Here is a 42676-nt window from a genome sequence, read left to right on the forward strand (position 1 = left end):
GCCTGCACGGGGCCCCCACCCCCGCTGGGGACCTCCGGGCGCCGTTGGGCGGCCCGCCCCCCCCGCGCCGGGCGCGCCGGCGGGCGGCCGCCGGCCCCGGGCCGTGTAACCCCCTCCCGTATCGACGAGCGTAGGCAACGCTTCGCCGAATACTGGGAGGAACTCTTGCGGTACAAGCACATTGCGGCCGGACTGACCGCCGCGAGCCTGCTCACGCTGCTGGTCACCGGGACCGCCGACGCCAAGAGCCGGCGCTGCGGTCCCACCTACGAGCAGGACGGCCACGGCAGCCTGGGCACGTCGTTCACGCTGAAGTCCAAGCACGACGACGACGGCCCCGGCGGCTCGTTCGTCGTGGGGGAGGAGTTCGAGATCCACACGAACATCGCCGGCCAGCTCTGGACCATCACCTTCGCCGACAACGGCAAGGTCTTCTTCACCGGCGACGACGTCTCGACCACCACGGGGATCCGCGAGCAGCACGCGACCGCCAACCAGCCGGGCGTCACCCAGCACATGACCGCCGACGCGCTGAACCACGCCACCGGCGAGACCATCCACGGCTTCGTGGACGTGCTCCCGGTGCCGGCCTGCGGCGGCTGACCCGCGCGCCGCGGCTGGGGCCGCCCTCAGCCGCGGCGGCGCAGCTGCGACCGTGCCTCCGCGTCCAGCGGCCCGGCCCGTTCGGCCAGCCGTGCCCCGATCCGCTCGCGGTCATCCGCCGTCTTGTTGCCGCCGAACTTGAACTTCGCCCGGACCCCGGTGATCGTGAACTCGATCCCGCGGATGCCCGGCAGCAGCCGCCGGTCCGGGGCCTCGGCGCCGGCGCTCACCGGCGCCCGGGCGCCGTCCGGCTCGAAGTGCCGCAGCTGCTTGTCGAGCAGGGTCGCTTTCGCCGCCGGGTCGTCGACCAGCCGGACGTCCCCTTCGAGTTGCACCGTCGCGTAGTACGACGTCGGCACGCCGTACGCCGGGTCCGCGTCCGTGTTCCAGTCCGCCCGGATGTAGGTGTAGTCCCCGACCACCGCCAGCAGCGCCCGAGGGTGCTCTTCCAGCAACGGCCAGATCGGGTTCGGGCGGGCGAGGTGCGTGACGACCGTGCGGTCGCCGTCGAACGCGAAGTGCGCCGGCGTCACCACCGGGAGGTCGCGGCCCCGGCCGCCGGCGATCAGCTGGCCGAAGTCGTGCGAGGACAGCCACTCCCGCCACTCGGCATCGGAGGCGGCGTCCCACGGGTGGATCAGCATGACCCGAGTATCGCCGACCGGAGTGGCCTCGTCAGAGGGCCAGTTCCGGGCTACTTCTGATGGCCACTTTCGGCGAGTTCGTCTTCCGCGAGGATCTCCGCGACGGACTTCCGCCGCTGCGTCGGCGCCTCGGAGGCGTCCAGCGCCCCGCCCGGCTTCAGCTCGCGGACGGTGAAGTACAGCCAGCCCAGCAGCGCCATCGCGCCGAACGCGATCCACTGCAGCGCGTAGGACAGGAACGGCCCCGAGTCGGTCTGCGGCAGCGGCAGCGCGCCGAGCACGCCGGGCTGGCCGACGTCGAGCTGGAAGTACCCGGGCCGGATGTCGATCCGGCCCGCCCGCGCCACGACCCGCGAATCGACGACGTAGCTCTGCAGCTGCCCGCCGGTCGAGGCGTCGGCGAACGCGTCGCGGTTCTTCGGGTCGGTCTCGTTCGCGCGCACCCGGGCCGTCACGGAAACCGTCCCGGCCGGCGGCGGGGCGAACGGCAGCGCGCCGGACTTGCTGTCCAGCCGGACGTAGCCGCGGTCGATCAGCACGACCGTGCCGTCGGTGGTCCGCATCGGCGTCAGGACCTCGAACGCGCCCTCGCCCTGGACCGTCCGCAGCCGCGCGACGACCTCCTTGTCCGGCAGGTACCGGCCGGTGATCGACACGAGGTGCCACTCGGTGTGCTGATCGGGCGCGCTCCCCGGCGGCAGCAGCTGCGCCAGCGGCAGCGGCGCGGCGGTGAAGGAGGCTTCGAGCGCGGAGTTCTGCTGCTCGCGCTCGGTGTTGCGGCTGAACTGCCACGGCGAAAGGAGGGTGAAGCAGCAGACGGCGAAGGTGAACACCACCGCCGTCAGGGCCAGCCACCCGGGCCGGAGCAGGAACCGCAACCGCACCCCACCACGGTAGCCCGTGCCGCCGGGCGGGCCGTGACCCCTACCTCCGCGAACGCACCCAATCCAGCAAACCGGGCACCGCGCGCTCGATCATGCCGAGGACGTCTTCGAAGCCGTCGTCACCGCCGTAATAGGGGTCCGGGACCTCCGCGCCCTCGGGCGCCGACGGGTCGAACGACCGCAGCAGCCGCACCTTCGCCGGGTCGTCGACCCGCGACCGCAGGAAGCCGAGGTGCCCTTCGTCGGCGGCCAGCAGGAGATCGGCGGCGAGGTCCTCACCGGACACTTCGGACGCGACGTGCGACGTGGGATAGCCGTGCGCCTTCAGCGTCGCGCGGGCGCGCTTGTCGGCGGGCTCCCCGGCGTGCCACGGGCCGGTACCGGCACTGGTCACGCGCACGGCGTCGCCGAGCCCGGCCTCCTCGAGCCGCGCCCGGAAAACCAGCTCGGCCATCGGAGAGCGGCAAATGTTGCCCGAGCAGACGAAGACGATGTGCGTCACACCCCGAGCCTAACCACCGCCCCCGCCACCCCACCCCGGCCGGCCGTGACCGGAGGGGCATCACACGTGATCAGCCGGGCATCACGCGTGATCAGCGGGGCATCGCGCGTGATCAGCGGGGCATCACGCGTGACTGAGCGGGCATCGGCCCGATGCCCCTCCAATCACATGTGATGCCCCTCCAGACACACGTGATGCCCCTCGGGTCACGTGTGATGCCCGCGAAGGGCGTCGGCGCGGGCCGTGTGTAACCGGCGGGTTCACCCCGTCACCCGCCCGCTCGGCGGTATCCGTGGCCTGCGGCGGCCACTTAGCGTCGGTCGGGCGAGGACGCGAACCGGAAGGAGAGCGATCATGCACGGGTGCTGCTCGAAGTGCACCGGCCAGGGCTGCGGCTGCTGCGGCAACTGCAACTGATCCCATCCGGCGCCCGCGGCGGCCCGCCGCCGCCGCGGCGCCCCTGCCCGGAACCGGCCCGCACCGCCGCCGGGTGCGTGCATGCCAAAATCACCGGATGCCCGCGCTCGCCGAAATCATCACCGTCCTGGAACGGGCGTACCCGCCCGCGCTCGCCGAGTCGTGGGACGCCGTCGGTCTCGTCTGTGGCGACCCCGGCGAACCCGTCAGCCGCGTGCTGTTCTGCGTGGACCCGGTCGCCGAGACCGTCGACGAAGCCGTCGAACTCGGCGCGCAGCTGATCGTCGCCCACCACCCGCTGCTGCTGCGCGGCGTGCACGGCGTGCCCGCCGACACCGCCAAGGGCGGTCTCGTGCACCGGATGATCCGCGGCGGCATCGCCCTCCTCTGCGCGCACACCAACGCCGACTCGGCTGACCCCGGCGTCTCCGACGCCCTCGCCGCGGCCATCGGCCTGAGGGTGACCGGCCCGCTGGAGCCGAACGCCGACGGCGTCACCGGCATCGGCCGCCTCGGCGAACTGCCCGAGCCGGAGCCGTTCGCGGTCTTCGTCCAGCGCGTCGCCGACGCCCTGCCCGCGACCGTGCCGGGGGTGCTCGGCGCGGGCGACGCGGACCGCCCGATCCGCACGGTCGCCGTCTCCGGCGGCGCCGGCGACTCCTACCTGAAGCAGGCCACCGCGGCCGGTGTCGACGCCTTCGTGACCGCCGACCTGCGGCATCACCCCGCCGGTGAGCACCTCGCGGGCCGCGGCCCGGTGCCCGCGCTGGTCGGGCTGACCCACTGGGCCAGCGAGTGGCCCTGGTGCGGGCAAGCCTCGGCGCTCGTGGCGGAGGCGTTTGCGGGTAGCGTTGACGTTCACGTGTCCACGCGGTGCACCGACCCGTGGACCGTCCGCGCCGAGCGCACATCTAGCTAAGAGGAGCACCGTGAAGGCCGAACCCGCCGTGCAGCGCCAGTTGCTCGAGCTCGCCAAGGTGGACGCCGAGCTCTCGCGCACCGCGCACCGCCGCCGCACCCTGCCGGAGCTGGCCGAGATCGACGCGGGGGAGAAGACCGTCCGCGAGCGCCGCGACGCGCTCGTGTCGGTGGAGACCGCCGCCTCCGACCTCGACCGCGAGATCGCCCGGCAGGAGAAGGAGATCGAGTCGGTGCGTGCCCGCGAGGAACGCGACCGCAAGCTCCTGGCGTCGGGCTCGGTCAACTCCAAGCAGATGACCGACATCGAGCACGAGCTGCAGTCGCTGGAGCGCCGCCAGAGCGCGCTGGAGGACGACCTGCTGGAGCTGATGGAGCAGCGCGAGGCCCTCGGCCTGGACGCGCAGCGCACCGGCGCCGAGGTCGACAAGGCCGAGGCCGAGGTCGCCGCCGCGATCGGCCGCCGCGACGAGGCGTTCAAGGACCTCGACACCACCCGCGCCCGCCGCACCGAGGACCGCGAGAAGCTGGCGCCGCGCTTCCCGGAACCGCTGCTCAAGCTGTACGAGCGGGTCCGCGAGCACAAGGGCATCGGCGCCGCCCTGCTGCGCGCCCGCCGCTGCGGCGCCTGCCAGCTGGAGCTCGACCGCAACACGGTGAGCGAGATCAAGGCCGCCCCGGAGGACGACGTCATCCAGTGCGAGAACTGCGGCGCGATCCTGGTCCGGACCTTGGAGTCGGGTCTGTGACGTCGCACGTCATCATCGAGGCCGACGGCGGCTCCCGAGGAAACCCGGGGCCGGCCGGCTACGGCGCCGTGGTGAAGGACAGCGACGGCGAGGTCCTCGCCGAGCGCAAGGAAAGCCTCGGCGTCGTCACCAACAACGTCGCCGAGTACAACGGGCTGATCGCCGGCCTGGCCGCCGCGGCCGAGCTCGGCGCGTCCACTGTGGACGTCCGGATGGACTCGAAGCTCGTGGTGGAGCAGATGTCCGGGCGCTGGAAGATCAAGCACCCGGACATGCAGCCGCTGGCCGAGCGGGCCAAGGAGCTGGCCGCGGGCTTTTCCCGCGTCGCGTACGAGTGGATCCCGCGCGCGCAGAACTCCCACGCCGACCGGCTGGCCAACGAGGCCATGGACGCGGCGGCCGGCAAGCCGGCCCTGCCGAAGCTGCCGACCCGCAAACCGGACCGCTCCACGGTGGCCTGGACCGGCGCGAAGGGCACCTCGACCCGGCTGCTCCTGCTGCGCCACGGCCAGACCGAGATGTCGGCGCTGCGCCGCTACTCCGGCCGCGGCGACGTCCCGCTCACCGAACTGGGCCGGTCGCAGGCCGCCGCGGCGGCGAAGCGGCTGGCCGCGACGGACGGCCTGGTCGTCGACGGCGAGGCCGTCCCGATCATCTCCTCGCCGCTCACCCGCACGAAGCAGACCGCGCAGGCCGTCGCCGACGCGCTCGGCGGCCGCGTCGAGACCCACCCCGGCCTGATCGAGACCGACTTCGGCGAGTGGGAGGGCCTGACGTTCGCCGAGGCGGCCGACCGCGACCCCGAACTGCACCGGTCGTGGCTGGGCGACAGCTCGGTGCCGCCGCCCGGCGGCGAGAGCTTCGACGTCGTCCACCGGCGCGTCCGCAAGGCCCGCGACGAGCTCATCGCGCAGCACGGCGGCAAGACGTTGGTGCTGGTCAGCCACGTGACGCCGATCAAGACCCTGCTCCGGATGGGCCTCGACGCCGGACCGCAGCTGCTGTTCCGGTTGCACCTGGACCTGGCGTCGCTGTCGATCGTCGAGTTCTACCCGGACGGGAACGCTTCGGTCCGCCTCGCGAACGACACCTCGCACCTCGGCTGACCGGGGAAAATGTGGGGTGGATCACGCTCAACACCGACGCGTGGCGGACCCCGGATGGGGTATTGGCTACAGTGTCTCGACCGCGTCGCCGCGGTGGCGGATCCGCCGACGGATCCACTCAGGGGGCGCCAGCTCGCGCGTATCCCACCGGCAGAAGCCTGCGGGCGGAACAGTGACGAGGACATGACGGCTAGCGCACTCACCGAGACCTCACCGAGCGACGTCCCCGAGGACCCGGCCACCACCACGGCCACCCGCGGGTGGGGCGCACGCCTGGCGCCGGTGCTGGCCGTGCTCGCCGGCGTCGCGGCGGTCGCCGTCCACGCCACCCGCTACGGCCACTGGATCGTCGACGACGCCGCCATCACCTTCTCCTACGCCCGCAGCTTCGCCGACGGCCTCGGCCCGGTGCTGCAGCCGGGCGCCCCGCCGGTCGAGGGCTTTTCCGACCCGACGTGGATGGTGCTGCTCGGCCTCGGCAAGCTCGTCGGCCTCTTCGACCACGGTTCGCTCTTCGGGCTCCCGGACTACGTGCTGTTCCCCAAGGCGCTCGGCCTGCTGTTCACCGGCGGCGTCCTGACGGCCTGCTACATCGCCGCGAAGCAGATCTTCACCCGCTTCGCCTGGCTGGTGACGCTGATCGCCGGCCTGACGCTGGCGACGATCCCGTCCTACGTCATCTGGGTCGTGTCCGGCCTGGAGAACTCGCTGTTCGCGTTCGCGGTCGTCACCCTCGGCGTGACGCTGTTCGTCTCGGTGAAGCGAGACAAGCTGCTGACGCCGAAGGTCGCGCTGTGGGCCGGGGTCATGGTGGCCTTCGCCGCGCTGACCCGCCCGGAAGGCCTGATCTACGCGGGCGCGTACCCGCTGGCGGCGTTGTTCCTGCTGCGCGGCGGCCTGTTCTGGAAGAGCTTCCGGCTGGCGCTGCTGTCGGTGGCGGCGTTCGCGGTGCCGTTCGGCGGGTACGTCCTCTGGCGGCATTCGGAGTTCGGGCGGCTGCTGGCCAACCCGTCGGTGGCGAAGCAGCAGGGCCTGCCCGGGTTCGACGCCGTCAAGCGGCCGTTCGAGCTGGTCGGCTACGCGGGCTGGGCCGGTGTCGTCGTGCTCGCTCTGGTGATCGGGTTCGCGCTGGTCAAGGCGCCGTGGCGGCGTTCGCTGGTCGCGTTGCTGGTGCCGCTGGGGCTGGGGATCGTCGCGTACGGCGTGATGGTGGCGGACTGGATGTACCAGCACCGGTTCGCCAGCCCGATCTGGCCGCTGGCCGTGATCGCGGGCACGCTCTCGGCGGGTGAGCTGCTGCGGCACCGGCAGGCGTTGCTGCGGGTCGGCGTCATCGTGGTGCTGGTGGGGGCGTTCGTCCCGTCGGCGGTCGGCTTCGCGGCCGCGGCGGACAAGTTCGCGAAGAACCCGAACATCACGGCGTGCCTGGTGGCCGACCGCTTCGGCCGCGGCTTCAACACCTACGCCGACATCCTGGGCCTGCAGAAGGCGTCACTGCTGCTGCCGGACCTCGGCGGCTCGTCGATGACCAGCCGGCTCGAGCTGGTCGACATGGCGGGTCTGGTCAACAAGCCGATCGCCGACCTGGTGCACGACAACGACCTCGCGGGCCTGCGCAACTACGTGTTCGACACGGTCAAGCCGACGTTCATCCACTCGTGGGGCCCCTGGGCGGCGGGCAACGGCATCGCGCTCGACTCGCGGCTGGACCGCGACTACGTGCTGATCTATTCGTCCCCGATCGAGGGCCTCCGCAACGGCGACTGGGTCCGCCGCGACGCGATCACGGACCAGGCCAAGCTCAAGGCGGCCCAGGACTACGCGGCCAAGACGATCCCGGCGGTGGCCGCGGACCGCTTCGGCGGCCCGCTGGACGACTGCGGCGCGACGATGAAGCCGGGCCAGACGATCACCATGCCCAGCTGATGCCCGCCTGATCACGCGTGATGCCTGTCCGATCACGCGTGATGCCCGGTCAGGAGGCCAGGCCGAGCCCCAGCCAAAGCGCGACGGTGGCCGCGGCCAGGCACAGCGGCGTCGTGAGGGCGCCCAGCGCGTGGAAAGTCCGGGCCGAGGGTGGCTTCGGGAGCGTCCGGCGCCACAGGAGGGTCGCCAGCGAGCCGAGGTAGGTCGCGTTCGGGCCGATGTTCACCCCCAGGAGCACCGCCAGCAGCACGCCGGGCGCCGGGTGCGGGCCCAGCACGGACAGCAGGATGAGCGTCGCCGGGAGGTTGTTGACCAGGTTGGCCAGCAGCGCCGCCACCCCGGCCGCCACCAGGAGGTCGAGCAGGCCGGTCGACGACGGCAGGATGTCGCGCAGCAGGCCGCCGAGGACGTGCTCCGAAACGGCCTCCACCACCACGGCGAGCCCCAGCACGAACAGGCACAACTGAGGCGCCGCCTCGCTGACCAGCTGCCACGGCCGGATCTTGCCCTGCGCGAGCGCGCGCACGCCGAGGATCAGCGCGGCCAGCGCGGCGATCCACACCGGCTCGACGTGCCCGAGCTGCCCGACCGCGAAGCCGACGAGCGTCAGGCCGAGGATGACCAGCGCGAACGTCGGCGTCTCGAGGTGCTGACGCGGTTCGGGCGTTTCGCGCGGCCGCAGGTCGGCGGCGAAGAACCGCAGGAAGACGACCAGTTCGATGGCCAGGGTGACCAGCCACGGCAGCGCCATCAGCGCGGTGAACCCGGCGAAGGTCAGCCCCGACGAGGCGAAGGCGAGCAGGTTGGTCAGGTTGGAGACGGGCAGCAGCGTCGACGCGGAGTTGGCCAGGTGCGCGCAGGCGTAGACGTGCGGCCGGGCGGGCAGTTCCAGGCTGGTCGCCGTCGCGAGGACGACCGGGGTGAGCAGCACGACGGTGGCGTCGAGGCTGAGGATGGCGGTGACCCCGGCCGCGGCGGCGAAGGTCAGCACGAGCAACCGGCGCGGCCGGCCGTGGCACGCCTCGGCGAGCCGGTTGCCGAGCCAGGCGAAGACCCCGTCCACACTGGCCAAAAAGGACAAAAGGAGGATGGCGGCGAGAAAGCCCAGTGTGGGCAGGATTTCCACGGCCCGCTGCCCGGCGGCGCCCGGTTTGACGAGCCCGAGCAGGAGGGCGATACCCGCGGCGGGCACCGCGGCGACGGCCTCGGGCCAGCCGCGCGGCCGGACGATGGCGAAGACCAGCACCGCGGCGAGGAGCACCAGGCTGCCCGCGCCTGCCCAGAAGTTCACCTGTTCACGCTAAACGACGGCCACGCGCGCGGATCCGGCGGCCGCGACGACCGGGGAGCGGACCGGGTCAGCGACCGTCCACACGCGACGAAGACTTCGCCAGCGCCCCACCGAGTTCCGCGCGCCCGGGGATGCCGAGCTTGCGGTACGCCCCCGACAGGTGCAGCTCCACCGTCCGCCGCGTGAGGTGCAGGGCCGTCGCGATCTCGCGGTTGGTCAGGCCCTGCGCCGCCATCACGGCGATGCGGTTCTCCTGGCGGGTCAGGCCGTGCTCGTTGTCCTTCGCCGGCGTCAACGCCCGCCGCGACGACCGCAGCTCCTCCGCCGCCCGCCGCGCCAACGGCCGTGCGCCGCAGTGCTCGCTCAGCTCCACCGCCTGCCGCAGTGTCTCGATCGCCTTTTCGGACTGGCCGTGACGCGCCTGCAGCGTGCCCAGCTCGGTCAGCGCCGTCGCCAGCTGCAGGCGGGCCGGCGACGAGCGCAGCGTCGTGATCGCCTTCTGCAGCGCCCGTTCGGCTTCGTCGTCCTCGCGGACCAGCCCGAGCGTCGTGAGCGCCGTGCCCAGCGGGCGCGGGGCACCCCAGCGGGCGGAGGCGTTCATGTCCTCTTCCGCCAGCCGCGCCGCGTCGTCGGTCTGGCCGAGCGCGAGCGCCGCGCGCGCCGCGTGCGCGCGCCACGGCACGAACCCGGGGAACCGCATGCCGTGGTGGGCCAGCCGCCGTCCGCAGCTGAGCAGGTCCTCGAACCCGAAGCGCGTGTAGCCGGTCGCGACGCGCAGGCGGCCCCGCGCGTACAGCAGGTACGTGTGCGTGAACAGGCCCTGGCTCGCGACGAAGTCCATCCGGTCCAGCAACGACGTCGCCGCCTCGAACCGGCCGAGGTCCACCCAGCACTCGACGAGCTTCGCCGCGCACAGCACGCCGACCGGGCACGTCGTCGTCCCGCCGCGCTCGTCGAACCGGCGCAGCAGCGATTCGAAGTGGACGCTCGCCCGCTGCAGGTCGCCGCTCGCCTGCAGCGCGATCCCGCGGGCCAGGGTCGGCAGTGCACCGTGCGGCACGTGCACGTCCCACGGCTCGCGCTCGACGTCGAGCACGCGGCAGAGCCGGTCGACGTGCGCCGGCTCGTCCGAGAGCACCGCGGTCGCCAGCGTGAAGAAGTAGTGCTGCTCGAACAGGTCGCCGTCGTCGCCGGTCAGCGCGTCGGCGAAGTGGCCGACGGCGTCCTGTGCGGACTCGCCGCTGCGGACGGCGTCCAGCGCCAGCAACGCCGAGCGGCTCCGCTGGGCCGCCGGGTCGGTCAGCGGCGCCCACTGCTCCTCGAAGTCGCGGAACTCCGGCGGCGGCCCGAGCCGGCTGCCCGCCTCGGCCAGGTAGGTCATGCACAGCAGCGGCCACACCGCGTCCGGCCCGCCGGCGTCGAGCCGCGCCGCGATCTGGCCCGCCGCGCTGATCCCGAGCCGCGCGTCCTGGCCGCCGCAGAGCGACAGCAGCATCGCGGTGGCGATGTACGCGGCCGTCTCGCGGTTGCCGACCGTGTCGACGGCCTCCCGCACCCGCTTGGCCGCGCCGGGCGGGTCGAACTGGAACTCCGCGTGCGCGAGCTGCAGCAGCACGGCCATCCGGCGCCCGGACGTCAGCCGTTCCTCCAGCGCCCGCCGCAGGTGCCGCGCGGCCAGCTCCGGCCGGCCCGAGAACACGGCGTCGCGCGCGCTCAGCCGCAGCACGTCCACCGCCCACGGGATCCGGATCGACGTCGCTTCCAGCAGGTGGGCGGCGACGCGCTCGGCCGGCGCGCCCGTCTCCGTCAGCAGCTTCGCCGCCCGGGAGTGGTTGACCGCCCTCGTCGTCCGCGGCATGTCCTTGAGCAGGGAGTTGCGGACGAAGGAGTAGGTCAGCGTCGGCTGGCTGCTGTTGTTGAGCACGTGCAGCCGGACCATGGTGTCGATGGCCTGCAGCGCGTCGAGCTCGTCGACGCCGGCCAGCTTGGCCAGCAGGTCGAAGGCCGCGTCCTCGCCGAGCACCGCCGCCGCGTGCAGGATGGCGGGCGCGTGCGGGAACTCGTGCATCCGCGTGTGGAGCACCTGCCCGATCAGCGACGAGCCGAGTTCGTGCGGGTCCGCGCCGGGCAGCAGCCGCGGCCGCAGCGCCTGCAGCAGGTACGGGTTGCCGCCGGTCGCCTCGCGGCAGGCGGACGCGAGCTCGCCGGGGGCGAGGCCGAGGATCTCCGCCGCGGCGGCGTCGCCGAGGCCGTTCAGCGTGATCGTGGCCGGCGTGCAGCCCGCCATCTCCAGCAGCGCGACCTCGCGGTGCGGCGGGTGCCCGGTCAGCGACGTCAGGAGGATGAAGACCGGCAGGTCGAGGACGCGGTTGCGGATGTAGGCCAGGCACCGCATGGACCAGGCGTCGGCGAGGTGGACGTTGTCGATGCCGAGGAACAGCGGGCCGCGCGCGCTGGCTTCGCGGACGATCCGGAAGAAGATGTCGAGCGCTTCGCCCTCGCCGGCCGGGCCGCACAGCTCGGTGACGGCCGGGCGCGGCGCCGCACCCGGCCCCTCGAGCGCGTCGGCCAGCTGGCGGACGAGCCCGCCCGCGAGGTGGCTCTCCAGCCGCGACCCGGTGGCGACCGCGACGGTGAACCCGGCGTCCGCGGCCAGCGCCGCGGCGGTCCGCAGGGTGGCGCTCTTGCCCATGCCGAACTCGCCGACCAGCACCGCGCTGGCGGCCGCGCCGCCCAGCGCGACCGGGAAGAGACCGGTCAGGCGGCCGAGTTCGGGCTCGCGGCCGGGGAGCCGCGGGGCGGGACGCTTCGGTACCGAAGCCCCGCTGGCGGGGTGCTCGGGATTTACTTCGGTATCCACCGTAAGGACTTTCATGTTGGGTTGGGGCAGACTACTGGAAACCGGTCGGCCACGGGAGACTCCGCGGCGCGCAACCGGCACCGGCCACCACCTGACCAGGGGAGACGATGGACGCAGTGGATGCGAACCGGATCTTCCCGGTGGCCGGCCGGGCCGCGGACAGGGCCGTGACGGCCACCCCGAGCGCGAGCAGCAGGAGCGGGCCGGCCGCCTTCCGGCGCCGGGCGGCCCCGTCGCCCGGCGGCAGGTAGCCCAGCCGCGCGGCCTCCGCCAGCGCGCCGGCCACCGGGGTGAACCCGGCGACCCGGCCCCGGCAACGGGCGCAGCCGAGCAGGTGCGCTTCGAACTCCTCCGGATCGTCGAGGACGCCGAGCCCGTAGGCCGCGGCGTCCGCGTGCCGCCCCCTCATCGGACCGCCACTTCCCCGAGCGCTTTCCGCAATTGCCGCATCGCCGTGTACAACCGCGATTTGACGGTTCCCTCCGGAATTCCGAGAATTTCCGCCGCCTGCCGAACGGTGTTTCCGGCGAGATAGGTCTCGTAGATGACGGACTGATATTTCGCGTCCAGTTCCCGCAATGCCCGAGTAATCGTTAGTGCTGCTAACGAACTGTCCGCACGGTCGGTGGACTCGGCGTTTTCCGGGATCTCCAGAGCGACCTCCTGCGGGCGGACGCGGCGATTCCTCCAGCCGTCGATGACGATCCGGCGAGCCACCGTGAGCAGCCATCCGCGCAGCATTCCGGGCTCGCGTTCGAGCGTGTCGGAGTGCTGCCACGCGCGGATCATGGTCTCCTGCACCACGTCCTCGGTCCACTGCCGGTCATGGTTGGTCAGGGCCAGGACCTGCGCAAACAGCGTCGCGCGGAAGTCCTTGTAGAGCAACGGGACGAGATCGTCCCCCGTGTCGGGGCCGGTGTCGACCGCCGTGGGGGACGGGGCGTAGCCGACGTGGCCGCGACTTTCTCTGCCCAGTGCTTCCATAAAGCTCGCAACCTCACCTGACTGGCGGACCGTGGGGCTACCGGAGCGTAGCGCAAAAACACTTAATAGACCATATGCATTAGTTTCCCGACCCAATTAGCTGCGGGCCCCGCGTTGCTCACCGTAGCGGGGTTCACAATCTGTCTTGTGATGCACGTCACAGGTCACTAAAAGGTGACGGTGAGAACCGGATCACACCTTCCGCCCGTAGCTGGATATGACGACTCCTTTGCGAAGGGACAACGGGGATGCCGCTCCGATTCGTGGCGTTGCTGGCCGCCGCGACCGCGCTGGTGCTCGGCTGTGCGCTCCCGGCGTCCGCCGGGGAACTGCAGCAGACCGACCGCACCCTGCTGACCCGGCTGAAGCAGCACACGCTGTGGGCCGTGCCGTCGAGCAGGCTCGCCGTCGAGCGTGCGACCAACCGCCGCGTCCGCGCCGTCGCCGTCCGCATCGCCGACGACCAGGCCCGCCTCGACGTCGCCCTGCGCGCGGTCGCCGACCGGCTCGCCGTCACCCTGCCGGGGGAGCCCACGGACCAGGAGCGCACCTGGGCCGACGAGATCGCCGCCGACTCCGGCGACGCGTTCGACCGCGCCTACGTCAACCGCCTCCGCGCCGAGTACGGCACCCTCTTCGGGCTCGCCTCCGACGTCCGCGCCGGCACCCGCGACGACGACGTCCGCGCGTTCGCCCAGACCGCCGTCGACACCTCGCTCGGGCACCTGACGCTCCTGGAGAGCACCGGGCTCGCCGAGACCACGTCCCTGCTCGTTTCCGCCACCGAGGACGACACCCTCGGCGGCGGCGCCATCGCCCTCGGCGCCGTTTTCGTGGCCGTCGCCGCCGTCGCCACGTTCGGCCTGCTCCGCCTGCTCGGGACCCCCGGCAGGACCTCGCCGCGCCCCCGGAGGTAACCCGCCCATGTCCCCCGCAGCCGCGCTGGTCCCGGTGTCCCCCCACGACACCGGGATCGCCGAGGCGGCCACGCTGTCCGGCCGCCTCACCTACCTCTGCATGTGCCTGACGCTGTGCTGGGGCGTCCTCTCCGCCACCGGCTGGGTCCGCCGGTTCAGCGGCCAGGACGCCCTCCGCTCCGGGCACCTGCTGCTCGCCGCGTTCACCCTGGCCACCGGCACCCTGCACGGCCTGACCTTCCTGTTCCTGGAGGACGACCCCTTCGGCGTCGCCGACCTGTTGCTGCCTTTCTACGACGGGACCCCGCGGCACGCGCTGGGCATCGCCGGCCTCGAGCTCGTCATCGCCGTGTCGGTGACGGCGGGCCTGCGCCGGGGCGCCCGCGAAGGCCGCTGGCTCCGCGTCCACCAGCTCGGCTACCTCGCCGTCGGCCTGCTCGCCGTGCACGCCTGGCTCGGCGCCGTCTCCAGCGGGCACCTCGCCGTCGTCTGGCTCGCCGGCATCACGCTGCTCGTCCCGCCGGTGCTGCTGTCGGTCCTGCGCGTGCTCCCCGCGCCCGTGCTCGCCCGCGCCGGGCTCGTCACGCTCCCGCCGGCCGAACCGGGCCCGGAGCCGGCGACCGTGCGCGTCGACGTCGACAGCCAGCGCTGCCACGCCTACGGGGTCTGCCAGTCCGAGGCACCGCAGGTCTTCCGGCTCGGCCAGGACGGGCAGCTCGCCTACGAGAAGCGCCCGGAGGCCCAGCTGGTCCCGAACGTCCAGGCCGCCGCGCGCGCCTGCCCCATGCGAGCCATCCACCTGTTGGGAGCCACCCGATGAGCGAACGCATCGTCATCGCCGGAGCCGGCCTGGCCGGCCTGCGCGCGGCCGAACGGCTGCGCGAACTCGGGTTCGACGGCGAAGTCGTCGTCCTCGGCGCCGAGCCCGACATCGCCTACCACCGCCCGGCGCTGTCCAAGCAGCTGCTGACCGGTGCGGTCAGCCGCGCCGACACGCTGCTCGCCGACCCGCTCGAAGTCGACGCCGAATGGCGGTTCGGCACGCCCGTCACGGCGTTGTCGCCGAACCGGCAGATCGTGCACCTGCGCGACGAGGAACTCCGCTACGACGGGCTGATCATCGCCACCGGCGTCGAACCCCGCCGCATGCCGGGCGCGCCGCACGGCCACCCGCGCGTGGTCGTCGTCCGGACCCTCGCCGACACGATCGCCCTCCAGCGGGCGCTCGCCGCCGCGCCCGGCCCGGTCGCCGTCGTCGGCGACGGCTTCATCGGCTGCGAAGTCGCCTCCAGCCTCCGCGAGATGAACCGGGACGTCGTCCTCTTCGGACGGTCGAGACCGCTGCTGGCCGACGTCCTCGGCCGCGACATCGGCGACTGGCTCACGGCGCTGCACACCGCCCGCGGCGTCCGGCTGGAACTGGGCACCACCATCCGCCGCTGGCGGCCGGCCCCGAACCACGTCGGCCTGGAGTTCGCCGACGGCCGGGCGATCGACGTCGCCTGCGTCGTGGTCGCCGTGGGCAGCGTCCCGGCCGTTTCGTGGCTGCGCGGCGCGAAGCTCCCGCTCGACGACGGCGTCGTCTGCGGCCCCACCTGCCACGTCGTCGGCTCGTCGACGATCGTCGCGGCCGGCGACGTCGCCCGCTGGCCCAACCTCCGCTTCGACGCGACGCCGCACCGCGACGAGCACTGGCTCAACGCCGTCGAGATGAGCCGGGCCGCGGCCCAGAACCTGCTCGCCGGCCCGCAGGGTTCCCCGGCCTACACCCCGGTGCCGCGCTACTGGTCCGAGCAGCACGGCGTCCGGATCCAGGTCGCCGGCCGGCCGTCCATGGCTTCCGACACGGTGTTGCTCGAGTCGCCCGTCCCCGGCACCCGGCCGATCACGGGTTTCGTGCGCCAGGGCCGGCTCGTCGGCCTGATCGGCCTCGACAGCCCGGCCGCGGTGCTGCACTGGACGGCCGAGCTCGCCCGCCAGCACCCGGTCCCGGCCGAACCGCCGCCCGAGGTCCGGCCGCGTCACCACAGCGAGGCGGTGGCCGGGTACTGAGCTACCATCTCGCCTGCGGACGAGCTGGCAGGGCGGTCGCGGGCCGGGGCGACCCGGTCCGAGGAAAGTCCGGACTCCGCAGGGCAGGGTGGTTGCTAACGGCAACCCGGGGTGACCCGCGGGACAGTGCCACAGAAAACAGACCGCCCCCGCCTTCCGGCGGGGGTAAGGGTGAAACGGTGGTGTAAGAGACCACCAGCGTCCCGGGCGACCGGGACGGCTAGGTAAACCCCACCCGGAGCAAGGCCAAGAGGGAGCCTCCGGGCTCCTGCGCAGGCGTTCGAGGACGGCCCGTCCGAGCCTGCGGGTAGGCCGCTGGAGCCTGCCGGCAACGGCAGGCCGAGATGGATGGCCGCCGCCCCGGAAGCCGCGAGGCGACCGGGGAACAGGATCCGGCTTACATGCCAGCTCGTCCGCCTCCACCCCCGTACCCCGAGGGTCGGTTCGCGTACCTGCACGGTCGGTTCGCGTACCCAGGCGGTCGGCTCGCCCGGCCGACCCTCCGGGTACGCGAACCGACTCTCCGGGTACGCGAACCGACCCTCCGGGTACGCGAACCGACCCTCCGGGTGCCGGATTCGTGGTTCCGTCGCGTGGTTACCCGGTAGTAGGGTGCGGGTATGGCGGGTGACGAGAAGCGGTTCAAAGCAGCTTTCGATTCCTTGCACGCGTTGGCGTACTTCGCGCCCGAGGTCGATGCCGCGCTCACCGGGACCGGGCTGCGGCCGGGCCGGATGCCGTACTTCGCGAGCCGGTCCGCGGCCATGGGGGCCGTCGGGCCCGAGGTCGTCGCCGCCACCTTCTACAACTTCAACCCCGAGGTCGTCGCGCGCGTGATCCCGCGCGCCTGGACCCTGGCGACGCCGGAGCAGGTCCTGGACGCGCGTCTCGACGGCGTCGACAAGGCCCTCACCCGGCTGCTCGGCGACCACGTCAAGAGCGACGAGGTCGCCGAAGCCGCCGAGCTCGCGCGCGAAGCCACCGCCGGGTGCACCGGCGAAGGACGGCCGCTCTACGCCGCCCACGCGGGCCTCGCCTGGCCGGGGGAGCCGCACCTGGTCCTCTGGCACGCCGTCACGCTGATCCGCGAGCACCGCGGCGACGGCCACATCGCCGCGCTCGTCCTGAACGGTCTCAGCGGCCTCGAAGCGCTCCTCACCCACGTGGCCACCGGACGCGGGTTCGTCGCCGACGCCGCCAAGCTGACCCGCGGCTGGAGCGACGAGCAGTGGGCCGCCGCGGAGGCCGGGCTGAAGGACCGCGGGATCCTCGACGCCGAGGGCGGCCTGACCGATGCGGGCGCCGCCGTCCGCGACCGCGTCGAGGTCGCCACCGAGGCCGCCGCGCGCGGCCCGTGGGAGCACCTAGGTCCCGAGCGGACGGCCCGCCTCGAGGAGCTGGGCCGCGAGCTCAGCCGCCGGGTCGTCGAAGCCGGCGCGTTCCCGGAAGGCGTCTTCGCCCGCCGCCGGTGAGCCCCGCCGTTCTGGGCGAAGATCAACATAGGCACCGAATGGCTGCGCGGCCGGTTACTCAACGGACGCGTCGTTGGCCATTCGTGTGACGTCGACCCGATGTCAGGCCGCACAACGGCCCCGATGAACACCCACAGTGAACAAATCCTGGGCAATGGGGTGAGTTGGTCAGCGAACTGAGAAGTATGGGTGGCCGGGGTTCAACCCGCGGGTCCTTGCCGCGATGATGGTGGGCGTGGAGTTTCGGGTGTGCGTGACGCGGGTGGGCAAGTTGCGCAAATCCTACGCTCCGCGCTTTTACCACTACCCATCGTAGTCTCCATAATGTTGGTTGAAGCGTCGCCCAGTTCGGACTCGTGTGCTTACACGCGTAGCGCGCGAGGAAGATGGATCCGGATGGACCGGAAGACGGGCAACGCGAGACTGTAGGCCCACGCAAACGGGGCGCCACCTGCTGCAACAGGCGACGCCCCAGCACGACAAATCCGCACGCCACAAACGAGCAGGAGAGTGCCGCATGTCCAAGACTAACGGCAGCAGGGGACGGTGCCCAGACGGGAAGCCCCGTCACACCCCGCGGCGGGGGCCGACCGAGGTGCTCGCGAACAAGAGGTTGTACCGGCGTCTCGCCGACTGTGCGCGCCCCCTCGGCAGGGTCGTACTTGTTCTGGGCGTCCTGACGGCCGCTGGGTGGCTGGCCCGAAGGGCGGATGTGGCCGCGGTGGTGGCACGAACCAGTCGCTCTTCTCGTTCTCCTGGGGAGCCCTCGTCCACGCCCGAGGAGGCGACTCTGCCGGACAACCGGCACGCGGAGGCCCACTCGCAGGCGGAGTGGCGGGCCATCAAGGCGTCGTCGGTTTCGCGCGGTGGCTTGCCGAGCGGGTGTCGCGGTCGTCGTCACGGCCTCGGAGTGGGGCCGTCGTGAACGTCGGAACAGCGTCTTCGCCCGCCGTCGGCCGTGAAACCGGGCAAGATCACGCTATGTAGTGAAAAAGTTGTGAAGTGCTGAGCGCCCCGTGACGGACAGCGGAGGCCGTCAAGATCGACATGGCCGCCGACCGGCGGGAGGGTCGTGACAGAGCGGACTCGCGCGACACGGCCGTTCGTGTCATGCAACACTGTTCCAGGCCGCACAACGGCCACAGTGCAAGTACCCACAGTGAGCAAATCCCGGGCAATGGGGTGAGTTCGTCAGCACACTGAGAAGTATGGGTGGCCGGGGTTCAACCCGAGGGCCCTTGCCGCGATGATGGTGGGCGTGGAGTTTTCGCGTGCCATCTGCACCACGCCGGTTGACGAGCCAGCCGGTCTCTACGCTGCGCACTTTGACCACTACCCCTCGTAGCCCCCATGATGTTGTTCGAAGCACCGCCTGAGCCAGAACCGCGCGGCCCCCACCGCGCACCGGGAGTATCGCGATGATGACCTTGACCACCCTCGACACGCTGGCCGCCGGCGAGCTGGGCACGGGAAACGTGCGCCAGTGGCTGCTCGACAACGTCATCCCCCTGGTGCTGCTGGCCGTCGCACTCCTGCTTCTGTGGCTGGGCGGCGGCAAGGGCGACAACGCCGGTGTCATGCGCCGGCTCGCCGGCGTGGTCATCGCGCTCGCCATCATCGGTCTCGCGGTCAGCGGCGCGGGCGTGAACGTGGGCCAGTGGATCGCCGGCCTGTTCACCGGCTGAGGCGGGCCGCGTGCGCATCAGGACCGATGACGAGGTTTACCGGGTCGACGCCGTGTGGCTCGGCCCCCCGAAAGCGACTTTTCCCTGGAGAGCCCGGTACGTCGCCTGGCTCATCGGCATCCCGACGTTCTTCCTGGTCCTCGGCGTAGAACGCTGGGCCGGGTGGAGCTTCGGGTTCTTCTCGACGGCGTGGGCGTTCGTCGCCACCATCGTGATCACCCGGCTGCTCACGGCCAAGATCAGCCACGAGCGCCCGCTCGGCGCCGTGGTCGCGATGGCGGGGCGCGAGCTCAACACCCCCCGGGAGCGGACCACCGGCACGGGGGGCGCGGTCAGCGCCAGCCGCGTCCGGGTGCGGGCCGAGCGCCCGCTGCCGAAGCACCGCCGCAGGCGGCAGTACCAGCACCACGGCGGCCCGCCGGGGGTAGGCGTCACCCAGGGAGCACCACGAGCGCGCCGGAGCCGGGGCAACCCGGCTCGGGCCGGGAGGTAGTCGTTGTTCGGTCGCGGCGGTAGCCGAGGAAAACGGGGTCGGGACACCCACTCGGGCGCATGGCAACCGCCCGAGCAGGTCCGCGCGTCGCGGAACGGCTCGGGGAATAAGGGACGCCTGCCCGGCGAGCAGGCGATTCCCGCGTATACCCCGTCCATCGCGGTGCGAAGCATCGACGGGCACCTGGTCCGCACCGGCGTCGAGGTCTACGCCTGGTACCGGCTCGCGCCGCAGCGCTGGTCGTTCCGCTCGGACTCCCAGCGGCGCGACCTGATCGCGGCCATCGCCGGCCAGTACGCCGAGCTGCAGGGCCGCTGGCTGCACCTGCGCGTGACGAACCGGCCGTACCCGATCCGGATGTGGGCCGAGGCGCACGTCTACAACGCGCACGGCCGCCCGGGCGACGTCCCGGGCGCGCTGTCGTTCGACGACTACCTGATCGGCGAGCAGCAGCAGCTGATGGGCCGCTCGATGGCCGAAAAAGAGGTCTACATCGGCGTCCAGGTGCAGACCCGGCGGATGGTCGACCGCGCGGTCGAACGCGCCGCGCCGGTGCTGCGCAAGATCCTCCCCGAAGCCGTCGACGCCGAGCTGAGCGCGCTCGACTCCGAGGTCGAGCACCTCGACCAGGTCATCGGCAGTGCCGGGCTGGAAGGCCGTCCGGTGCACGCCGAGGAGATGTCCTGGCTGATGCACCGCTCGTGCTCGCTCGGCCTGCCCGCGCCGCGGAACATGCCCGCCGTGCCCGGCGCGGCCTGGGAGCCCGAGGACCTGGCGAGCTTCACCGACGCCGCCGACTACTACGCCGACCCGTACGCGCCGACCGTGACCGTCCGCGGCCGCACCGGCTCCAACGCCGGCGTCTCGCGGCACCTGGCCGTGCTCACCGTCGGGCAGATGCACGGCCTGCAGATCCCCGAGGTCGACGACCCGTGGATCCAGCACGCCGACCGGCTGCCGGCGGCGGTCGAGGTGTCGGCGCGGATCTACGTCCGGCGCCCCGAAGAGGTCGCCAGCGAGCTGCAGCGGCAGATGAACAAGGTGCGCTCGCAGGTCAAGCACTACACCGACGAGCACGAGCTGGAGCCACCGCAGTCGCTGTCCCGGCAGGCCGGGCGCGTGCTGGAGATCGACGACGAGATGACGTCGGGCTTCACCGCGCTCGCCACCCGCGTGCGCTCGTGGTGGCGGCTGGCGGTGTCCGGCCCGACCGAGCGCGACGCGCTGCGCCTGGCCCAGCAGCTGCTCGACCTGTACAAGCCGAAGATCGCCATCGAGCACCCCGAGGCCCAGTACGCGATGGCCCGCGAGTTCATCCCGGGCGAGCCCCTGGCCTCGGCGGCGTACATGCGCCGCGGGTCGGTGGTCTGGGCGTCCTCGGCGGTCCCGACGGCGACCGCGGAGGTCGGCGACCGCCGCGGCATCCTGCTGGGCGAGACGTGCACGGCCACGCGGCGCCCGGTGGCCTGGGACCCGTGGATGGCCCAGGAAATCCGCGACGGCTCGGGCCTGACGGCGATGGTGGCCGGCCTGGGTGGTGGTAAGTCGTTCCTCGGCGGCGGCATCGTCTACAAGACGCTGCGCGCGGGCGCGAACTGGACGATCCTCGACCCGTCCGGGCCGCTGTCACGGCTGTGCGACCTGCCGGAGCTGCGCCCGTACGCGCGGCCGATCAACCTGCTCAACGCCCAGCCCGGCATCCTGAACCCGTACCGGGTGGTCGCCGAGCCGCTGATCGAGCACTTCATGGACGAGGACGACCCCGAGCGCTCGTGGCGCCGCGAGAAAGCCCTCGCGGGCGCGACGCGGCGGCGTCTCGTGCTGGACGTCCTGACCGGTGTCCTGCCGTACGAGGTGTCGCGGATGGCCCAGACCCGGATCGTGCTGCTGCGCGCGGTGCGGGCCGTCGGCGGCCGGTTCGACGCCGATCCGGGCCAGGTAATCGATGCCCTGCGCCGGGATTCGTCGGAACACCACGAGCACGCGGGCGTCGTCGCGGACTTCCTCGACGAGATGCGCGAGCGGATGGCGCTGCTGATCCCGGAGACGGACGCGGACCCGTACTCGGAAACGCGTGACGACCGGCTCACGGTCCTGACGATGGCGGGCCTGACCCTGCCAAAGGACGGCGTCCCCCGCGAGTACTGGACGGACGCGGAGTCCCTCGGTGTCGAGATGCTGAACCTGGCGGCGTGGCTGACCCAGCGGTCGGTGTACGAGAAGCCGAAGGAGATGCGCAAGGGCGTCTGGATCGACGAGGCGTTCTTCCTGTCGGAGGTCCCGACCGGGCGCGTGCTGATGAACCGCTTCGCGCGTGACTCGCGCAAGTGGAACGTCCGGGTCCTGCTGTCGTCCCAGATCCCGGCGGACTTCCTGAAGATCCAGGGTTTCGTGGCCCTGCTGGACTCGGTGTTCGTGGGCCGTCTCGACGACGACGACGCCCAGGCCGACGCCCTGCGCCTGTTGAAGGTGCCCGTCGGCGTCGGGTACGAGCAGGTCGTGGCGGCCCTGGGCCGCCGCCCGGGTTCACAGCAGCGCGGGCTGGAGCGCGACGTGGAACCCCGCCAGTTCATCTTCGGCGACGGCGCCGGCGGCGTGGAGCGCATCCGCGTCGACTTCTCGGGCCCCCACCTGGACCACCTGCGCGCGGTGATGGACACGACCCCGGGGTCGAAGGACGCGGCGCCGTCCCGGCGTCCGGGCAACGAGCTGGCCCTGCCGGGCACGGAGGAGAAGAAGCCGTACGTCCCGGTCCCCCCGGAGGACGACATCGAGCTGGAGCAGGACTTCGAGCTGGCAGCGGAACTGGAGGTCGGCCTGGCCGACGAGAACCTCCTGGGAGCTCCGGACCCCCTGGCGTCGGAGACGGGCGAGGTGGAGGGCGGGGTCCAGGCGTCGAACGGGCAGCAGCACGCCCGAACCGGTGGAAAGGGCGGCACCGGCCGGGACGCCGCATGAACACCGTGCTGACGCTGGCGGTCCTGCTGACGTTGGCCGCGGGGTGGCACTCGCTGAAGCGGCGGATCAAGAACGGTCCGCGGCCGGGGCGGCGCACGCCGGGGCGCAAGGCGACGATGTTCGCCGTCATGCTCGTCTTCGGTCTGCAGGCCATCGCGACCGCGCCCGCGGCGAGCGCGGCGGCCTGTGGCGAAGCGCCCAACCCCGAACGCCCCGGCGCGGGCATGGTCGGCGCGATCGACCCGGCCGAAGGCCACGGCGAGGCGGGCAGCCCGTACGTCGACTACAGCTACGCCGGGTTCGTCTGGAACACCTTCGAGACGAACTGCTCCGGCCTGAGCCTCACCCCCGCCGGTTCGACGCTCGACACCTGGGGCGGCAACCAGCTGTTCAACCTGGGCAAGAACATCGTCGGCGCGACGAACTCGCTGCACTACACCGTGCTCGAAGGCGGCCTGCTCAACCCGCTCTACAGCGCGGTGAAGTCGGGTGCGGAGAAGGTCTACAACAACATCTACGCCCAGCTGTTCGGGCTGGTCGCGCTGGTCATGTCGATCATGCTGTTCCGCAACATCTGGCGCGGCGATCTCGCCGCGGTCAGCAAACGGGCGCTCTACGCGCTGGCGGGCGTCTGGCTGGCCGCGTCGTCGCTGGCGATGCTGCGGTACTTCGACCCGATCGACAAGGCGATCGTCCAGACCACGACGAACATCCAGGCCGGGTTCGTCGACGACTCCAACGACCGCGTCATCCGGCACGTGCTGCCGACGAACCTGCACAACGAAATCGTCTACAAGAACTGGATCCGCGGGGAGTTCGGGTCGCCGACCGCGCCGCAGGCCGACCAGTTCGGCCGCCCGCTCCTGGACGCACAGGCGTTCACGTGGGCGCAGCTGCGCAACGGCGACGACGGCAACCAGGCCGTCATCGACGGCAAGAAGAACGCCTACAAGGACATCTCCACCAAACTCGGCCCCGCCACCGGCTACTTCACCGGCGAAGCGGGCGGCCGCACCGGCGCCGGCTTCCTCTCCCTCGGCCAGGCCCTCGTCTACTCGCTCTTCCAGCTCCTGGCCAAGGCGAGCGTCCTGCTCGCCCAGGTCCTCATCCGCCTCTTCGCCCTCACCGCGCCGCTGATCGGGCTCATCGCCCTGCTGCACCCGGAGATCCTCCGCCGTGTGCTCAAGGTCGCCGGCGGGGTCGCCTTCAACCTCGTCGTGCTCTCGGTCCTCGCCGGCGTGCACGCCCTTCTGCTGCAAGCCATCTTCGACGCCGGCAACTCGCTCAACATGCTCACGCAGATGGTCCTCGCCGGGCTCATCACCGTGCTGCTGTTCATGGTCGGGCGGCCCGTGCGGCGGCTGTGGCAGATGGTCGAGATGTCGGTCAGCATGGTCGGCGCCGCCGTGCCGTCGCCCGGGGGCGGGATCTTCTCGCGCTTCCGGCGCTCCAAGAACGGCCCGACCCCGCAGGACGAGTTCTGGCAGACCGTGCGCGACACCGACGACGTCGTCGACGGCGAGCAGCGCGGCCCGCTCGGCGCCACCGCCGGCGGTGGCCGGTTCCGGCCGGAAGCCACGATCTTCGCCAACGCCCAGCGCCTCGACAACGGCTCCGGCGCCTCCCGCCCGGCCGCCGCGTGGTCCGGCGCCTGGCCGGGGGCCGTCGGCGGGGGCGGCTCCGCGGGTGCGCTGCCCGCGGGCCGGCGTCCCGGCGCGCCCGTCTTCGGCCAGTACAACCCGGCCAACGGCGACGGCGGCGAGTACGTCGTCGTCGGCGCCGGTGGCCGTCCGACCACCCGGGAGGAGAGCCGGCGCGTCGACACTTCGCCGGTGGCCGATCGGCGGTGGAGCGACGAACCCGAGCCCGTCGTCGTGCCGTCCGACCTGCGCCCGCCCGAGTCCACCTTCAGCGACGCCGCGCCGCGGGTGCCGGGTGTGCGTGCCCAGCCGCGCCGCGTCGACCCCGAAGTCGTCGCCGGCAAGCCCGTCTTCGTGCTCTACCGGCCTTCGCGCGGCATCGAAGTGCGCGAGGAACCGCGGGACACCGACCAAGTCGTGGGGCGGTGACCGATGCCGATCCGCACCAACCGCGGCCGCACCGCGGTCTACCGGCGCCTGTGGGGCTGGCCGTTGCGCTCGCCGCGCCACCTGATGGGGACGCTGGTCTTCCTGGCCATCCTCATCACCGTGCTCGGCATCGTGCTGCCCAAGGCGGTCGGCAAACCGCAGGCCAAGGCGGCGCCGCCCACCGCCGGGACGACGACGTCGGTCACGACGACCCAGCCGGGCATCGCCGCCCCCGTCCCGACGTCCAACCTGCCGACGCGGCTGTCCACGCCGCTGGCCACCCCGACGCCGACGGCGCCGAACGCCGACGCGATCCGCGTCGCCAAGGAGTGGGCCGCGGCCTGGGTCAACCACCCGGCCGGGATGACCTCCGAGCAGTGGCTCGCGCAGCTGAAGCCGTTCACCACCGAGGAGTACCTGCCGGTGATGGGGACGGTGGACCCGGCGAACATCCCGGCGACCAAGGTCACCGGTGAGCCGGTGGTCGGCACGTCGTACCCGAGCTCGGTGCAGCTGACCATCCCCACCGACGGGCCGAAGCTGGCCATCACGGTGGTGAGCACGAACGCCGGCTGGCGGGTCGCCGACTACGACCAGGCGAGCTGACCGTGCGGCGCCTGGGGCTGTGGCTGGGGCTGATCGTGTTCGTCGCGGTCGGCGCCCTGGTCGTGACCGCGGTCGCCGCGAAGGTCGTCATCGACAACCAGCAGGCGCAGGCCCGGAGCGTGTCCCTGATGAGCTGCGACGCCTCGGTCGGGCCGACGCAGCCCGGCCAGGGCGACCGCGGCACGGTCGACGCGTCGAAACTGGACGACGAGCAGCGCGGGATCGTCGCGCTGATCATTTCGGTCGGCAAGCAGCGGTCGCTGGCGCCGCGCGCCTGGCAGGTCGCGATCCAGGCCGGGATGACCGAGTCCGGGCTGCACAACCTCACCTTCGGCGACCGCGACTCGCTGGGCATCTTCCAGATGCGCCCGTCGATGGGCTGGGGCACGGTGGCGCAGGTCACCGACCCGACGTACGAGGTCAACAAGTTCTACGACGTGCTGCTCGCGGTGCCGGACTGGGAGAACCGCCGTCCGGGCGACGCGGCCCAGGCGGTGGAACGTTCGGGCTTCCCGGACCGCTACCACAAGTGGGAGCCGATGGCGGCGACCCTGGTGGAGAAGGTCGGCCAGGTCGTCGACGTCGTGGCGTGCGGCACCGGCATGGGGGCCCTGCTGCCGCCGAGTCAGGCCGCGGCGAAGGCGATCAGCTTCGCGCTCGGCGAGCAGGGGAAGCCGTATGTGTGGGGGGCCACAGGGCCGGACTCGTACGACTGTTCGGGCCTGATGCTCCGCGCGTACGAGTCGGCCGGCATCATCCTGCCGCGCGTCTCACGCGACCAGTACCACGCCGGCGCGTTGCTGCCGGTACGCGAGGCGCAGCCCGGTGACCTGCTGTTCCTCGCCACCGATCCGTCGGATCCGTCCTCCATCCACCACGTGATGATGTACCTGGGCGACGACAAGGTCGTCGAAGCGCAGCAGACGGGTGTGCCGGTGCACACGCGGGCGTTCTCGTTCGACGAGCGCGAACTGGTGCCGCAGGCGGTCCGCCCCGGCGTTTAGCATGGGGCGAGAGGGCCTTGACACCGAACGGCCGATCCACCCGACGTCGCGGCGCTTCCACGAGCAGGTGGCCGCGTACAGGCAGAGGATGAGCACGTGGGACGCAAATTCGGCAGGCGAGGCAAGCCCGGAGCGGGCGAGCCCCACGACCCGGCGGCGCTGTTCGGCGCACCCCAGCCGCCCCGGCAGTCGGCGCGTCCCGCGTCCAGCACCCCGCTGGCCGACCAGCTGAGCCAGGGCTACCCGGGTGTCGACGCGGGTTACGTGGTGCTGCCCAGGTCGCTGGCGGAGGGCATGTCCCTGCCGTGGCAGCACCAGATGGCGGCGCTGCTGGCCCAGTTCCACGCGGAGCACGCGGGGTTGGCGTGGCCGATCTACCGGGTGGTGCCATCCAGGTACGAGAAGCTGGCGGACCTCGACGAGGAGCAGCTCGCGGAGGCGGGCTACCTGGTGGAGATGGACGCGGACGGCGAGATGGTCTACCGCGAGCGAAGCGGCCGGAAGGTGGAGGACCCGGAGAACACCTCGGTGCTGGTGTCGTGCCTGGACCCGATCCCGAAGCCGGCGGGCCGGCCGGCGCCCCCGACGGCATCACCGGGTGGGCAGGCCCCGGCCCCGATGAACATCGGGCCGGCGCCGGTGTGGCGGACGGTGCCTCACCCGCCACCGGGGCCTTCGCCTTCGGTCCCGGGGACGCCGGCGGGGTGGGGACGTCCGGCCGCTGGCGGCTCGGCGGCCCCTGCCGCGTCGGATCCGCCGGGCCCGGCGCGGGCACCGGCGCCTCGCCACGCGGCCGCGGAGCCAGCCTCCGGGGTTCCCGGTGGGCCGGGTGAGGCGAGCCGTCGGGAGACCGACTCGGCTGGGCAGGACGTGGAGGTCGCCCGGCCGGGTGAGGTGAGCCGGCCGGAGGTATGGGCGCAACCGGAGTGGCGGGACACGGACCGGGCGGAGGCCCCGGTTGCGGTCGAACCTCCTCCGGGAGGCGTGGCTTCCACGGTCGAGCCGGCGCTGGAGCAGCCGGAGGCCCCGGCTGCGGTCGAGCCACGTCCGGGAAGCGTGCCTTCTACGGTCGAGCCGGCGCTGGAGCAGCCGGAGGCCCCGGCTGCGGTCGAGCCACCTTCGGGAAGCGCGGCTTCTACGGTCGAGCCGGCGCTGGAGCAGCCGGAGACTTCCTCAGTGGAACCGATGACTGAGGCGGGTCATCCGGGGGCCGCTGCTCGCATCTCGGTGGAATCGGCGCCGCAGAGCGCCGGGCGGCCGGAGGCTGCCACACCGCCCGCGAGCGAACCTGCACCGGTGGAAGGGAGCCGGCCAGAGGCCGCTGCCTCCGTGGAACCGGTGCGGCCGGAAGCGTCTGAACCGGCTGAGGCCGCACCAGAAGGTGCGGCTCCTACGCCGGCTCCGGTCGAGGTGGCTCCGAGCGGGGCAAGCCATTCGCCGGCCGCCGCTTCCACTCCGGCCGAGCCGGAGGCTGCCTCACCGGCAGTCGAGCGCGCGCCCACGGGCCAGGCACCGGCTGCCGCCTCCGCTGAAGGGGCGTCTAAGGCCCTGGAACAGTCGGGGGCACCGGCTGCGGTCGAAGGTGCAGTAAGGGAGACAAGCCGTTCGGAGGCCAGCTCCACGCCGGTCGAGCCGGAGCCGCAGATCGTGCAACAGCCGGAGGCTGCCGCACCGGGGGCCGCGGCTGACATTGCCGCTTCGGCTGAAGTGGCTCACGCACCTGCGGCCGTCGAAACGGCGCCGAACGAGGCTGCCTCACCGGCAGATGAGCGTGCGCCAGAAGGCACGAGTCAACCGCAGCCGGCGCCCCAAGACCCGGACCGGTCGGAGGCTGCTGCCCTACCCGACCCGGCGTCGCAGGACGTGGGTCCGGATCGGACTTCGGCCTCGGCTGAATCCGGAAGATGGAATGCTGCCCGCCTGGAAGACGCCGGACCGGCGCCATCCGTGGCAGGGAACGCACGCCAGGCTGAGGCTCCGGTGCCCCCGGTGGCGGAACAGCCGACCCCACCCGCGGTGCCTGATTCCCCTGACCAAGCCGCGCCGCAGCCGGCAGCGGCTGGCCCACAGCCGCCCGTCCAGGTGCAGCCTCCGGCGGCCGGTTCCCAGCTGCCCCGGCCGCCCTGGGGAACTCCCGACCTGCACTCGACCCCCGCACCCGGCCCCGCGCCGGCGCAAGAGCTTGGTCCGCGCCCGAACCCGCCGCTGCCGGGCACGAGCCCCGCTGCGCCCTCGAACCCACCCCAGTGGGAAGCCGTCCCGGCCCCCGCCGCGGCTTCGAACCCACGCGAGAACGGCCCGGCAACGAACCCACCCCCGTGGGAACCCGCAGCTCCCGCCTCCCGGGAAAACCCCCCAGCGCCGACGCAACAGCAACCGACGCAACAGCAACCGACCCAGCAGCAACCCGCCCCGAGCAAGCCCGTCTTCCCCGGCCCGGAATCCGCCCCCCAGCCCTTCCCCGCCCGCCACGCCGCTCCGGCGCGGCCGGTCTTTCCCGGGCCCGGCACCATGCCGCCCGTTCCGGCCGCTCCGAACGCCCGGCCCGTCTTCCCCGGCCGGGACACCCCCCTCCCGCAACCGTCCCGGCAGGAGCCCGAAACCCCACCTCGCGGGACCCCGCGGGGCTGGTTCGACGAGTTCCCCGAACAGACTGCCGAGCCCGAAGGGCCGCAGGACTTCGGACCCACCGGGCAGCCCACCGAGATCCCGTACCGGTACAAGCGCTGAAAAACCGGCGCCGGGATGCGAACCTTGGACCATGGCCAAAGACCCGAACCCGGACCCGGGGTGGTACTACAACACCCGCACCCACCAGGTCGAGCACCTCGAACGCAGCCGCGGCATCGACCTGCTCGGCCCCTACCCGGACGAGGCCACCGCCCGGCGCGCTCTCGAAATCGCCCGTGAGCGCACCCGGCGGGCCGATGCCGAGGAAGACGACTAGACCACCAGCTGCGGGCCCAGCACGAACTCCGGGTCCACCTGCGAGACGAGGTCGGCGCCCGCCCAGGCCCGGGCGTTTCGCAGGTGGAACTCGACCGCCTGGCGCTGGTAGCGCGCCCAGTCGCGCTGCTCCGCATCGACCGTCGTCAGCATCGAACGCAACGTCGAGAGGTTGCGCGGCTCGAGCTCGGTGATCGGCCGGGCCGTGCCGCGCTCCGCCGCGCGTACGTGCCCCGACGCCGACAGCCAGCCCAACAGCTCGCCGCCGACCTGGTCCTGCAGGAACTCGACGTCTTCCGCGTCCGTCACCTTGTTCCCCACCACCACGAGCCGCACGCCGAAGTCGCGGGCGTAGTCCGCGTACTGGCGGTACACCCCCACGCTGCGGACCGTCGGCTCGCACACCAGGAACGTCACGTCGAACCGCGTGAACAGCCCCGAAGCGAACGCGTCCGCGCCCGCCGTCATGTCCATCACGACGTATTCGCCGTCGACGTCCACCACATGGTTCAGCAGCAGCTCCGCCGCTCCCACCTTCGAGTGGTAGCACTTGACGCCGAGGTCGTCCTCGTCGAACTGGCCCGTGACGCCGAGCCGGACGCCGCCCAGCTGCCGGAAGCACGCGTCGAACACCGGGTTGTCCTCGAACGGCCGGACCAGCCGCGACCCGCGGCCCGGCGGGGTCGTCTTGATCATCGACGCCGCGTCCGGGATCCGCGGGTTGTCGCCGCGCAGGTAGTCCTTGATCAGGCCCATGTTGTCGCCGAGCGTCGGCCAGGCGAGCGCTTCCTCCTCTGTCGCGCCGAGCGCCACCGCGAGGTGCTGGTTGATGTCGGCGTCGATGGCCAGCACCGGCAGCCCGGCGTCGGCCAGGTACGCGACGAACAGCGACGACAACGTGGTCTTGCCGCTGCCGCCCTTGCCGACGAACGCGATCTTCACAGGAGAGACCTTTCTGGCAATGAAGACGGTTTTCATTTTACCGGGGCAACGTACACCCGACCGGCCCGCGCCCGATCGGGCGATCTCCGGGCCCGGAGCGGGTTAGGGTTGGGGGGTGCCTCCCCTCGTGATCAGGACACACTCGGCGGGCGGGGACTTCGGCCCCCTGCGTGCCGAGTTTTCGCTGCCGGAGTCGTTCGGGCCCGAGGTGCTGGCCGAGGCGGAGGCGGCGGTCCTCGACCCGCTGGCCAGCGCCGGCCCCCGGGAGGACGCGACGGACCTGCCGCTGGTCACCATCGACCCGCCCGGCGCCAAGGACCTCGACCAGGCGATGGTCGTCGAGAAGACCGCGCACGGCTTCCGCGTGCACTACGCGATCGCCGACCTCGCCGCGTTCGTCCCGCCCGGCGGCGCGCTCGACCGGGAGTCGCGCCTGCGCGGGCAGACGCTCTACCTGCCGGACGGGAACGTCCCGCTGCACCCGCCGGTGCTGTCCGAAGGCGCGGCGAGCCTGCTGCCCGGCGAGGTCCGGCCCGCGGTGCTCTGGACCATCGAGACCGACGACGCCGGCGAGCCGACGGCCACCCGGGTGCGCCGCGCACTGGTCCGGTCCACCGAGCAGTTCGACTACGAGACGGTGCAGGCCGCGCTCGACGCCGGAAATCCGCACCCGTCGGTGGCCGCGCTGCCCGAGCTGGGCCGGCGGCGGCGCGAGCTGGCCGTCCGGCGCGGCGCCGTCGAGCTGCAGCTGCCGGAGCAGGAGATCACCGGCGACCCGGACGGCGGCTGGGTGCTCGCCCGCCGCCCGCGCACCGCCGTCGACGCCTGGAACGCCGAGATTTCCCTGCTCACCGGGATGGCCGCGGCGCGGATCATGCTCGACGCGCGGATCGGCGTCCTCCGCACGTTGCCCGACCCCGAGCCCGAGGCCGTCGACTGGTTGCGCCGCTCGGCGGAGGCGCTGGGCATCGCCTGGGCGCCGGAGACGACGGTTTCGGAGTTCCTGTCCCGGTTGGACCCCGGGCAGCCGGCGTCGATGGCGCTCTACGCCGACACGACCCGGCTGCTGCGCGGCGCGGGCTACACGGCGTTCGACGGCGAGTTGCCGGCGCTGACGACGCATGCGGGCATCGGCGGCGCGTACGCGCACGTCACGGCCCCGATCCGGCGGCTGGTGGACCGGTTCGCCACGGAGATCTGCCTCGCCGTTTCGGCCGGGCGCGAGGTCCCGGACTGGGTGCGGGCGGCGCTGGCGGACGTCCCGGAGCGGATGAGCGCGTCGGACACCCTGGCCGCGAAGGTCGAGCGGGCGTGCATCGACCAGGTCGAGGCGTGGGTGCTGGCCGAGCACGTCGGCGGCGAGTTCAGCGCGGTGGTGCTGCGCGCGGACGAGAACAAGGCGGAGATCCTGGTCGAAGACCCGACGGTGATGGCGAAGTGCGCGGGGGAGCGCCTGACGGCGGGCGAGCGGATCGCGGTCCGCCTCACCGCGGTCGACGTCGACAAGCGGAAGGTGTCGTTCGAGCGCGCATGACGTACCTCGTCGACGACCTCGGGGAACCGGTACCGCTGCGCGGCCCGGCGTCCCGGGTCGTCTCCCTGGTGCCGTCGCTGACGGAAGCGGTCGAGGTCAGCGCCCCCGGCCGCCTCGCGGGCGCGACGGACTACTGCACGCATCCATCCACTTTGGACGTACCACGGGTGGGCGGCTCGAAGTACCCGAAGCTGGACCGGGTCCTGGAACTGGCACCGGACCTGGTGCTGGCCAACGCGGAGGAGAACCGCCCGGAGGACGTGGAACGCCTGCGCGCCAACGGAATCCCGGTGTGGGTGATGGCCGCGGCGGCTTCGGTGCCCGCGGCTTTGGGCTCGCTGCGGCGGATCCTGACGCAGGCGTACGAACTGGACGAGCCGGAGTGGCTGGTCACGGCGGAGGAGGTCTGGCGCGAGGTCCGGCCGGCGCGCTTCCACGCGGTGGTCCCGGTGTGGCGCAAGCCGTGGATCGTGGTGGGCCGGGACACGTTCGCCGGGGACGTTCTGCGCCGGGTGGGGGTCGCGAACGTGTACGCGGGTTCATCGGAGAGGTATCCGCGCCCGGAGGTGGAGGAGCTGCGGGCACGGTTGCGCGCGGACGCGGATCTGCTGGTGCTGCCGGACGAGCCGTACCTGTTCACGGAGGAGGACGGCCCGGACCACTTCCCGGACGCGCGGTACGTCCTGGTCTCGGGCCGTCATCTCACGTGGTACGGGCCTTCACTGGTCGAGGCGCACGTCGCGTTGACGGAGGCGCTGGCCGGGCTGTGAAGCCGAAGCCCGGGTGCGCGGTGGCCACGACAGTGTCATGAACCCGCCCGCTTCAGGCCGCTCAGCCACGCTTCGAGGCGCTCGAAGTGCTCGCTCGCCAGCCCGGTGTGCGCGTCGACCGGGATCAGTTCCGTCGGGAGGCCCGCCCGGCGCTCGACGAAGTCCCGCCGAGCGGCGGGGAACAGGTCGAAGTCGTCGTCGAACCAGGCCAAGGGGCGGCCGGCGGCGAAGCGGGCCACCGGGCCGAACTTCCACGCCGGCTGCGGCCCGGCGAACTCGACCACCGGCAGGAGCGGCAGGCCGATCGCCGGGCCGATCCGGCGGTTCGCCCGGTGTTCCCAGCTGCTCGCCCAGGCCAGCTCCGCGTTCGCGGAGCCGGCCAGGGCGAGCAGTGCCGGGCCGTGCGCGGGGTTCAGCCAGATCCGCAGGCGCTTGCGGCTCCACCGGGAAAGCCGCAGCGACTGCTCGACGTAGCCGGTGGGCTTCGCGTGGCGCGGAGCCGCCCACGGGCTCAGCGGGCCGTCGACGTCGAGCAGGATCAGCGGTCTCACACCACCTACAGCGTCAATCCCGTCAACACCGTTACCCGCTCCTCCGTGAAGTCCGCCATCGCCGCCGCCGGGCCTTCCCGCCCCACGCCCGAGTCCTTCACCCCGCCGTACGGCATCTGGTCCGCCCGGAAGCTCGGCACGTCCCCGACGATCACGCCGCCGACACGAAGAGCCGCCGACACCTCGAACGCCGTCGGCACGTCGCGGGTGAACACTCCCGCCTGCAGGCCGAACCGCGACGCGTTGATCCGCGCGACACCGTCGGCCACCGAAGCCACCCGGACCAGCGAAACCACCGGCCCGAACACCTCCTCCGCCATCACCGACGCGTCCTCCGGCACGTCCGCCAGCACCGTCGGCTCCACCGTCGCCCCCGAGCGGCCGCCGCCCGTCAGCAGGCGCGCGCCCGAAGACACCGCGTCGGCCACCCACGACGAAACGCGGGTGGCCGCGTCCACGTCGATCAGCGGGCCCACGTCGACGCCGTCCGCTCGCGGGTCGCCGGTGCGCAACGCCGCGACCTGCGAAAGCACCTTCTCTTCCAAAGCGTCGTAAACGGAAGTGTGCGCGTACACCCGCTGCACCGAGATGCACGACTGCCCCGCCTGGTACATCGCGAACGTTGCGATCCGCTGGGCCGCGAAGTCCAGGTCCGCCCAGTCCGGGCAGACCAGGACCGCCGCGTTGCCGCCCAGTTCCAGGGCCACGTGCTTGCGCGGGACGCGGTCGCGGATGGCCCAGCCCACCGGGACCGACCCCGTGAACGACACCACCGGCAGCCGGGGGTCCTCGACCAGGCGGGACGACGTCTCGTTGTCCACCGGCAGGATCGACCACGAGCCCGCCGGCAGGTCCGTCGAAGCCAGGATTTCGCCCAGCAGCAACGCCGTCAGCGGGGTCGCCGGCGCGGGCTTGAGCACGATCGGTGTGCCCACCGCGATCGCCGGGGCCACCTTGTGGGCCACCAGGTTGAGCGGGAAGTTGAACGGCGTGATGCCCAGCACGGGCCCGCGTGGCACGCGCCGGACCAGGGCCAGCCGGCCCGTGCCGCCCGCGTCCGTGTCGAGGCGCTGCAGGTCACCCGAGAAGCGGCGGGCCTCCTCCGCCGCCCAGCGGAACGTCGACACCGCGCGGCCGACCTCGCCGCGTGCCCACTTCAGCGGCTTGCCCGACTCCGCCGTGATCAGGGCGGCGATCTCTTCGGACCGCTCACCCAGCGATCGGGACACGTGGTCCAACGCCCCGGCGCGGACGTGCGCCGGCAGCGTGGCGAACTCGTCGGCGACGTCGTGCGCCGCCTGCACCGCGGCTTCGACGTCCGAGGCGGCGGGCACGAAGTGCGCCCCCGCGGAGGAACCGTCGAACGAGTGACGGACGACGGCGGTGGCACCGCCGGTCACCGGCTTTCCGGCGACCCAGAACGGGAAAGTCATGCGCGAGCCTCCGTGCGGACAGCGTGCTCGAGGACCGCCAGGCCCTCGTCGAGCAGGTCGTTGGACAGGGACAGCGGCGGCAGCAGCCGGACGACGTTGCCGTAGGTGCCGCAGGTCAGCACCACCACGCCGGCCCGGTGACAGGCCGCCGCGACGCGCTTGGTGAGGTCCGTGTCCGGTTCGGTGGTCCCGGGCTTCACGAACTCCGCGGCCAGCATCGCGCCGCGCCCGCGGACGTCGCCGATCACCCCGGTCTCGGCGGCCAGCGCCCGCAGCCGCGGCAGGACGACGCCTTCGATGCGCTTGGCCGACGCGGCGAGGTCCTCGTTCTTCATCGTCTCGATCGAGCCCAGCGCCGCCGCGCAGGCGATCGGGTTGCCGCCGTAGGTGCCGCCGAGGCCACCCGGCGGGACCGCGTCCAACAGGGACGCGCGGCCGGTGACGGCGGACAGCGGCAGCCCGCCCGCGATGCCCTTGGCCGTCGCGATCAGGTCCGGCACCACGTCCTCGTCGGACGAGGCGAACCAGGAACCGGTGCGGCAGAAGCCCGTCTGGACCTCGTCGGCGACGAACACGACGCCGTTTTCGCGGCACCACGCCGAAATCGCGGGCAGGAACCCGCGTGCCGGCTCGATGAACCCGCCCTCGCCCTGGATCGGCTCCAGCACCACGGCGGCCACCTGGTCGCCGCCGACCTGCTTCTCGATCCGGTCGATGGCCAGCGCGGCCGCCTCGGGGCCGGACAGGCCGTCGCGGAACGGGTACGAGCCCGGCACGCGGTAGACCTCGGGGGCGAACGGCCCGAAGCCGTGCTTGTAGGGCACCGACTTCGCGGTCATGCCCATGGTCAGGTTGGTGCGGCCGTGGTAGGCGTGGTCGAACACGACGACGGCCTGGCGCCCGGTCGCCACCCGGGCGATCTTCACGGCGTTCTCGACGGCTTCGGCGCCGGAGTTGAACAGCACCGACTTCTTCGCGTGGTCGCCCGGCGTCAGCTCGGCCAGCGCCTCGCAGACCTCGACGTACCCCTCGTACGGCGTGACCATGAAACACGTGTGGGTGAACCAGCACGCCTGCTTGCGGACACGGTCGACGACGGCCGGCGCGGAGTGCCCGACGTTGGTCACCGCGATGCCCGAGCCGAAGTCGATCAGGACGTTGCCGTCGGCGTCGGTCAGCAGGCCGCCGCTGGCGGAGGTAACGTAGACGGGCAGCACCGAACTGACCCCGGCGGCGACGGCGGCCGTGCGCCGCTCCTGCAGCTCGCGCGAGAGCGGGCCGGGGATTTCGGTGCGCAGCCTGCGCTGCCGGGGGGCTGGGGCCTGCGGCCCGGCGGTGGTGCTTGCGGTCACGGCGTCTCCCTGGGATGTCGGTGGACGTCCTCAGGATGAGTCCCGCGGCGGCCGCCGTCAGCTGGCCGTTCTGTACAGGAACGCGCGTAGGATTGGCCGTTATGGCACTCACGATGGCCGGCCTGGCCGCCGAGCGCCCGCTCGGGCTGCGGGTGCTGACCGGCGGCACCCTCCTCGACCGCCCGATCGGCTGGGTGCACCCGACCGAGCTCACCGACCCGCAGGCGTTCCTCGAAGGCGGCGAGCTGCTGCTCACCACCGGCCTGGCCCTGGACGAGGAGACGTCGCCGGCCTACGTGCGCCGCCTGGTCGACGCCGGCGTGGCGGGCCTCGGCTTCGGCGTCGGGCTGAGCCACGAGACCGTGCCCCGCGCCCTCGTGGCGACGGCCGCGGAGGTGGGCCTCCCGGTGCTGGAGGTGCCGCGCGAGACGCCGTTCATCGCGATCACCCGCGCGGTCTCGCGGGCGGTGGCGGCCGACGAGTACGCGACGACGGTCCGGATCGGCCGCGCGCAGCAGGAGCTGACCCGCACGGCGGTCGGCAAGGGCGGCCCGGCGGGGGTGCTGCGCAAGCTGGCGAAGCTGGTCGACGGCTGGGTGCTGCTCTTCGACCGCACGACAGTCAGCGAAGCAACTCCGGCGAGCGCGCGGGCGTACGGCCCTTCGCTGCGCGAAGAGCTGGAGCGCCTTCGCACCGGTACGCGAGTCGTCGTGCTCGATGGCCAGGAAGTCGTGCTGCAGACCCTTGACACCGGCGCGCGCCGGGTGCTCGCCGTCGGCGCGTCGCTTGACACGGCGGGACGGCACATCGTCAACACGGCGGTTTCGGTGCTGTCCCTGGCGCTGGAACAGGACCGCGCGCAGGCGGCGGCGAGGGAGGCGTTGCGGACCGGGCTGCTGGAGTTGCTGGTGGGTGGCCAGGCCGAGCTGGCGTTGCGGGTGCTCGCCGCTTCCGGGGCCGAGGCGCCGGCCGCACCGTGGTCGGTGCTGGTGTTCGCCGGCCCGCCCGCCGCGCGGCGCAAGCTGCTCGACGCGCTGGAGAACGAGCCGGTGTTCGCCGCGCGGCACGGCTCGACGGTGGTCGTGCTCGGCGCCGCCGACGCGGTGACGGACGCGGCGCTGCGGGCCGGCGGCCTGCACGGGGGCCTGGCCGGCCCGGTGACCGCGGCGGACTTCGCGGCCGGGCTGGAGCAGGCGGAACTGGCGTGCCGGGTCGCGGAGGCGGAGGGCAAGCTCCTGGTGTCGGCGGCCGAGCACTCGGCCCGCGGCCTGCTGTCCCTGATCGACCCGGTGGTGGCCCGCGTCTACGGCGAGAACCTGCTGGCCCCGCTGCGCCGCCACGACGAGACGGGCCGCGGCGACCTGGAGACGTCCCTGCGCTGCTGGCTGGAGCACCACGGCCACTGGGACATCGCCGCGGCACGCCTCGGCGTCCACCGGCACACCCTGCGGAACCGGATCACCAAGGTGCAGGACCTGCTGGGCCGCGACCTGGACTCACCGGGCGTCCGCGCGGAACTCTGGGTCGCGCTGCAGACCTAGCCGGCGCCTGCCGGACGTCCCGGCCGCACTGGTCCACGTACTTTCTCAGGCTCCGGTCACCAGCACGATCGGCGAGTCCCCGCAGCGCCGGAGCCGTGGCCCGGGCTCCGCGCCCGCCGACCACCACGCCGGGACGGCGGCCTCGCGCACCAGTGAGCCCGTCGGCTGCCGGACGCTGTTGGACACGATCACCCGCCCCTGCGCGTTCAGCAGCGCCGCCCCGCGCCCCAGCGCACGCAACCGCGGCCGGACCGCCCGCTCGAACTCGCGCACGTACACGTCCGCGCCCACGACGCCCGCGAAGGCGCCGGCCCGGCACACCGGGATGGTGAACGTCAGCGTGTACTCGTCGGTGCACAGGTAGTCGACGTACGGGCCGTTGATGTGCCGCCGTCCGGTGTCTCGCGGGACCGTGAACCACGACTGGCGGGTGTAGTCGAGGAAGTTCTCGCTGGCCGGGTCGAGGCTGATGAACAGCTGCGCCGGGGGAGACCCGGCCGTCCACCATTCGAAGCCGAACTCCGAATCGGTCAGCACGTGCGGGGCGCTGACGAAACCGGCGCCGATGATCAGCCCGCCGAGCGCCTCGGTGACCTGCGGCCGGATCCGGTGCAGGGCCGCCGCGGCCGGGGCGTCCGCCAGCACCGACTCGGCCGCCGCCAGCAGCGGCTTCAGGCGTTCGAAGACCTCTTCCACCAACGCCGAGACCTGCTCGACGACCTCGTCGCCGGCCAGCGTGCGGGTGTCGTTCACGGTGCTCACCTCGATGCGCGGATTGTGCCGGATTTTACGGGGCGAGCAAGTCGAGGTGAACGTCCGCGAGCCGGTCCAGTGCGGCCAGCAGGTGCTCTTCCGTCAGTTTGCGGGCCAGTTCGCCGTCCGCGGCGGAAATCGCCGCGGTGATCGCCGTGTGTTCTTCGCAGGAGGGAGCCGTCGACCCCAGCGGCAGCCACAGCAGCCCGCCCAGCTCGCTCTGCAGGTGGACCTCTTCGTGCGTGAGCCGCGGTGACTGCGCGGCCGCCGCGACCTCCAGGTGGAACTGCCGCTCGGCCCGGGTGAAGTCGATGCCGTGCGCCGTGCGGAGGTCTTCGGCCGCCAAGCGCAGCCGGGCGACGTCCTCGGGGGAGCTGCGCTCGGCGGCGAGCTTCGCGGCGGCCCCGGCGATCGCCAGGTAGTGGTCGCCGACGTCCCGCAGGTCCGACAGCGACACCTCGGCCAGCCGCGCGCGCCACGCGTCCGGCGGTGGGTTGGCCGGCGCGCGGACGAAGCTGCCGCCGCTGCGCCCTCGGCGCGTCTCGACCAGGCCCTGCTGCCGCAGCGCCACCAGCGCCTCCCGGACCGTCACGGTCGAGACGCCGAACTGCGCGGCCAGGTCGGCCTCGCTGGGCAGCTGCTCTTCGTCGGCCAGCAGGCCGAGCGTGATGGCGTCGACCAGCCGTGCCGCCACCGCCTCCGCCCGGCCGACCTGGCCGAGCGGCGCGAACATGGCGGATCGCGCGCTGTGCGACATGCCCTTGCGCATCGTGCCCCTTCGCCGGACTACCCGTTCGCACCAATCTTGCCTGATCCTCTTGTCCTATTACATATGGACTTATATGTTTTAGCCCCCGCCAGCACCGAGGAGTGATCGTGCAGGAGCTGAAGCACTACGTCGGCGGCGCGTACGTCGAGTCCAAGTCGGGCCGGACCGCGGAGCTCGTCGACCCGGTCACCGGGCGCCCCTACTGCACCGCGCCGATCGCCGGACCCGAGGACGTCGACAACGCGCTGCAGGTCGCCGCGACCGCGTTCGAGACCTGGCGGACGACCACGCCCGCCCAGCGCCAGCTCGCGCTGCTCAAGCTCGCCGACGCGCTCGAAGCCCGGGCCGAGGAGATCGTGGCCGTCGAGTCCGCGAACACCGGCAAGCCGATCGCGCTGACCACGGCCGAAGAGATCCCGATGGTCCTGGACCAGGTCCGCTTCTTCGCCGGGGCCGCGCGCGTGCTCGAAGGCCGCGCGGCGGGCGAGTACCTGGAAGGCCACACGTCGTTCGTGCGCCGCGAGCCCGTCGGCGTCTGCGCGCAGGTCACGCCGTGGAACTACCCGCTGCTGATGGCCATCTGGAAGATCGCGCCCGCCCTCGCGGCCGGCAACACGATCGTGCTCAAGCCGTCCGACACGACCCCGGCGTCGACACTGCTGCTGGCCGAGATCGCCGGCGAGTTCCTCCCGCCCGGCGTGTTCAACGTGGTCTGCGGCGACCGCGACACCGGCCGCGCGCTGGTCGAGCACGAGATCCCGGCGATGGTGTCGATCACCGGCTCGGTCCGGGCCGGCATCGAAGTCGCGCGCAGTGCCGCCACCGACGTCAAGCGCGTGCACCTCGAACTCGGCGGCAAGGCGCCGGTCATCGTCTTCGCCGACGCCGACCTCGAAGCCGCCGCCGAGGCCATCGCCGTCGCCGGGTACTTCAACGCGGGCCAGGACTGCACCGCCGCCACGCGCGTGCTGGTCGCCGACGACGTGCACGACACCTTCGTCGCCGCACTGGCCCGGCAGGCCGAGAACACGAAGACCGGCCGGCCGGACGACGAAGACGTCGCCTACGGCCCGCTCAACAACGCGGCCCAGCTCGAAAAGGTGGCCGGGTTCATCGACCGGCTGCCCGCGCACGCGACCGTCCACTGTGGAGGACACCGGGTCGGCGAGGAGGGCTACTTCTACGAGGCGACCGTCGTCTCCGGGCTCCGGCAGGACGACGAGGCCATCCAGGACGAGATCTTCGGCCCGGTCATCACCGTCCAGCGGTTCTCCGGCGAAGCCGAAGCCCTGAAGCTCGCGAACGGCGTCCAGTACGCCCTCGCGTCCTCGGTCTGGACCCGCGACCACCAGCGCGCGATGCGCGCCGCCGCGAAGCTCGACTTCGGCTGCGTCTGGATCAACACGCACATCCCCCTGGTCGCCGAGATGCCGCACGGCGGGTTCAAGAAGTCCGGCTACGGCAAGGACCTCTCCCTCTACGGCCTCGAGGACTACACGCGCGTCAAGCACGTGATGAGCGCACTGTGAGGCTGGCGATGCCCAACCAAGCACCGTCCGAGACGCGGGAAGTGCCCGCGGCGCCGGAAAGCACGCGTCCGGCCATCCGGCTTTCCGGGCTGCGCAAGCACTTCGGCGACGTCCACGCGGTCGACGGCGTCGACCTCGACATCCCGCCCGGCGAGTTCTTCTCGATGCTCGGCCCGTCCGGCTCCGGCAAGACGACGGTGCTGCGCATGATCGCCGGGTTCGAGCTGCCCACCGAGGGCACGATCGAGCTCGACGGCCACGACGTCAGCCGGCTGGCGCCGTTCGAGCGCGATGTCAACACGGTGTTCCAGGACTACGCGCTGTTCCCGCACATGACGGTGCAGCAGAACGTCGAGTACGGCCTGCGCGTCAAGCGCGTCCCGAAGCAGGAACGCCGGGAGCGCGCGCTGGAGGCGTTGAAGACCGTGCGGCTGGAGGACTACGGCCCGCGCAAGCCCACGCAGCTGTCCGGCGGCCAGCGCCAGCGCGTCGCCCTGGCCCGGGCGCTGGTCAACCGGCCCAAGGTGCTGCTGCTCGACGAGCCGCTCGGCGCGCTCGACCTCAAGCTGCGGCAGGCGATGCAGCTGGAGCTCAAGCAGATCCAGCGGGACGTCGGCATCACGTTCGTCTTCGTCACCCACGACCAGGACGAAGCGCTCACCATGAGCGACCGGATCGCGGTGTTCAACGACGGGAAGATCGAGCAGGTCGGGCCGCCCGAGGAGGTCTACGAACGGCCTGCCAGCGCGTTCGTCGCCGGGTTCGTCGGCACGTCGAACCTGCTGGGCGGCCGCGGCGCGGAGACCGTCATCGGCCGGCCCGGGCTGTTCAGCATCCGGCCGGAGAAGATCCGCATCGACGGCGAGCTGTCCGAGCCCGCCGCCGCGGGGGACACCAGCGCGACCGGCACGGTCACCGACGTGGTCTACGCCGGCGCCACCGTGCGGTACGCCGTCGCGCTCGACGCCGGGGGACAGCTTTCGGTCGTCCGGCAGAACAGCGACAACGCGACCTTCGCCGACGGGCGAGTCCGGCTGAGCTGGCGCGACGAACACAGCTTCCAGGTCCAGTAGTTCCCAGAAGGGTTGCCATGAAGAACAGGAAGACGCGGCTCGCCGGGGTGCTCGGCGCCAGCCTGCTGTTGGCTGCATGTGGCACGTCCGGCTCGAACTCCGCCGCGCCGCCGGGCGCGCAGGGCTTCACGCCGCCGAAGCTCGAAGCGCTGAAGGCGCTCGGGCAGCCGGAGGGGCAGCTGAACGTCCTCGCCTGGCCGGGGTACGCGGAGAACGGCTCGAACGACCCGAAGGTCAACTGGGTGACGCCGTTCGAGCAGCAGACCGGCTGCAAGGTCAACGTCAAGCCGTTCGGGACCTCCGACGAGGCCGTCACGCTGATGAAGACCGGGCAGTACGACGTCGTGTCCGCCTCCGGTGACGCGTCGCTGCGGCTGGTCGCCTCCGGGGACGCCGAGCCGGTGAACACCGACCTCGTGCCGAACTACAACGACGTCCAGCCGTTCCTCAAGGGCAAGTCCTGGAACAGCGTGAACGGCACGGCGTACGGCATCCCGCACGGCTGGGGCGCGAACCTGCTGACCTGGCGCACCGACAAGGTGACACCCGCGCCGGCGTCGTGGTCGGTCATGTTCGACGCGAACTCGCCCTACAAGGGCAAGGTGATCGCGTACGACTCGCCGATCTACATCGCCGACGCCGCCCTGTACCTGATGGCGCACCAGCCGGACCTCGGCATCAAGAACCCGTACGCCCTCGACGACAAGCAGTTCACCGCCGCGGTGAACCTGCTCAAGCAGCAGCGGCCGCTGGTGTCCGAGTACTGGTCGGACTACCTCAAGGAGTCCCAAGCGCTGAAGAACGGCGACGCCGTCGTCGGCACCGCCTGGCAGGTCACGGTCAACCTGACCAAGGGCGAAGGCGCGCCGCTGGAGGCCGCCGTGCCGAGCGAAGGGGCGACCGGCTGGTCGGACACCTGGATGGTCGCGGCGAAGTCGGCGCACAAGACCTGCGCGTACAAGTGGCTCGACTACATCATCAGCCCGAAGGTCAACGCCCAGATCGCCGAGTACTTCGGCGAAGCGCCGGCGAACACGAAGGCGTGCGCGGAGATGACGGACAAGACGCTCTGCGGCACCTACCACGCCGATGACGCCGGGTACGCCTCGAAGATCGCCTACTGGACCACGCCGATCCCGCAGTGCCTCGACGGCCGCACGGACGTCAAGTGCAAGGACTACGGCGAGTGGACGAAGGCCTGGACCGAGATCAAGGGCTGACGGCCTCCGCAAGCTCCGGCCGGGGGGGGGGTTTTTTTGTGGGGGGTTGAGGGCGGGAAAAAAAACAACAAACAAAAACACCCCGCGGAGATAAGAGACGAAGAAGAAGGCCAGGGGGGCAAC

At 72.3% G+C, this 42676-nt stretch carries 35 protein-coding genes, 1 other RNA gene and 1 pseudogene; 24 read left to right on the top strand and 13 right to left on the bottom strand.

Going from position 1 to position 42676, the window contains the following annotated elements:
• Positions 1-165: 165 nt before the first annotated feature.
• Entirely contained in the window at positions 166-603 is a 438-nt protein-coding gene (locus tag ABZW17_RS41365; protein ID WP_354826813.1) for a hypothetical protein, read from the top strand.
• 26 nt (positions 604-629) lie between these two features.
• On the opposite strand, the gene ABZW17_RS41370 is transcribed toward ABZW17_RS41365, so the two are convergent.
• Genes ABZW17_RS41370 through ABZW17_RS41380 form a run of 3 tightly spaced genes read right to left on the bottom strand, consistent with a single transcriptional unit; the run spans position 630 to position 2633 of the window.
• Positions 630-1247, bottom strand: coding sequence for an FMN-binding negative transcriptional regulator (locus ABZW17_RS41370; RefSeq protein WP_354826815.1), 618 nt, complete (start codon positions 1245-1247; stop codon positions 630-632).
• 50 nt (positions 1248-1297) lie between these two features.
• Positions 1298-2131, bottom strand: a complete 834-nt coding sequence (locus ABZW17_RS41375; RefSeq protein WP_354826816.1) for an SURF1 family cytochrome oxidase biogenesis protein — start codon at positions 2129-2131, stop codon at positions 1298-1300.
• A 40-nt stretch (positions 2132-2171) separates the two neighbouring features.
• On the bottom strand, positions 2172-2633 hold the full coding sequence (locus ABZW17_RS41380) for a low molecular weight protein-tyrosine-phosphatase (protein ID WP_354826818.1): 462 nt from the start codon (positions 2631-2633) through the stop codon (positions 2172-2174).
• 514 nt (positions 2634-3147) lie between these two features.
• Between ABZW17_RS41380 and ABZW17_RS41385 the strand changes: the two genes are divergently transcribed.
• From ABZW17_RS41385 to ABZW17_RS41400, 4 genes are all read left to right on the top strand, one after another.
• Entirely contained in the window at positions 3148-3969 is an 822-nt protein-coding gene (locus tag ABZW17_RS41385; RefSeq protein WP_354826820.1) for a Nif3-like dinuclear metal center hexameric protein, read from the top strand.
• Positions 3970-3979: 10 nt separating this feature from the next.
• Positions 3980-4717: a C4-type zinc ribbon domain-containing protein gene (locus ABZW17_RS41390; protein ID WP_354826821.1), complete on the top strand. Its 738-nt coding sequence runs from the start codon at positions 3980-3982 to the stop codon at positions 4715-4717.
• Positions 4714-5823, top strand: a complete 1110-nt coding sequence (locus ABZW17_RS41395) for a bifunctional RNase H/acid phosphatase (RefSeq protein ID WP_354826823.1) — start codon at positions 4714-4716, stop codon at positions 5821-5823. Before ABZW17_RS41390 ends, ABZW17_RS41395 begins: the two co-directional genes overlap by 4 nt.
• A 183-nt stretch (positions 5824-6006) precedes the next feature.
• Positions 6007-7749 (top strand): hypothetical protein, encoded by a 1743-nt coding sequence (locus ABZW17_RS41400; RefSeq protein WP_354826825.1) that lies wholly within the window; start codon positions 6007-6009, stop codon positions 7747-7749.
• Between the two features lie 49 nt (positions 7750-7798).
• Here ABZW17_RS41400 and ABZW17_RS41405 read toward each other — a convergent pair whose 3' ends face one another.
• The 4 genes from ABZW17_RS41405 to ABZW17_RS41420 all read right to left on the bottom strand — a co-directional run bounded on the left by ABZW17_RS41405 (position 7799) and on the right by ABZW17_RS41420 (position 12884).
• Complete coding sequence (locus ABZW17_RS41405) at positions 7799-9040, bottom strand: SLC13 family permease (protein WP_354826827.1); 1242 nt, start codon at positions 9038-9040, stop codon at positions 7799-7801.
• 67 nt (positions 9041-9107) lie between these two features.
• Complete coding sequence (locus ABZW17_RS41410) at positions 9108-11900, bottom strand: AAA family ATPase (protein WP_354826829.1); 2793 nt, start codon at positions 11898-11900, stop codon at positions 9108-9110.
• Between the two features lie 31 nt (positions 11901-11931).
• The gene (locus ABZW17_RS41415; protein ID WP_354826831.1) at positions 11932-12309 is read right to left on the bottom strand and encodes a hypothetical protein; all 378 of its coding nucleotides are present in this window, start codon (positions 12307-12309) and stop codon (positions 11932-11934) included.
• Positions 12306-12884 (bottom strand): sigma-70 family RNA polymerase sigma factor, encoded by a 579-nt coding sequence (locus ABZW17_RS41420; RefSeq protein ID WP_354826833.1) that lies wholly within the window; start codon positions 12882-12884, stop codon positions 12306-12308. Before ABZW17_RS41420 ends, ABZW17_RS41415 begins: the two co-directional genes overlap by 4 nt.
• Before the next feature lie 248 nt (positions 12885-13132).
• On the opposite strand from ABZW17_RS41420, the gene ABZW17_RS41425 reads away from it, so the two are divergent.
• The 13 genes and pseudogenes from ABZW17_RS41425 to ABZW17_RS41485 all read left to right on the top strand — a co-directional run bounded on the left by ABZW17_RS41425 (position 13133) and on the right by ABZW17_RS41485 (position 29087).
• Complete coding sequence (locus ABZW17_RS41425; protein ID WP_354826835.1) at positions 13133-13801, top strand: DUF4142 domain-containing protein; 669 nt, start codon at positions 13133-13135, stop codon at positions 13799-13801.
• A gap of 7 nt (positions 13802-13808) precedes the next feature.
• Positions 13809-14621, top strand: a complete 813-nt coding sequence (locus ABZW17_RS41430) for a ferredoxin (RefSeq protein WP_354826837.1) — start codon at positions 13809-13811, stop codon at positions 14619-14621.
• Complete coding sequence (locus ABZW17_RS41435; RefSeq protein ID WP_354826839.1) at positions 14618-15853, top strand: FAD/NAD(P)-binding oxidoreductase; 1236 nt, start codon at positions 14618-14620, stop codon at positions 15851-15853. The genes ABZW17_RS41430 and ABZW17_RS41435 overlap by 4 nt, the downstream gene beginning before the upstream one ends.
• A gap of 20 nt (positions 15854-15873) precedes the next feature.
• Positions 15874-16269, top strand: an RNA gene (gene rnpB / locus ABZW17_RS41440) — RNase P RNA component class A.
• A gap of 204 nt (positions 16270-16473) precedes the next feature.
• Positions 16474-17325 (top strand): hypothetical protein, encoded by an 852-nt coding sequence (locus ABZW17_RS41445; protein ID WP_354826841.1) that lies wholly within the window; start codon positions 16474-16476, stop codon positions 17323-17325.
• A gap of 1418 nt (positions 17326-18743) precedes the next feature.
• Complete coding sequence (locus ABZW17_RS41450) at positions 18744-19010, top strand: hypothetical protein (protein ID WP_004562703.1); 267 nt, start codon at positions 18744-18746, stop codon at positions 19008-19010.
• A 10-nt stretch (positions 19011-19020) separates the two neighbouring features.
• On the top strand, positions 19021-19503 hold the full coding sequence (locus tag ABZW17_RS41455; protein WP_354826843.1) for a hypothetical protein: 483 nt from the start codon (positions 19021-19023) through the stop codon (positions 19501-19503).
• Between the two features lie 3 nt (positions 19504-19506).
• The gene (locus ABZW17_RS41460) at positions 19507-22461 is read left to right on the top strand and encodes an ATP-binding protein (protein ID WP_354826845.1); all 2955 of its coding nucleotides are present in this window, start codon (positions 19507-19509) and stop codon (positions 22459-22461) included.
• A complete protein-coding gene (locus tag ABZW17_RS41465; protein WP_354826847.1) occupies positions 22458-24530 on the top strand; it encodes a magnesium transporter in 2073 nt (690 codons plus the stop codon). The genes ABZW17_RS41460 and ABZW17_RS41465 overlap by 4 nt, the downstream gene beginning before the upstream one ends.
• A 3-nt stretch (positions 24531-24533) precedes the next feature.
• A complete protein-coding gene (locus tag ABZW17_RS41470) occupies positions 24534-25136 on the top strand; it encodes a hypothetical protein (protein WP_354826848.1) in 603 nt (200 codons plus the stop codon).
• Positions 25137-25138: 2 nt separating this feature from the next.
• A complete protein-coding gene (locus ABZW17_RS41475; protein WP_354826849.1) occupies positions 25139-26140 on the top strand; it encodes a C40 family peptidase in 1002 nt (333 codons plus the stop codon).
• 96 nt (positions 26141-26236) lie between these two features.
• Positions 26237-26797 (top strand): annotated as a pseudogene (locus ABZW17_RS41480) (hypothetical protein); the annotation flags it as partial.
• A gap of 2104 nt (positions 26798-28901) precedes the next feature.
• Positions 28902-29087 carry a hypothetical protein gene (locus tag ABZW17_RS41485; protein ID WP_354826851.1) on the top strand — a complete coding sequence of 62 codons (186 nt, stop codon included), beginning with the start codon at positions 28902-28904 and terminating at the stop codon, positions 29085-29087.
• Here ABZW17_RS41485 and ABZW17_RS41490 read toward each other — a convergent pair.
• Positions 29084-30028 (bottom strand): ATP-binding protein, encoded by a 945-nt coding sequence (locus tag ABZW17_RS41490; protein ID WP_354826853.1) that lies wholly within the window; start codon positions 30026-30028, stop codon positions 29084-29086. The genes ABZW17_RS41485 and ABZW17_RS41490 overlap by 4 nt on opposite strands.
• Before the next feature lie 127 nt (positions 30029-30155).
• Here ABZW17_RS41490 and ABZW17_RS41495 point away from each other — a divergent pair, with 127 nt between their 5' ends.
• Both ABZW17_RS41495 and ABZW17_RS41500 read left to right on the top strand, forming a co-directional pair.
• Positions 30156-31562, top strand: a complete 1407-nt coding sequence (locus ABZW17_RS41495; RefSeq protein WP_354826855.1) for an RNB domain-containing ribonuclease — start codon at positions 30156-30158, stop codon at positions 31560-31562.
• The gene (locus tag ABZW17_RS41500) at positions 31559-32332 is read left to right on the top strand and encodes a helical backbone metal receptor (RefSeq protein WP_354826857.1); all 774 of its coding nucleotides are present in this window, start codon (positions 31559-31561) and stop codon (positions 32330-32332) included. The genes ABZW17_RS41495 and ABZW17_RS41500 overlap by 4 nt, the downstream gene beginning before the upstream one ends.
• Positions 32333-32367: 35 nt before the next feature.
• On the opposite strand, the gene ABZW17_RS41505 is transcribed toward ABZW17_RS41500, so the two are convergent.
• From ABZW17_RS41505 to gabT, 3 genes are read right to left on the bottom strand one after another with little or no spacing between them, the layout of a single operon-like run.
• Positions 32368-32883 carry a hypothetical protein gene (locus ABZW17_RS41505; protein ID WP_354826859.1) on the bottom strand — a complete coding sequence of 172 codons (516 nt, stop codon included), beginning with the start codon at positions 32881-32883 and terminating at the stop codon, positions 32368-32370.
• Positions 32884-32888: 5 nt separating this feature from the next.
• Positions 32889-34316 (bottom strand): aldehyde dehydrogenase family protein, encoded by a 1428-nt coding sequence (locus tag ABZW17_RS41510; RefSeq protein WP_354826861.1) that lies wholly within the window; start codon positions 34314-34316, stop codon positions 32889-32891.
• On the bottom strand, positions 34313-35668 hold the full coding sequence (gene gabT / locus ABZW17_RS41515) for a 4-aminobutyrate--2-oxoglutarate transaminase (protein WP_354826863.1): 1356 nt from the start codon (positions 35666-35668) through the stop codon (positions 34313-34315). Before gabT ends, ABZW17_RS41510 begins: the two co-directional genes overlap by 4 nt.
• Before the next feature lie 101 nt (positions 35669-35769).
• Here gabT and ABZW17_RS41520 point away from each other — a divergent pair, with 101 nt between their 5' ends.
• Positions 35770-37209, top strand: coding sequence for a PucR family transcriptional regulator (locus ABZW17_RS41520; protein ID WP_354826864.1), 1440 nt, complete (start codon positions 35770-35772; stop codon positions 37207-37209).
• Positions 37210-37254: 45 nt separating this feature from the next.
• On the opposite strand, the gene ABZW17_RS41525 is transcribed toward ABZW17_RS41520, so the two are convergent.
• Together ABZW17_RS41525 and ABZW17_RS41530 are read right to left on the bottom strand one after the other, a co-directional pair.
• Positions 37255-37962 carry a cache domain-containing protein gene (locus ABZW17_RS41525; RefSeq protein WP_354826866.1) on the bottom strand — a complete coding sequence of 236 codons (708 nt, stop codon included), beginning with the start codon at positions 37960-37962 and terminating at the stop codon, positions 37255-37257.
• Between the two features lie 34 nt (positions 37963-37996).
• Entirely contained in the window at positions 37997-38731 is a 735-nt protein-coding gene (locus ABZW17_RS41530) for an FCD domain-containing protein (protein ID WP_354826868.1), read from the bottom strand.
• A 107-nt stretch (positions 38732-38838) separates the two neighbouring features.
• Between ABZW17_RS41530 and ABZW17_RS41535 the strand changes: the two genes are divergently transcribed.
• From ABZW17_RS41535 to ABZW17_RS41545, 3 genes are read left to right on the top strand one after another with little or no spacing between them, the layout of a single operon-like run.
• The gene (locus ABZW17_RS41535; protein ID WP_354826869.1) at positions 38839-40260 is read left to right on the top strand and encodes a gamma-aminobutyraldehyde dehydrogenase; all 1422 of its coding nucleotides are present in this window, start codon (positions 38839-38841) and stop codon (positions 40258-40260) included.
• 8 nt (positions 40261-40268) lie between these two features.
• On the top strand, positions 40269-41333 hold the full coding sequence (locus ABZW17_RS41540; RefSeq protein WP_354826871.1) for an ABC transporter ATP-binding protein: 1065 nt from the start codon (positions 40269-40271) through the stop codon (positions 41331-41333).
• A 17-nt stretch (positions 41334-41350) separates the two neighbouring features.
• Positions 41351-42553: an ABC transporter substrate-binding protein gene (locus ABZW17_RS41545; RefSeq protein ID WP_354826873.1), complete on the top strand. Its 1203-nt coding sequence runs from the start codon at positions 41351-41353 to the stop codon at positions 42551-42553.
• Positions 42554-42676 lie beyond the last annotated feature (123 nt).

The sequence above is a fragment of the Amycolatopsis sp. NPDC004625 genome (assembly GCF_040609695.1).
Classification (GTDB): Bacteria; Actinomycetota; Actinomycetes; order Mycobacteriales; family Pseudonocardiaceae; genus Amycolatopsis.

Coding starts and splice junctions, on each gene's coding strand:
- ABZW17_RS41445 (WP_354826841.1), top strand. CDS start 16,474: ATGGCGGGTGACGAGAAGCGGTTCAAAGCAGCTTTCGATTCCTTGCAC.
- ABZW17_RS41420 (WP_354826833.1), bottom strand. CDS start 12,884: ATGGAAGCACTGGGCAGAGAAAGTCGCGGCCACGTCGGCTACGCCCCG.
- ABZW17_RS41465 (WP_354826847.1), top strand. CDS start 22,458: ATGAACACCGTGCTGACGCTGGCGGTCCTGCTGACGTTGGCCGCGGGG.
- ABZW17_RS41370 (WP_354826815.1), bottom strand. CDS start 1,247: ATGCTGATCCACCCGTGGGACGCCGCCTCCGATGCCGAGTGGCGGGAG.
- ABZW17_RS41530 (WP_354826868.1), bottom strand. CDS start 38,731: ATGCGCAAGGGCATGTCGCACAGCGCGCGATCCGCCATGTTCGCGCCG.
- ABZW17_RS41510 (WP_354826861.1), bottom strand. CDS start 34,316: ATGACTTTCCCGTTCTGGGTCGCCGGAAAGCCGGTGACCGGCGGTGCC.
- ABZW17_RS41470 (WP_354826848.1), top strand. CDS start 24,534: ATGCCGATCCGCACCAACCGCGGCCGCACCGCGGTCTACCGGCGCCTG.
- ABZW17_RS41385 (WP_354826820.1), top strand. CDS start 3,148: ATGCCCGCGCTCGCCGAAATCATCACCGTCCTGGAACGGGCGTACCCG.
- ABZW17_RS41520 (WP_354826864.1), top strand. CDS start 35,770: ATGGCACTCACGATGGCCGGCCTGGCCGCCGAGCGCCCGCTCGGGCTG.
- ABZW17_RS41540 (WP_354826871.1), top strand. CDS start 40,269: ATGCCCAACCAAGCACCGTCCGAGACGCGGGAAGTGCCCGCGGCGCCG.
- ABZW17_RS41545 (WP_354826873.1), top strand. CDS start 41,351: ATGAAGAACAGGAAGACGCGGCTCGCCGGGGTGCTCGGCGCCAGCCTG.
- ABZW17_RS41450 (WP_004562703.1), top strand. CDS start 18,744: ATGATGACCTTGACCACCCTCGACACGCTGGCCGCCGGCGAGCTGGGC.
- ABZW17_RS41430 (WP_354826837.1), top strand. CDS start 13,809: ATGTCCCCCGCAGCCGCGCTGGTCCCGGTGTCCCCCCACGACACCGGG.
- ABZW17_RS41485 (WP_354826851.1), top strand. CDS start 28,902: ATGGCCAAAGACCCGAACCCGGACCCGGGGTGGTACTACAACACCCGC.
- ABZW17_RS41425 (WP_354826835.1), top strand. CDS start 13,133: ATGCCGCTCCGATTCGTGGCGTTGCTGGCCGCCGCGACCGCGCTGGTG.
- ABZW17_RS41415 (WP_354826831.1), bottom strand. CDS start 12,309: ATGAGGGGGCGGCACGCGGACGCCGCGGCCTACGGGCTCGGCGTCCTC.
- ABZW17_RS41400 (WP_354826825.1), top strand. CDS start 6,007: ATGACGGCTAGCGCACTCACCGAGACCTCACCGAGCGACGTCCCCGAG.
- ABZW17_RS41500 (WP_354826857.1), top strand. CDS start 31,559: ATGACGTACCTCGTCGACGACCTCGGGGAACCGGTACCGCTGCGCGGC.
- ABZW17_RS41435 (WP_354826839.1), top strand. CDS start 14,618: ATGAGCGAACGCATCGTCATCGCCGGAGCCGGCCTGGCCGGCCTGCGC.